This window comes from Pseudoduganella lurida (assembly GCF_007830455.1).
Taxonomy (GTDB): domain Bacteria; phylum Pseudomonadota; class Gammaproteobacteria; order Burkholderiales; family Burkholderiaceae_D; genus Rugamonas; species Rugamonas lurida.
Map to the genome: position 1 here is coordinate 173014 of NZ_VLLB01000003.1, position 56708 is coordinate 229721.

Annotated in this window: 49 protein-coding genes (2 of these 49 only partly in view); 29 read left to right on the forward strand and 20 right to left on the reverse strand. The window is 66.8% G+C overall.

The annotated features are described in order from the left end of the window. Positions 1-164, reverse strand: the start of a protein-coding gene (locus IP91_RS10235; RefSeq protein WP_145648875.1) for a TonB-dependent receptor domain-containing protein. It extends 2938 nt beyond the left edge of the window; only the first 164 of its 3102 coding nucleotides appear in the window; its start codon is at positions 162-164; its stop codon lies beyond the left edge, outside the window. Positions 165-943: 779 nt separating this feature from the next. Between IP91_RS10235 and infA the strand changes: the two genes are divergently transcribed. Continuing rightward, positions 944-1207: a translation initiation factor IF-1 gene (gene infA, locus IP91_RS10240; protein WP_145648876.1), complete on the forward strand. Its 264-nt coding sequence runs from the start codon at positions 944-946 to the stop codon at positions 1205-1207. 114 nt (positions 1208-1321) lie between these two features. Here infA and IP91_RS10245 read toward each other — a convergent pair whose 3' ends face one another. The 5 genes from IP91_RS10245 to IP91_RS10265 form a co-directional block, all read right to left on the reverse strand. Next, positions 1322-2188 (reverse strand): alpha/beta hydrolase, encoded by an 867-nt coding sequence (locus tag IP91_RS10245; protein WP_145648877.1) that lies wholly within the window; start codon positions 2186-2188, stop codon positions 1322-1324. Positions 2189-2284: 96 nt separating this feature from the next. Continuing rightward, positions 2285-3469 carry a tetratricopeptide repeat protein gene (locus IP91_RS10250; protein WP_145648878.1) on the reverse strand — a complete coding sequence of 395 codons (1185 nt, stop codon included), beginning with the start codon at positions 3467-3469 and terminating at the stop codon, positions 2285-2287. A 70-nt stretch (positions 3470-3539) separates the two neighbouring features. Continuing rightward, entirely contained in the window at positions 3540-5519 is a 1980-nt protein-coding gene (locus IP91_RS10255; RefSeq protein ID WP_145648879.1) for a CocE/NonD family hydrolase, read from the reverse strand. Positions 5520-5707: 188 nt separating this feature from the next. Then, positions 5708-6898: a hypothetical protein gene (locus tag IP91_RS10260; RefSeq protein WP_145648880.1), complete on the reverse strand. Its 1191-nt coding sequence runs from the start codon at positions 6896-6898 to the stop codon at positions 5708-5710. 25 nt (positions 6899-6923) lie between these two features. Further along, the gene (locus tag IP91_RS10265) at positions 6924-7778 is read right to left on the reverse strand and encodes an HDOD domain-containing protein (RefSeq protein WP_145648881.1); all 855 of its coding nucleotides are present in this window, start codon (positions 7776-7778) and stop codon (positions 6924-6926) included. A gap of 266 nt (positions 7779-8044) precedes the next feature. On the opposite strand from IP91_RS10265, the gene IP91_RS10270 reads away from it, so the two are divergent. Continuing rightward, positions 8045-8629, forward strand: coding sequence for a DNA-3-methyladenine glycosylase (locus IP91_RS10270; RefSeq protein WP_145648882.1), 585 nt, complete (start codon positions 8045-8047; stop codon positions 8627-8629). Between the two features lie 103 nt (positions 8630-8732). On the opposite strand, the gene IP91_RS10275 is transcribed toward IP91_RS10270, so the two are convergent. Next, positions 8733-10439: a methyl-accepting chemotaxis protein gene (locus tag IP91_RS10275; RefSeq protein WP_145648883.1), complete on the reverse strand. Its 1707-nt coding sequence runs from the start codon at positions 10437-10439 to the stop codon at positions 8733-8735. Between the two features lie 30 nt (positions 10440-10469). Further along, the gene (locus IP91_RS10280) at positions 10470-10922 is read right to left on the reverse strand and encodes a cache domain-containing protein (RefSeq protein WP_145648884.1); all 453 of its coding nucleotides are present in this window, start codon (positions 10920-10922) and stop codon (positions 10470-10472) included. 205 nt (positions 10923-11127) lie between these two features. On the opposite strand from IP91_RS10280, the gene IP91_RS10285 reads away from it, so the two are divergent. The 3 genes from IP91_RS10285 to IP91_RS10295 are packed head-to-tail and all read left to right on the forward strand — an operon-like array spanning position 11128 to position 14879. Continuing rightward, positions 11128-12549 (forward strand): KamA family radical SAM protein, encoded by a 1422-nt coding sequence (locus IP91_RS10285; protein ID WP_145648885.1) that lies wholly within the window; start codon positions 11128-11130, stop codon positions 12547-12549. A 4-nt stretch (positions 12550-12553) separates the two neighbouring features. Then, a complete protein-coding gene (locus IP91_RS10290) occupies positions 12554-13978 on the forward strand; it encodes an MFS transporter (protein ID WP_145648886.1) in 1425 nt (474 codons plus the stop codon). A gap of 55 nt (positions 13979-14033) precedes the next feature. Next, on the forward strand, positions 14034-14879 hold the full coding sequence (locus tag IP91_RS10295) for a fumarylacetoacetate hydrolase family protein (protein ID WP_145648887.1): 846 nt from the start codon (positions 14034-14036) through the stop codon (positions 14877-14879). A gap of 225 nt (positions 14880-15104) precedes the next feature. Here IP91_RS10295 and IP91_RS10300 read toward each other — a convergent pair whose 3' ends face one another. Continuing rightward, a complete protein-coding gene (locus IP91_RS10300; protein ID WP_145648888.1) occupies positions 15105-16439 on the reverse strand; it encodes an aspartate aminotransferase family protein in 1335 nt (444 codons plus the stop codon). A gap of 92 nt (positions 16440-16531) precedes the next feature. Between IP91_RS10300 and IP91_RS10305 the strand changes: the two genes are divergently transcribed. After that, positions 16532-17086 (forward strand): carboxymuconolactone decarboxylase family protein, encoded by a 555-nt coding sequence (locus tag IP91_RS10305; RefSeq protein ID WP_145648889.1) that lies wholly within the window; start codon positions 16532-16534, stop codon positions 17084-17086. A gap of 88 nt (positions 17087-17174) precedes the next feature. Here the strand turns inward: IP91_RS10305 and IP91_RS10310 are convergent, their stop codons facing one another. Genes IP91_RS10310 through yjgA form a run of 3 tightly spaced genes read right to left on the reverse strand, consistent with a single transcriptional unit; the run spans position 17175 to position 19093 of the window. Then, entirely contained in the window at positions 17175-17843 is a 669-nt protein-coding gene (locus IP91_RS10310; RefSeq protein WP_145648890.1) for an alpha/beta hydrolase, read from the reverse strand. A gap of 7 nt (positions 17844-17850) precedes the next feature. After that, the gene (gene mog / locus IP91_RS10315) at positions 17851-18480 is read right to left on the reverse strand and encodes a molybdopterin adenylyltransferase (protein WP_229474241.1); all 630 of its coding nucleotides are present in this window, start codon (positions 18478-18480) and stop codon (positions 17851-17853) included. Next, entirely contained in the window at positions 18473-19093 is a 621-nt protein-coding gene (gene yjgA / locus IP91_RS10320; RefSeq protein WP_145648892.1) for a ribosome biogenesis factor YjgA, read from the reverse strand. Before yjgA ends, mog begins: the two co-directional genes overlap by 8 nt. Before the next feature lie 90 nt (positions 19094-19183). Between yjgA and pmbA the strand changes: the two genes are divergently transcribed. After that, complete coding sequence (gene pmbA, locus IP91_RS10325; protein WP_145648893.1) at positions 19184-20536, forward strand: metalloprotease PmbA; 1353 nt, start codon at positions 19184-19186, stop codon at positions 20534-20536. A gap of 70 nt (positions 20537-20606) precedes the next feature. On the opposite strand, the gene IP91_RS10330 is transcribed toward pmbA, so the two are convergent. The 5 genes from IP91_RS10330 to paaX form a co-directional block, all read right to left on the reverse strand. After that, on the reverse strand, positions 20607-21698 hold the full coding sequence (locus tag IP91_RS10330) for a hypothetical protein (protein WP_145648894.1): 1092 nt from the start codon (positions 21696-21698) through the stop codon (positions 20607-20609). 69 nt (positions 21699-21767) lie between these two features. Further along, positions 21768-22541 (reverse strand): DUF2145 domain-containing protein, encoded by a 774-nt coding sequence (locus tag IP91_RS10335; protein WP_145648895.1) that lies wholly within the window; start codon positions 22539-22541, stop codon positions 21768-21770. Further along, complete coding sequence (locus IP91_RS10340) at positions 22538-22921, reverse strand: hypothetical protein (RefSeq protein ID WP_145648896.1); 384 nt, start codon at positions 22919-22921, stop codon at positions 22538-22540. Before IP91_RS10340 ends, IP91_RS10335 begins: the two co-directional genes overlap by 4 nt. 249 nt (positions 22922-23170) lie before the next feature. Further along, positions 23171-24295, reverse strand: a complete 1125-nt coding sequence (locus IP91_RS10345; RefSeq protein ID WP_145648897.1) for a M14 family metallopeptidase — start codon at positions 24293-24295, stop codon at positions 23171-23173. A gap of 227 nt (positions 24296-24522) precedes the next feature. Next, a complete protein-coding gene (paaX, locus tag IP91_RS10350) occupies positions 24523-25437 on the reverse strand; it encodes a phenylacetic acid degradation operon negative regulatory protein PaaX (protein ID WP_145648898.1) in 915 nt (304 codons plus the stop codon). A gap of 103 nt (positions 25438-25540) precedes the next feature. On the opposite strand from paaX, the gene paaA reads away from it, so the two are divergent. The 12 genes from paaA to paaZ are packed head-to-tail and all read left to right on the forward strand — an operon-like array spanning position 25541 to position 37235. Next, positions 25541-26530 (forward strand): 1,2-phenylacetyl-CoA epoxidase subunit PaaA, encoded by a 990-nt coding sequence (paaA, locus tag IP91_RS10355; RefSeq protein ID WP_145648899.1) that lies wholly within the window; start codon positions 25541-25543, stop codon positions 26528-26530. Beyond that, complete coding sequence (gene paaB / locus IP91_RS10360) at positions 26527-26811, forward strand: 1,2-phenylacetyl-CoA epoxidase subunit PaaB (RefSeq protein ID WP_145648900.1); 285 nt, start codon at positions 26527-26529, stop codon at positions 26809-26811. Before paaA ends, paaB begins: the two co-directional genes overlap by 4 nt. An 8-nt stretch (positions 26812-26819) precedes the next feature. Then, on the forward strand, positions 26820-27584 hold the full coding sequence (gene paaC, locus IP91_RS10365) for a 1,2-phenylacetyl-CoA epoxidase subunit PaaC (RefSeq protein ID WP_145648901.1): 765 nt from the start codon (positions 26820-26822) through the stop codon (positions 27582-27584). A 5-nt stretch (positions 27585-27589) separates the two neighbouring features. Beyond that, positions 27590-28120 (forward strand): 1,2-phenylacetyl-CoA epoxidase subunit PaaD, encoded by a 531-nt coding sequence (gene paaD / locus IP91_RS10370; RefSeq protein WP_145648902.1) that lies wholly within the window; start codon positions 27590-27592, stop codon positions 28118-28120. Positions 28121-28130: 10 nt separating this feature from the next. Continuing rightward, positions 28131-29213 (forward strand): 1,2-phenylacetyl-CoA epoxidase subunit PaaE, encoded by a 1083-nt coding sequence (paaE, locus tag IP91_RS10375; RefSeq protein WP_145648903.1) that lies wholly within the window; start codon positions 28131-28133, stop codon positions 29211-29213. A 24-nt stretch (positions 29214-29237) separates the two neighbouring features. Then, on the forward strand, positions 29238-30029 hold the full coding sequence (gene paaG, locus IP91_RS10380) for a 2-(1,2-epoxy-1,2-dihydrophenyl)acetyl-CoA isomerase PaaG (RefSeq protein WP_145648904.1): 792 nt from the start codon (positions 29238-29240) through the stop codon (positions 30027-30029). After that, on the forward strand, positions 30029-31585 hold the full coding sequence (gene paaH / locus IP91_RS10385; RefSeq protein WP_145649264.1) for a 3-hydroxyacyl-CoA dehydrogenase PaaH: 1557 nt from the start codon (positions 30029-30031) through the stop codon (positions 31583-31585). The genes paaG and paaH overlap by 1 nt, the downstream gene beginning before the upstream one ends. Next, positions 31575-32015, forward strand: a complete 441-nt coding sequence (gene paaI / locus IP91_RS10390) for a hydroxyphenylacetyl-CoA thioesterase PaaI (RefSeq protein WP_145648905.1) — start codon at positions 31575-31577, stop codon at positions 32013-32015. The genes paaH and paaI overlap by 11 nt, the downstream gene beginning before the upstream one ends. Positions 32016-32031: 16 nt before the next feature. Next, on the forward strand, positions 32032-33348 hold the full coding sequence (gene paaK / locus IP91_RS10395) for a phenylacetate--CoA ligase PaaK (protein WP_145648906.1): 1317 nt from the start codon (positions 32032-32034) through the stop codon (positions 33346-33348). A gap of 38 nt (positions 33349-33386) precedes the next feature. Beyond that, positions 33387-34604: a 3-oxoadipyl-CoA thiolase gene (gene pcaF, locus IP91_RS10400; RefSeq protein ID WP_145648907.1), complete on the forward strand. Its 1218-nt coding sequence runs from the start codon at positions 33387-33389 to the stop codon at positions 34602-34604. Further along, positions 34594-35199: a phenylacetic acid degradation protein PaaY gene (gene paaY, locus IP91_RS10405; RefSeq protein WP_145648908.1), complete on the forward strand. Its 606-nt coding sequence runs from the start codon at positions 34594-34596 to the stop codon at positions 35197-35199. Before pcaF ends, paaY begins: the two co-directional genes overlap by 11 nt. Continuing rightward, on the forward strand, positions 35196-37235 hold the full coding sequence (paaZ, locus tag IP91_RS10410; RefSeq protein ID WP_145648909.1) for a phenylacetic acid degradation bifunctional protein PaaZ: 2040 nt from the start codon (positions 35196-35198) through the stop codon (positions 37233-37235). Before paaY ends, paaZ begins: the two co-directional genes overlap by 4 nt. Before the next feature lie 363 nt (positions 37236-37598). Here the strand turns inward: paaZ and argH are convergent, their stop codons facing one another. After that, the gene (gene argH, locus IP91_RS10415) at positions 37599-38993 is read right to left on the reverse strand and encodes an argininosuccinate lyase (protein ID WP_145648910.1); all 1395 of its coding nucleotides are present in this window, start codon (positions 38991-38993) and stop codon (positions 37599-37601) included. 247 nt (positions 38994-39240) lie between these two features. Between argH and IP91_RS10420 the strand changes: the two genes are divergently transcribed. The 5 genes from IP91_RS10420 to IP91_RS10440 all read left to right on the forward strand — a co-directional run bounded on the left by IP91_RS10420 (position 39241) and on the right by IP91_RS10440 (position 47003). Further along, the gene (locus tag IP91_RS10420; protein ID WP_145648911.1) at positions 39241-42000 is read left to right on the forward strand and encodes a TonB-dependent receptor; all 2760 of its coding nucleotides are present in this window, start codon (positions 39241-39243) and stop codon (positions 41998-42000) included. Between the two features lie 72 nt (positions 42001-42072). Continuing rightward, a complete protein-coding gene (locus IP91_RS10425) occupies positions 42073-43479 on the forward strand; it encodes a cyanophycinase (protein ID WP_371860612.1) in 1407 nt (468 codons plus the stop codon). Between the two features lie 93 nt (positions 43480-43572). Beyond that, positions 43573-45012: an IgA Peptidase M64 gene (locus IP91_RS10430; protein WP_145648912.1), complete on the forward strand. Its 1440-nt coding sequence runs from the start codon at positions 43573-43575 to the stop codon at positions 45010-45012. A gap of 122 nt (positions 45013-45134) precedes the next feature. Beyond that, positions 45135-45611, forward strand: coding sequence for a hypothetical protein (locus IP91_RS10435; RefSeq protein ID WP_145648913.1), 477 nt, complete (start codon positions 45135-45137; stop codon positions 45609-45611). A 273-nt stretch (positions 45612-45884) separates the two neighbouring features. Then, the gene (locus IP91_RS10440) at positions 45885-47003 is read left to right on the forward strand and encodes a patatin-like phospholipase family protein (RefSeq protein WP_158643125.1); all 1119 of its coding nucleotides are present in this window, start codon (positions 45885-45887) and stop codon (positions 47001-47003) included. Here IP91_RS10440 and parC read toward each other — a convergent pair. Beyond that, the gene (gene parC, locus IP91_RS10445; protein ID WP_145648915.1) at positions 46972-49344 is read right to left on the reverse strand and encodes a DNA topoisomerase IV subunit A; all 2373 of its coding nucleotides are present in this window, start codon (positions 49342-49344) and stop codon (positions 46972-46974) included. The two genes, IP91_RS10440 and parC, sit on opposite strands and share 32 nt — an antisense overlap. 15 nt (positions 49345-49359) lie before the next feature. After that, on the reverse strand, positions 49360-51357 hold the full coding sequence (locus IP91_RS10450) for a DNA topoisomerase IV subunit B (protein ID WP_145648916.1): 1998 nt from the start codon (positions 51355-51357) through the stop codon (positions 49360-49362). Between the two features lie 391 nt (positions 51358-51748). Between IP91_RS10450 and IP91_RS10455 the strand changes: the two genes are divergently transcribed. The 5 genes in view from IP91_RS10455 to IP91_RS10475 are tightly spaced (at most 24 nt apart) and all read left to right on the forward strand, a layout consistent with a single transcriptional unit that may run on beyond the window. Next, positions 51749-51838: a potassium-transporting ATPase subunit F gene (locus IP91_RS10455; protein WP_145648917.1), complete on the forward strand. Its 90-nt coding sequence runs from the start codon at positions 51749-51751 to the stop codon at positions 51836-51838. Then, positions 51835-53649: a potassium-transporting ATPase subunit KdpA gene (gene kdpA, locus IP91_RS10460; RefSeq protein WP_145648918.1), complete on the forward strand. Its 1815-nt coding sequence runs from the start codon at positions 51835-51837 to the stop codon at positions 53647-53649. Before IP91_RS10455 ends, kdpA begins: the two co-directional genes overlap by 4 nt. A gap of 24 nt (positions 53650-53673) precedes the next feature. Then, positions 53674-55740 (forward strand): potassium-transporting ATPase subunit KdpB, encoded by a 2067-nt coding sequence (gene kdpB / locus IP91_RS10465; RefSeq protein ID WP_145649266.1) that lies wholly within the window; start codon positions 53674-53676, stop codon positions 55738-55740. A gap of 9 nt (positions 55741-55749) precedes the next feature. Further along, positions 55750-56325 (forward strand): potassium-transporting ATPase subunit KdpC, encoded by a 576-nt coding sequence (gene kdpC / locus IP91_RS10470; protein WP_145648919.1) that lies wholly within the window; start codon positions 55750-55752, stop codon positions 56323-56325. 18 nt (positions 56326-56343) lie between these two features. After that, positions 56344-56708: the start of a DUF4118 domain-containing protein gene (locus IP91_RS10475; RefSeq protein WP_145648920.1), read on the forward strand. Its footprint extends 2341 nt past the window's final position; only the first 365 of its 2706 coding nucleotides appear in the window; it begins with the start codon at positions 56344-56346; the stop codon falls past the right edge of the window.

A 56708-nucleotide genomic window follows, 5' to 3' on the forward strand; every position in this document is an offset into this window, starting at 1 on the left:
CCCGTGACGACGACCTTGTTTTCCTCGGCGGTGGCGGGAACGGTGTCCGCCTCCTGGGCCGCGGCGCTGGCGGCGATGCTGCCGAGACTGGCCACGGCCAGCAGTGCGGAAATCGAACGTTGCCGCGGGGTGTTAGCTTGGGTACGGCGCCTTGCTTGTCGCATGTTTTCTCCCATATTGTCGGGCCAACTTTTATTTATAAGTCTCCACCTTTGCGCGTTTGCCAGCCCATGATGGCTTGCAAACGTGACCGATGGTGGAAGCTTTGAATGCCACCGTCAATCGCGGACCGCTCAAACGGATGACTGAAACAGCACCGGTCGCAAAGTTGAAAATGCATGAGCAAAAGCGTGATTTTTGCGTCGCAAGCGCTCAATCGACCGGCCGATAAAATCGGCGGACTGCTTGAAACCCGGCCGGTTCGATCAATCCATTGAGCGGTTCGAATCGCATGCGAGCATTCTTGCGCTCTCTTCGTCAAACAGGAGATAACGTGGATCGGATGCAACGTCCAGAGCGGGAATACGCGCATTTGTGCACCGCACAAAAATATCTGTGCTATACTGCGTTCGCTGGTGGAGTTTTTGATGACACCAGTTCCTTTCGACAGGTGCGATGCAGGCGGGTGTAAAGCCGCTGAGCGCCAGGGGTAAAGCCTCAAGTCGCAGGGATTGTTGTTCCAGTCTTTTGTCGGATTACACTCCGGCCGCACCAGGCAGATAGCCCGGGCGCCCCGGTGTTTCGCACCATGCAGATAGCATGGGCTGAAACCGCGATGCAAGCGTTGGTATTACATTGAAACGAAGCCCGCACGAGCGGGCTTTTTTTTCTTCGGTTCGCCCTTATATATACTTCCTGCGCATCTGCGGGCGAGCTCCTTATCTGTTAGCGCAGCACCCCGCCCGTTGGTCAGGGCGTCCATAGAAAACTCGCGAAAGGGAATATGGCTAAAGAAGAACTGATTGAAATGAACGGTCTCGTCACGGAAATCCTGCCGGAAATGCGTTTCCGCGTCGACCTCGACAATGGGCACCAGCTGGTGGCCTACACGTCCGGCAAAATGAAGAAGAATCACATCCGCATCATCGCAGGCGACCGCGTGACGCTGGAAATGTCGCCTTACGATCTGAACAAGGGTCGCATCACTTTCCGTCACCTGGAAAAGCGCACCGGCCCGGCGCCGCAATACCCGCAGCGTCGCCGCTAACGCGGTACCAGCACAGCGGCCCGAGCGGCCCGTGCGTTTCAGACAGCGCAGCGACGGCATGGCATTCTCGTCCTTGCCGCCGGCGCTGTCCCCTTCCTTTTCTTCCCGATCCTGTCAGGCCGCCGTGGACGCCGTGTCCGGGAGCGCCTGCGTTTGCGCGAACTGCGTCGTCAGGAACTGCGCGATCTTCTGCTGCGTCAGCGGCAGGTAGGGGATATTCATGTGGTCCGACTCCGGGATGATCTCGTCCTGGTGCACGCGCGTGAGCCCGGCCACCAGCGAATCGGTATGCGAGTGGGGCACCACGTCGTCCGACGCGGCGCGCAGGATGTAGATCGCGCTGGAGAGCAGCGACATGTACTTCACCGATTCGAAGCGGTGCCGCAGCAGGTAGGTGACGGGCACCACGCGGAACTTGCGCTGTGCGATCGCCACGATCGAGTCGTACGGCGTGATCAGCACCACCGACTGCACCGGCCGTTCCTTGGCCACCTGCACGGCCACGCCCGAACCGAGGCTGCGGCCCACGACGGCCACGCGCTTGGCATCCACGTCGCGGCGCGCGCACAGCCAGTCGTACAGCATGCAGCCATCGTCGATCATGAACTCCTCGCCCGGCTCGCCGCGCGAATCGCCATAGCCGCGGTAGTTCATCGCCAGCACCGTCATGTCCGGGAACAGGTTGCCGGCATCGCGCACCACCCACGACACTTCTTCCGAACGGCCGCCGAAATACACGACGGCGGGATGCGGGCCGGGCGTCTTCGGCGTCATCAGCCAGCCGGCCAGGCGCGTGCCGTCATGCGCGCGCAGCACCACGGCGCGCGTGCGGTGGCCGGCGCTGCGCGGGCTCTGTACCTCGCGGACCAGCGTTGGATTGAACAGCAGCTTGCGCTGGCCTGCCGCGATGGCCGAAACCATGCCGGCCCAGACGAAACCCACGATGCCGACGGCGGCGGCCACTTTTCTCGATGTACCCATGAGGCAAGTCTACCGCCAAACGCAATGGAGCGTGGGGTCCTGTTGCGTTTTCGTCAGAGACGTTGCTCGCGGGTTTTTGTCCTGAACGTCAACCCGTCAGCGCTGGCGGGCCGATGCGGCGCGCAGCCGGTCCAGCTTGGCCGCGTACAGCGCGTGATCGGCGCGGGTGGTGCTGGCCGCGATGGCCTGCTTCATGTGCTCGTTGGCGCCTTTCAGGTCGCCCAGCTGGGCTTCGGCGGCAGCCAGCCACGCATGGAATTCGTGATAGGTGGGATCGCGGCGCAGTTCGCGTTCGAACATCGTGCGGGCGCGGCGGTAGTCGCCCAGCGCCATCGCCGTCCGGCCCAGGTTGAAGTAGTAGAACGGCGCCACCGGCTGCAGCTGCGTGAGGCGCGTGCGGATCGTGCGGGCTTCTTCCGCGCGGCCTGCCGCATCGAGCAGTTGCGCCAGGTTCGACAGGGCCAGCGTGCTGTCCGGTTCGCGCGCCAGCAGGTGGCGCAGCGTCTGTTCCGCCATGTCCGCATCGCCATGGCGGCGGTAGACGACGGCCAGGGTGTTGTACGCGTAGGCCAGGCCCGGATCGGCCGCCACGGCGCGGCGTGCCCACCAGTAGGCATCGTCGAACTGGTCCCTGGCCAGCGCTTCGGCCGCACGGTTGTTCATGAACATGGCCACCACCGTGTGGCGGCCGATCGCCGTGCCTTCGGTCAGCTTCGCCTCCGGCGGCGGCTGGAAGTCGATCACCAGGTAGTTGTCCCGATCGTAGGTGCCGACGTCCTCGCGCAGCGCGCGGCCCAGCTTCAGGTTCACGTGGCCGCTGTTGAAATACAGGTCGCCACTACGGCTCCACGTGTCGACGGTGGGCACGCTCTGGAACACCACGGGAATGCTCAGCTCCTGGGCCAGCGCCGCCGTCATGATGACGAGCGACAGGCAGTTGCCCTGGCGCGCCGCGAAGGCCTGTGCGGCCGTGCGCGTGCTGGCCGAATCGTATTCGAGCTGGAGCTGGTCGCGGCGGTACAGCGCCTCGAACAGGGCGCGGCGCAGCTCGCGGCCGCGGCGCTGGCGCACCACGTCCGTCGTGTAGTCCACCATGCCGGGGGTGAGGGCGAAGATGGCCGCTTCATCCAGCTGGACGGTGGAAGCGGCGAAGCGCTCGTCCGCGAACAGCGCTGCGGGCGGGGCTTCGGCGGCGGGGCGGGTGGCGCAGGCGGACAGCCAGGCCAGCACCATCAGGACGATCGCGAGGGCGGCGGCCCTCAGCAGGAACGAATACTTCATGGCACGCCTCCATCGGCAACGCCTTCGTGGAAGCAGTATCGCCCCCGCCGGGGCGCGTGTCAAAGGCGTTTCAGCGCGCCGGCCGCTCCGATCCCAGCACCAGTACCTGCAGGCCGGACGGGGTCTCGGGAGCGTGGTAGACGCGCTGGGTCGCCTTTTTGAAATCCTCCGGCGTGGCCTTCGAAATGTCCAGGAAGGTCTGCGGATTCAGGTCGATCAGGGGGAACCACGAGCTCTGCACCTGCACCATGATGCGGTGGCCGCGGCGGAACGTGTGGTTCACGTCGCCCAGGTGGTAGCTCACCTGCGCCACCTGGCCCGGCACGAACGGTTCCGGGCGCTCGAAGCTGTTGCGGAACTTGCCGCGCAGGGGATTGCCGCGCACCAGCTGCTGGTAGCCGGCCATCGTGGCGGCCGGCGGCGGCACGTCCTTGCCCCGTTCGCGGGCCGGGGCCGGGTCCGGATACTCGTCCGGGTACACGTCGATCAGTTTCACGACCCAGTCGGCATCCGTGCCGGAGGTCGACACGAACAGCTTCGGCGTCACGGGGCCGGCGATCGTCACGTCGTCTTCCAGCGGCGCGGTCTGGTAGACCAGCACGTCGGGCCGGGTGGCGGCGAAGCGCTGGTCGGACACCATGTATTCCTTCGGCATGCCCAGCACGGGGTAGCCGACGAACGGCACCGGCTTCTTCGGATCGCTCACGTACTCGTCGTAGCCGGCATCGGTGGCCGGCTGCGTGGCGGGTTTCTGCCAGCCCAGGCCGCCGTTCGCGCCGAAGTACAGCATCTGCGTCTTCGCCTGCTGCGGCGGCCACGCGGTGTACTTGCGCCAGGCATTGGTGCCCGTCTCGAAGGCCGTCACTTCGGCGAGCGGCTGCGCCGGCTTGATGCCCTTCAGGTGCTGCTCGAAGAAGGGCAGCTGGATCTCCTTGCGGAAGTATTCGGAGGTGTTCTGGTGGAACTGCACGCGGCCCAGGCTCTTGCCCTCGCCGCCGGCCCAGCCGCCATGCACCCACGGCCCGATGACGAGGCCGTTCACCGTCGACGGGTTGTATTTCCTGATCGACTGGTAGACCGTGAACGGACCCTGCGGATCTTCCGCATCGAACCAGCCGCCCACCGTCAGCACGGCTGCCTTCACGTTCTTCAGCTGGGGGCCGATATTGCGGCTCTTCCAGAAGTCGTTGTAGGTCGTGTTCTCGATCATCGGCGCGAACAGCACGCGCTGCTTCTCCGTCAGGCTCGACGCGATGTTCGACAGCGTGAGGCGGTGCAGGAAGTAGTCGTAGCCGTCGGCCACGCCGTAGTCGAACTCGCCCCACGCCTTCGGCAGCGACGTGGGGTTCGGCTCTTCCGTGAAGGCCGAGTAGAAGTCGAAGTTCGCGGCCAGCATGAAGGCGCCGCCATGGTAGGCATCGTCGCCCATGTACAGGTCCGTTACCGGCGCCTGCGGCGAGGCGGCCTTGATGGCCGGGTGCGAATCGATGATGCTGGCGGCCGTGTAGAAGCCCGGGTAGCTGATGCCGTAGATGCCGACTTTACCGTTATTGTGCGGCACGTTCTTCAGCAGCCACTCGACGGTGTCGTGCATGTCCTGGCTCTCGTTGCCCTCGCCGGCGGCGCGTGCTGCCTTCACGTGCGGCGTCATCTCCTGCCATTTGCCTTCGGACATGAAGCGGCCCCGCACATCCTGCTTCACGAAGATGTAGCCGCTGTCCTCGAACTCGGCGGACGGGCCGATGTGCTCGGGCATGAAGTCGGCGCCGTAGCGCAGCCCGGCTTCCGTGTTCACGCCCGCGCTGTACGGCGTGCGCTGCATCAGGAACGGATAGCTGCGGCCGGCATCCTTCGGCACGTACACCACCGTGAACAGCCGCACGCCATCGCGCATCGGGATGCGGTACTCGTACTTGGTGTAGCGCTCGCGCAGGTCGCGCCTGGCATCCTTGGCAGGCGCGTCGTCGTCGCGGCCCGTCACGCCCGCGGCATGAACGGACCCGAACGCCAGCAGCAGGCCCAGCGCAAGGGCGGATAACGGTCGTGGCATGTTGCTTCCTTCGTGAAATGCTGAAACGCGCAGTGTAGCCGAGTCCGTGTCAACATCGGGGTCAGTCACCAAACAACATCGGGGTCAGTCACCAAACGAGACACGAGCTGAGCTGTTACCTGCCTTTACGGTCGAGGCCGTGTCAACTTTCGTGACTGACCCCGAAGTGGACACGGGCTGGGCAGTGGTTAGCTGGCGGGCTGCGGATCGATGGGCTGGTTGCCGGCGTCGAAGCGGGCGCAGACGGCGATGTCGGCGATGCCCAGCGTGGCCAGCGCGTCGCGCACGTCGTCCACTTCGGTGGCCAGGTCGCTGCCCAGTTCGAGGGGGCGGTCGGCCGAGGCGAGGACGGCGTCGCCGCCGTACAGCTGCACGCGCAGCACCATGTCGCCGGCCACATCGGCCGGGCCGATGACGGCACGGGTGGCGCCATCGTGCGCGGCAAGGGCGGCGGCGAGCGTGGCCATCAGCGCCAGCATCGCCTGTTCGGCCAGGCCTCCCGTGCGGGCGCCGAAGAACAGGTCCTGGTAAAGAAAATTCAGCTGCAGCGCACGACCGGCTGGTGCGAACAGGCGCTCCACCAGCGGCGCCGCATCTTCCGTCCATTGCTGGTATCGCGTCAGGCGCGTGGCGAACCACTCGTCCGCGCCGGCTTCGTCGTCGGGCACGGCGTAGAAGGGATCGTCGGCCCGCTTCAGCGAGAAGCCGACCAGGAAGCGCAGCTCCACGGCCTCGTCCTGCGCGCCGAACGTCGCCGGCGTCCAGCCCGTGATGCTGGCCTGCAGGGCCGGCGCTTCCGTCATCTTCTTGTCGGTCATGGCAGCGGCGGCCTCGCGCGCCATCGTGTGCAGCTGGCTGTAGGTGATGCGGCTGGCTTCGGCGGCGTCGTACGCGTGGCGCAGCAGCACCAGTTTCGCCTTCGGGCTTTCCAGGCCGGCCGTCTTCATGCTGTCGACCAGCGCATCGTAGGCTTCGTCGTCCTGGAATCCTTCGGCCTCGACGAGGCCGCCGGTGCTGTGCACGAAGACGGGAATCGCGAACGCATCGATCTCCATCGCCGGCGCATTCTCGCGGCGCAGCTCCAGGCTGGCCGCGGCTTCTTCCACCGCCGCGCGCAGCAGCGTGTAGGCGCCGATGTCCTCGTGGCTGGCCAGGTCGATGGCGCCGTACAGCACGTCGTCGTTCTTCGCGTTCAGGTGGCGGCGCAGCTGGCGCCCGAAGTCCCGTTCCTTCTGCTGCAGCTCGTCGCCGAGGGTGTCGTGGTCTTCCTGTTCGGACAGCTCGAGCGCCAGCGCGCACAGGGTGGCGGCCAGCGCGTCGTCCTTGTCTTCGGGAGCGACGGCGTTCTTGCGGGGGACGGGTTTTTTATTCTTGGGCATGGGCGGTGCGATGCCCGGGAGGACATCAGTGGTCGATGTGGAAGGTGTCGTGCAATTCCTCGAGCAGGTCCTCGGCCTCGTCGGCATCCAGGCCCAGGTGGCGGCAGGCCGGCTCGCCGCCCTTGTGCCACTCGAGGGATTCGCGGTTGCCATGGTAGCGCGCAATGCCCCGTTCGGCCAGCACGGACGCCGCCACCAGCGAACGGATCGCATCGTCGGTGGCCGGATCGTCCAGCACATCGTAGTCGTGGTGGTGCAGGATCGCCCAAGAGACGTCCGGCGACAGACCCCAGTTACGGGCCAGCAGGCAGCCGATGGCCGCGTGGTTGGTGCTGTGGCGCTCATCCTCGACGGCAGTGAAGCCGCGCGCCTCGTCTGCTTCGGCGGCCGCCATCGTGTCGCGGTAATCGTCGAACCGGTCCATCAGCAGCGGGATGCCGATATCGCAGAACAGGCCGAAGGTATGGGCGATGTCCGGCGGGGCGATGCGCAGGCGGCGGGCGATGAAGACGAGCGCCTGCGCGCGGCGGGCGGACGCATCCCAGAACTGGTTCAGCGAGCCGTCGTTGCCGACCGCCTGGCGCGCCAGCAGGCCCGTCAGCAGGGCCGCGCACTGGTTGATGCCGAGGAAATTGATGGCCTGTTCCACCGACTTGGCCTTGCGCACGGCACCGAAGAACGGCGAGTTCGCCAGTTTCAGCAGCGCGCCGGACATGCCCACGTCATTGCCGATGATCTGGGCGATGCGGCGCGGCGACGGATCTTCCTCGCGCAGCTCCTGCTGCAGGTCGAGCAGCAGGCTGGGCCGCGGCGGAATGCGGATCGAACGCAGCAGGGCGTCTTCGACGGAGGATTCCTTGGCGGGGGCTACTGTGCTCATGATCGTGGTGGTGGTGGGGCGGCGGACCTGCCATTATGGACTGTTTCGGTACGGCAAGAGAATGGCCGGGCCGAAAAAAGCGCCGATTTGTGCCCCTTTCGCCGCGAAAGTTTGTTTATGTTTAACGTTAGCACGACCGTTCGATGACGGATTGTCATGGCGCGACCGTGTCCTGGTGCCTGGCACCAGGACATGTGGCACGGTGCCAGGCACCAGGACAAGCCAGCCCGGCGCGTGTCGGCGGCCGCCTTCGCTACAATCGGGCCATGACTATTCTTGCAGGTATCGATTTCAGCGCGCCGTCGCACGAGGTGGCGCGCCTCCTGGTGGGCGTGACGGTACTGGTGGACGGGGTAGGGGGCCGCATCGTCGAAACGGAAGCGTATGACCGCGAAGATCCGGCTTCCCATACCTTCAACGGCCCCACGCCGCGCAACCTGTCCATGTTCGGCCCGCCCGGCCATGCCTATGTGTACCGTTCCTATGGCATCCACTGGTGCCTGAATTTCGTCTGCCGCGAAGAGGGCCACGGTGCCGGAGTGCTGATCCGCGCGATCGAGCCCACGGCGGGCCTGGAGCGGATGCGCGAGCGCCGCAAGCTCGACCAGCTGAAACTGCTGTGTTCCGGCCCGGGCCGCGTGTGCCAGGCGCTGGGCATCACGCACGCGCACAACGGCATGCCGCTGGACGCGCCGCCGTTCGAGCTGCTGCCGCGCGCTGCCGGCATCCTCGTCGCGGAAGGGCCGCGCATCGGCATCTCGAAGGCGATGGAGGTGCCGTGGCGCTTCGGCGTGGCCGGCTCGCCGTTCCTCAGCAAGCCGTTCCGGCCGGCGGGGGCTGCCGGCCGATAGGCGGTATCGACAGCGGCAGCCCGCTCGCTGCAGGATGGATTGCTGCAGGATGGATCGCCGCCGGATCGGTCACCACAGAACCGATCGCTGCGGCACCTCTCCCTCACGCGCTGTTGCGCCGCCCCTTCGTGCCGCCCGGCGCCGGCTGCTGCAGACGCAGTCCCCGCATCGGGCTGTTGCGGTCGCGCCGTTCCACGGCCACGATGCCGTCGTCCTCCGCCGGCCCGCCAGGCGGAGGCGCGGCCGGTGCCGGGCTGTCCACCGCCGCATCCAGCTCGAACACGGACACCGCATGCGACAGGCTCACGGCCTGCTCCTGCAGGCTTTCCGCCGCCGCCGCGGCCTGTTCCACCAGCGCCGCGTTCTGCTGCGTCACGTCGTCGATCTGGCCGACCGCCACGTTCACTTCCGAGATGCCCTGCGCCTGCTCGGCGCTGGCCGCGCTGATACGGTCGATGATGTGGTTCACCTGCTGCACCGACGAGACGATGTCGCCCATGCTGCTGCCGGCCTGGCTGACGGAGGCTGCGCCCGTGTCGATCGTCACCACGGATTCGGCGATCAGCTCCTTGATCTCCCTGGCCGCCGCGGCCGAGCGCTGCGCCAGCGTGCGCACCTCGCTGGCCACGACCGCGAAGCCGCGTCCCTGTTCGCCGGCGCGGGCCGCTTCCACGGCGGCGTTCAGCGCCAGGATATTGGTCTGGAACGAGATGCTGTCGATCACGCCGATGATCTCCACGATCTTGCGCGAGCTGGCGCGGATCGAGTCCATCGTGACCACGGCCTGGGCCACGGCGGCACCGCCTTTCTGCGCCATCGTCGTCGCGGTGGCGGCCAGGCGGCAGGCTTCCCGCGCGTTCTCCGCATTCTGCCGCACGGCCGTCGTCAGGCTGGCCATCGCGCTGGCCGTTTCCTCCAGCGAGCCGGCCTGGCGCTCGGTGCGGCTGGACAGGTCCAGGTTGCCGACCGCGATTTCATGCGAGGCCGTGTCGATCGACTGCACGGCGCCGCGGATCGTGCGCAGGGTCTGGTTCAGGTTGGCGATGCTGTGGTCCAGCACGCGCGCCGTCTCGGCGATTTCGTCCTTGCCGTGATTGGGTTTCTGCAGCGTGAGGCGGCCCGCGGCCAGGCTGCGCACCACGTCGGCGATCGAGCGGATGTCGCGCAGCAGCGCCGCGCGCACCAGCATCGACACCAGCAGCGACAGCGCCACCGACAGCACGCACAGCACCGCCATCGTCACGCCCAGCTGCTGGAACTCGGCCTTCGCCTCGGCATGCGCGGCGGCCGACAGCGACTTCTCCAGCGCGGCCAGCCGCACCAGCGCCGCATCGAGCTGGCCGAACTGCGCCTCGGCCTTCTGCATCGAGTTCGTGGCGATCGACTGGTCCATCTGCGCCATCTCGATCGTCTCGAGCACGCCCTTGCGGTAGGCGGCGAGGGCACGGCTGGACTCCTCGACGAGCGTGCGCTCGGCCGGATCCGCGACGCGCGCCAGCCGCACCAGCTGCAGGTCGATGGCCTGGTGGCGCTCGTGGATCTTCGTGGTCAGCGCCTCCAGCCGGTTCTTCGCGAAGCTGCCGTTGATCCAGGCCAGCAGCTGGTAGATGTTGGCATGGGCGAAGCGCGCATCGCCGGCGATGTCGGCGGTCGATTTCAGGCGCGCGGCGCGCACCTCCACCAGGTTTTCCAGCGAGGCGTTCTGCTTCACCATGCCCACCCATGCGCAGGCCGTGATGGCCACCAGCAGGATCAGCACGACGCCAGGCGCCAGCAGCAGTTTGGGACCGATACGTAGTTTGTTGAGCATGACGACTCCCGCGGCGGCGATGATTCGGTTTTATTTTTTGTAGATGCCCGCTTCCAGCACGACATCGTCGACGCGCAGGATGTAGGTCGTCTTCGGCTCGATCTTGCCGCTTACCGGGTTCTTGTACATGTAGTCGACCCAGCCCTTGCCCTTGGCGGCAGCCAGCTGGATGATCTCGCGGCGGTACACCTTGCCGCTGGCGTCGGGCACGTCCGTCAGGTTCTTGCCGACGATGGAGGGATTGATGGGATGGGCCAGCACGATGCCCGTGTTGATGTCGCGGACGTCCACGTACAGCTCGCCCTGCACGAACGCGGCATCCTTCTCGGCCAGCTTCTTGTACAGCGCGTCCTTGCCATGCGCCTTCAGGAAGGCGGCGCCCCGTTCGGCCATCGCGATCGCATCCTTCTCGGTCGGTTCGGTCACGGCGAAGGCGCTTGCCATCGCGAGGGAGGCCAGGGCGGCGGTCAGCAGTCGTTTCATGATGCTTCCTTTCGTGGAGGGAGATGAGTGATGGCGAGGGTGATTCCGACGAGTAATTCTGCGCTGATGCTGCCTGCCGGCAATTGATCCGGCGCAAATGCCGTATTGCCGAGTGGCTTTGTTTCCGTAGGGATATTGAGTTCTGGCAATGACAATGGTGCGGCGCCCCCTAGCATGGGTGTTCCCTTCCCGTCAGGAGTCCGCCATGTCCGACCAGAACGCCAGCCCCGATGCCTTAGCCCGCCCCCAGGACGTTCGCAAATTCAAGCCGTACACGCGCCAGAGCATCCGGCAGGCCCCGCAATGGGGGCTGCTGCCCGAGGAGCTGCAGGAAGCCGTGCAGGTCGTCTCGCACGTGCTGCCGTTCCGCACCAACGAATACGTGCTGGACCAGTTGATCGACTGGACCAACGTGCCGGACGATCCGATCTACCGCCTGGTCTTCCCGCACCAGGACATGCTGCCGGCCGAGGAATACCGCGCGCTGCGCGACCTCGTGCTGGTGAACAGGGACGCGCAGTCCGTCAATCCTGCCATCGCCGCGCTGGTCCACCAGATCCGCATGCGCATGAACCCGCACCCGGCCGGGCAGATGACGCACAACGTGCCCCGCGTGAACGACCAGCCGCTGCGCGGCCTGCAGCACAAGTACAAGGAGACGGTGCTGTTCTTCCCCAGCGCGGGCCAGACCTGCCACGCCTACTGCACGTTCTGCTTCCGCTGGCCGCAGTTCGTGGGCATGGACGACATGAAGTTCGATGCGAAGGAAACGCATGAACTGGTCGACTACCTGAAGACCCACCGCGACGTGACGGACGTGCTGATCACCGGCGGCGATCCGATGATCATGAACACGCGTTCGCTGGCCGAATTCATCGAGCCGCTGCTGGCACCGGAGCTGGCGCACATCCAGAACATCCGCATCGGCACGAAATCGGTGGCGTACTGGCCGCAGCGCTACGTGACGGACAAGGATGCCGACGACCTGCTGCGCCTGTTCGAGAGGGTCGTCAAGAGCGGCAGGAACATGGCCATCATGGGCCACTACAACCACGCGGTGGAACTGCGCCAGGACATCGCGCAGCAGGCCGTCAAGCGCATCGTCGGCACCGGCGCCACCCTGCGCATGCAGGGCCCGCTGATCCGCCACATCAACGAGGATCCGCACAGCTGGGCCGAGCTGTGGCGCACCGGCGTGCGGCTCGGCGCCATTCCCTACTACATGTTCGTCGAGCGCGACACGGGCCCGCGCGAGTATTTCCAGCTGCCGCTGGCGCGCGCGCACGAGATCTTCCAGCAGGCCTACCAGATGGTCTCCGGCCTGGCGCGCACGGTGCGCGGCCCGTCGATGAGCGCCTTCCCCGGCAAGGTGGCGATCGACGGCGTGGTGACGATCAACGGCGAGAAGCTGTTCGCGCTGCAGTTCCTGCAGGCCCGCAATCCGGACTGGGTGCGCAAGCCGTTCTTCGCCAAGTACGACCCGGAAGCCACCTGGCTCGATCACCTGAAGCCCGCCTTCGGCAAGGACAGGTTCTTCTTCGAGACGGACAGTGCGCCGCATGAGGACGCACCGCGCAAGGTGATCCCGATCGCCAGCGCGCGCTCCTGCACCAGCAGCGCCGCGTGACGGCATGGGCAGCTCCCGGCAGGCGCAGGCGGCGCGCGTGGTGCGGCAGGAACCGGAACCGGCAGCGGAGGACGCCGCGCCGCCCGCACCGGCCGAGGAGCCGGCCGCGGTTTCGTGCGCCGTTGCATCCGCAGGTTCGGCCGCAGTCTCGTCCTCCACGGCGTGGATCGGCCGCCGGTGCGTGCCCGGCAGCCTGTCCGGGGCGGCCGTGCTGTGCCTCGTGTTCGTGCCGTTCGCGCTGGGCCACTACCTGTCCTGCCTGCTGCGCACGGTGAACGCGGTGCTGGCGCCGCAGCTGATGGCGGCTGCGGCGCTCACGCCCGGCGACCTGGGGCTGCTCACCAGCGCCTACTTCCTGGCGTTCGCCTGTGCCCAGCTGCCGGTGGGGATGGCCCTGGACCGCTACGGTCCGCGCCTGGTGCAGCTGCCCATGCTGCTGCTGGCGGCGCTGGGCACCTTCGGCTTCGCGATCAGCAGCGGCTTCACGGAGATGCTGTGCGCCCGCGCGCTGATGGGCCTGGGCCTGGCCGGCTGCTTCATGGGCGCAGTGAAGGCCGTGTCGACCTGGGTGTCGCCGGCGCGGCTGCCGTCCGTGCAGGGTTACCTGATCGCGGCCGGCGGCCTGGGTGCCGCGTCATCGACCTTGCCGGTGCGGCTGTTCCTGCAATATGCCGACTGGCGCTGGCTGTTCGTGGCGCTGGCCGTGGCCTGCGTGGTTGCGGGCGCGCTGATCTTCGTGGCGGCACCCACGCCGCCGGCTACGCCGCGCAAGCCGTTCCGGCTGGCCGTGCTGGCGGAGGTGTTCCGGCATCGCACCTTCCGCGACACGGCCACGCTGGTGCTGATCCCGCACACGGTGTTCTTCGGCATGCAGGGCCTGTGGGTGGGCCGCTGGCTGACGGACGTGGGCCGCCTGCCGGAGGGCAGCGTGGCCTGGCTGCTGTACCTGGGCATGGCGGCCGTGGTGCTGGGCGCGGTGGCCGTCGGCATGGTCACGGAATGGGCCGCGAAGAGAGGCGCCGATGCGATCACCGTGGCCGGCGTGGGCGTGGCGCTGTTCATCATCGTGCAGTGCGGCTGCGTGTTCGGCTGGCGTCCCAGCCTGCCGATGCTGTCGGTGCTGTTCACGCTGGTGGGCACCATCACGGGCATCGAGTACACGATCATCGCGCAGGCCATGCCGCCAGCGCTGACGGGGCGCGCTTCCACCTGCCTGAATCTGCTGATCTTCACCGGCGCCTTCCTCGTGCAGGCGGGCTTCGGCCACATCGTCGGCCTGTGGCAGCCGGACCTGCAGGGACGCTATCCGGCAGTGGCCTACCAGGCCGGATTCTTCATGCTGGTGCTGCTGCAATTGCCCGGCGTTGCGTGGTTCGTCCTGCGTCGCCGCAGGGCGCCGGGGCGGAACGCTGTAGAATCTCCGCTTTGACCGGGTGCCGCGCAGCGTTGCGGCAGCCGTCGCATCGAAGCAGGGGAAAGAAAACATGAAGTTAGTACGCTATGGCCGCATCGGCAAAGAGAAACCGGGCCTGATCGATGAAGAGGGGCGCCTGCGCGACCTGTCCGGCGTGATCGGCGATTTCGCCGGCGCCAACCTGTCCGACAAGGTCCTGAAGAAGATCGCGAAGATCCCTCACGACACGCTGCCGCTGGTGCGCGGCAACCCGCGCTTCGGCGTGCCGGTGGCGAAGGTGGGCAAGTTCATCGGCATCGGTTTGAACTATGCCGACCACGCCGCCGAATCGGGCATGCCGATCCCGAAGGAGCCGATCGTGTTCATGAAGGCGATCACCAGCCTGTCCGGCCCGGACGATCCCGTGATGCTGCCGAAGGGTTCGAAGAAGACCGACTGGGAAGTGGAATTGGGCGTCGTCATCGGCACGCGCGCGCGCCACGTGTCGGAGGCGGATGCGGAAAAGTACATCGCCGGCTACTGCGTGGTGAACGATGTCTCGGAACGCGAGTACCAGCTCGAACGCGGCGGCCAGTGGGACAAGGGCAAGGGCTGCGACACGTTCGGCCCCGTCGGCCCCTGGCTCGTCACGCGCGACGAAGTGTGGGACGTGAACGACCTCGATCTGTACCTGGAACTGAACGACAAGCGCATGCAGACCGGCAGCACGTCGACGATGATCTTCAAGGTGCCGCAGATCGTGGCCTACCTGTCGCAGTTCATGACGCTGGAGCCGGGCGACATCATCGCCACCGGCACGCCGCCGGGCGTGGGCATGGCCCGCAAGCGCTTCCTGAAGAAGGGCGACGTGCTGCGGCTCGGCATCGCCGGCCTGGGCGAGCAGCAGCAGGATGTGATCGGGTTCCAGGAGTTTTAAGAAGCGAATCCCGCGGCTGCCGTGCACCGGGGTCTGGCCCCCGGGCGCCCGGGAATGTGATCATGGCCGTTGACTCGACCGCGGGCCTGACCCCCAGCTGTTTGCATGCGCCCCAGCGGGGCCGCTGGAAGGCTGGGGTCAGCCCCGCGGTGACGTCAGCAACCGCGCCCCCCGCCGCGTGCGCTCAGGGCCAGACCCCGATGCGCACGCGGCGCGGGCCCACCCTCAAGGCCTCACCGCCACCAGCGCCCTTGCCACCGCATCCGACAGCCTGGTCACCACTTCCGCCAGATCCGCCTCCGTCGCGATGAACGGCGGCGCCAGCAGGATATGGTCGCCGCGCCGGCCATCGATCGTGCCGCCCATTGGATACACCATCAACCCGCAGGCCATCGCCTGTTCCTTCACGGCCGCGTGCAGCTTCAGGTCGGGATCGAACGGCCGCTTCGTGTCGCGGTCCTGCACCAGTTCCAGCCCCACGAACAGGCCGCGGCCGCGGATGTCGCCCACGTTGCGATGCGCGCCGAACGCATCGCGCAGCATGCGCCGGAACGTGGCGCCGCGCACCGTGACGGCACCCAGCAGGCAGTCGCGCCGGATGACCTTCTGTACCGCCAGCGCGGCCGCCGCGGCCACCGGATGCGCGTTGTACGTGTGCCCATGCTGGAACACGCCGCTGCCGTTGCGCACGCGCTCCACCACGTGGTCGCGCGCCAGCACGGCGCCCACCGGCTGGTAGCCGGCAGCCAGGCCCTTGCCGAGGGCGACCAGGTCCGGCACCACGCCATCCTGCTCGATTGCGTACAGCGTGCCGGTGCGGCCCATGCCGCACATGACTTCGTCCGCGATGAACAGGATGCCGTACCGGTCGCACAGCGCCCGCACGCCCTTGAAGTAGCCCGGCGTGGCCGGCACCGCGCCCAGCGTGGCGCCCACCACCGGTTCGGCGCAGAAGCCGATCACGTTCTGCGGTCCCGCTTCGATGATACGTTCTTCCAGTTCCGCGAGCAGCCCGGCCGTGTAGTCCTGCAGATCCTGGCCGGCGGGCCGGTCGCGGTATTCGTAGCAGGGCGCCACGCGCGCCACATCCATCAGCAGCAGCTCGAACTGGCGGCGCCGCGCCTCGTTGCCGCCCAGCGCCAGGGCGCCCAGCGTATTGCCGTGGTAGCTCTGCCGCCGCGCGATGAACACGCGCCGCTGCGGTTCGCCGCCCTCGACGAAGTACTGGCGCGCCAGCTTCAGGGCCGCCTCGATCGCCTCCGAGCCGCCGGAGACGAGATACACGTGATTCAGGTCGCCCGGCGCATCGGTGGCCAGGCGGTGCGCCAGTTCCTCAGCCACGTCCGTGGTGAAGAAGCCGGAGTGCGCGTACGACGCGCTTTTCATCTGCGCCTGCATGGCGGCCAGCACGTCCGGATGGCTGTGGCCCAGCGACGAGACGGCCGCGCCGCCGCTGGCGTCCAGGTAGGTCTTGCCGGCGCTGTCGCGCATATACATGCCGAACGCGGACACGGCGACCGGCGGCGTGTGGCGGAGATTCCGGTGGATCAGGTGGGTCATCGCGTCCTCGCTGGTGATCGACGGGACGACAGTAGCCTGCCGGTTACAAAGCGTTTTTGATTTTTTTCTTGCCCTATGCGAATATTTCCTCCATGACAGATCGCCTTCCACCGATCCCGCCGGAACAGATGACGCCGGCACAACAGGATGCCGCGCAGGCCGTCATCGACGGTCCCCGTGGCGCGCTGTACGGCCCGTTCGTGCCGCTGCTGCGCAGCCCCGAGCTGATGGCGTGCGCGCAGCGCATGGGCGAGTACCTGCGCTACCGCAGCGCGCTGGGTCCGCGGCTCTCCGAGCTGGCGATCCTCGTCACGGCGCGGCACTGGAACCAGCCGGTGGAATGGGCGATCCATGCGCCCGTGGCCGTGGAGGCGGGCATCCCGCCCGCCGTGATCGACGCGATCGCTCACCGGCTCGTGCCGCAGGGCCTGTCGGTGGAGGAGGGGGCGGTGTACGACTTCTGCGTGGAGCTGCACCGCTACCAGCGCGTAACGGATGCCACATACGCCGCCGCGCTCGCGGCCTTCGGCGAGCAGGGCGTGACGGACCTGATGGGATTGAACGGCTACTACACGTTCCTGGCGATGGTGATGAATGCCGCGCAGTCGGCGGTGCCGCCGTCGACGGCCGCCCCGCTGCCCGAATAGAAAGAGGAGAAAGGGGACAGGCACCTATTTTCGAGCAACACGAGTGTTTCTCGAAAATAGGTGCCTGTCCCCGATGTTGTCGCCGATGTTAGCGGACGACCTTGCGGAACCAGGCCGAAATGTGATCCACCTCTTCCGGGCACAGCGAGTGCTGCATCGGATAGTCATGCCACTCGATCCGGTAGCCCAGCTGCAGCAGCAGGTCGCGCGATGCGACGGCGCGCGCGACGGGAATGATCGGATCCATCCGCCCGTGCACCATGAAGATCGGCGTGGCCAGGCTGGCTTCGGCACGTTCCGCCGCGACCTTGTCGGCCATCGGCACGTAGCCCGAAAGGCACAGCAATCCGGCCAGCTTCTCGGGATGGCGCAGGCCCGCCTGCAAGGTCATCGCGCAGCCCTGCGAGAAGCCGCCCAGGATGATGCGTTCGGCCCGAATGCCGCGCGCCTTCTCGCGCGCGATCAGCGCTTCCACCAGCACCTGCGAGGCGCGCAGGCCGCCTTCGTCTTCCTGGCGTCCCAGGTCCGTGTGCCTGATGTCGTACCAGGCGCGCATCACGTAGCCGCCGTTGATCGAGATCGGCATCGTGTTCGCGTGCGGGAAGATGAAGCGGATGGCGGGCAGGCCGGCCAGGTCCAGTTCCTTCACGAACGGCGCGAAGTCGTTGCCGTCCGCACCCAGGCCGTGCATCCAGATGACCGCGTATTGCGGGTTGTCGCCGGTGGTAACTTCAATGTTGGGGAGAACGTCGCTCATGCAGTGCCTATTGAAGAGGGGTGGCCGAAGCCTGGTTCTTTAATGCGGACTTGGGCCGGAACGTCTTGCTGACGGCGGCATCGGTCTCGATGTAGGGGCCGCCGATCAGGTCGATGCAGTAGGGGACGGCGGCGAAGATGCCGGCGGCGACCTGGTGGCCCGCTTCATCCTTCAGGCCTTCGAGCGTTTCGCGGATCGACTTCGGCTGGCCGGGCAGGTTCATGACCAGCGCTGCGTGATCGGGCGTCTCGCGAATGACCGCCACCTGCCGCGACAGGATCGCCGTCGGCACGAAGTGCAGGCTGATCTGCCGCATCTGTTCACCGAAGCCGGGCATTTCCTTCGTGCCGATGGCCAGCGTGGCCTCCGGCGTGACATCGCGCCGCGCCGGGCCCGTGCCGCCGGTGGTCAGCACCAGGTGGCACTTCGCCGTGTCGACCAGTTCCACCAACGTGGCTTCGATGGTGGCGCGGTCGTCGGGGATCAGGCGCGTCTCGACGCGGAACGGCGTGCTGATGGCGCTGGCCAGCCATTCCTGCAGCGCGGGGATGCCCTGGTCCTGGTACACGCCGCCGCTGGCGCGGTCGGAGACCGACACCAGGCCGATGACCAGCTCCGCCGTCGGCTGCTTACTCATCGCGCTCGTCGGCGTCGTCATCGTCTTCACCTTCGTCGTCTTCGCCCGCGGCCTTCTTGGCGGCGGCACGGGCCTTGGCATCCAGGTCCTTCAGGATCTGGAAGATCTCGCGGTAGGCCTTCGGCGGCTTGTTCTCGGCCTGCTCCTTGCGGGCGTTGCGGATGAGCGTGCGCAGGTGCTGGGCATCCAGTTCCGCGTGCTCGGCCAGCAGGTTGGTCAGCGCCTGGTCGTCGGCCAGCAGCTTGTCGCGGCGGCGTTCCAGCGCGTGCAGCGCGGCCGTATCGGCCTTCGAGGCACCTTTCCAGCCCTCGATGGTGCGCTGGATCTCGGCCACTTCCTCTTCCGACAGCGTGCGCATCTTCTTGCCCACGTACTGCAGCTGGCGGCGGCGGCCTTCGTGGTTCTTGATGTTCTGGCATTCCAGGATGGCGTCGCGCACGTCTTCCGGCATCGGCACGCGCTTCACGCGGTCGCGCGGCTGCTCGACCAGTTCCAGGCCCAGCGCCTGCAGCGCATCGGACTGGCGCTTGAGTTCCGTCTTGGAGGGGCGGTCGTATTTTTCCTGGAATTCGGAGGAATCGAAGCCGACGGCCCCGCGGTTTGCATTTGGCATGATGAAAAACGCGCCTGAGAGGCGCGCCTGTAAAATCGGTGAACGGCTGCTATGATAACTGTTTTAATGCCTAGCCCCCCAAAACACCCCATGAGCGATACGCATTTCACCCACAGCCAGGACCAGTTGAAGCAGCTGGCGCAGGACGTACTGACGTTTGCGCGCGAGCAGGGCGGCACGGATGCCGCCGTCGAGATCAGCGAAGGTAGCGGCCTGTCGGTGTCGGTGCGCAAGAGCAAGATCGAAACGATCGAACAGAACAAGGACAAGGGCATCGGCGTCACCGTTTTCGTCGGCAAGAAGCGCGGCAACGCATCGACCTCCGACTTCTCCAGCGCCTCGCTGCGCGCCACGGTGGAAGCGGCCTACAACATCGCGCGCTTCACGGCCGATGACGATGCGGCCGGCCTGGCCGATGAAGAGCTGCTGGAACGCGCACCGCGCGACCTGCAGCTGTTCTACCCATGGAACATCACCACCGAGGAAGCGGTCGCACTGGCGCAGCGCGCCGAAGCGGCCTCGTTCCAGGTCGATCCGCGCATCACCAACAGCGAAGGCGCCGGCGTGCACGTGCAGCAGTCGCACTTCGTGTCGGCCAACTCGCGCGGCTTCATGGGCGGCTATCCGTACTCGCGCCACACGATTTCCGCCACGCCGATCGCCGGCAAGGGCGCGCACATGCAGCGCGACGACTGGTATTCCTCGGTGCGCGATCCGGCCAAGCTGGCCACACCGGAAGCGGTGGGCCGCTACGCCGCCGAACGCGCGCTGGCCCGCCTGCACGCACGGCAGATGACGACGCGCACCTGCCCCGTGCTGTTCGAGGCACCGCTGGCCGCCGGCCTGCTGGGCGCCCTGGTGCAGGCCACGTCCGGCGGTGCCTTGTACCGCAAGTCCACGTTCCTGCTCGATACGCTGGGCAAGCAGGTGCTGCCGGAACACGTGCAGGTGACGGAAGACCCGCACGTGATCGGCGCCGTCGGTTCCGCACCGTTCGATGAAGAGGGCGTGCGCACGCAGTACCGCGATGTCGTGAAGGACGGCATCCTGCAGGGCTATTTCCTGTCGTCGTACTCGGCGCGCAAGCTGGGCATGCAGACCACGGGCAACGCCGGCGGCTCGCACAACCTGTCGATGACGTCCACGCTGACGAAGGCGGAAGACGACTTCGCCGGCATGCTGAAGAAGCTGGGCACGGGCCTGCTGGTGACGGAACTGATGGGCCAGGGCACCAACTACGTGACGGGCGACTACTCGCGCGGCGCCTCCGGCTTCTGGGTCGAGAACGGCATCATCCAGTACCCGGTCGAGGAGATCACCATCGCCGGCAACATGAAGGACATGCTGCGCGACATCGTCGGCATCGGCAACGATGTGCTGATCCGCGGGACCAAGCAGACCGGCTCCATCCTCATCGAGAAGATGGTCATCGCGGGTAACTGAGCGCCGGTAACTGAGCGCGGGTAACTGAGCGCCGGTAACTGAGGCCGGCAAAGAGGCCAGTCACCGAGGGTCATTTGCACAACCCGCTCCGCGGCCAGCCGCAGCCGATCAACGCCCCCACCTCCGGATTCGCCAGGTAATCCAAGTGCGCCGGCAGCGGGTTCTCCAGCCAGCCGAAGTACGTGGGCGCATTCGACACCAGCACGTTGTACACCGCCACCCCCTGCGCGCGATAACGTTCCGGCAGCAGCGTGTAGGTCAGCAGGTCGCCCGGATCGCTGAACGCCACCAAGGTCAGTGGGCGCGGTGCGCGGCGGCTGGCGCCCGGCGTGCTGCGCTTCTGCAGCAGCCGTTGCAGGCTGTCCGGCGCCATTGCCCGCGCCGTCGCGCCGGGAGCCCCCGGCAACGGCTGGTCCGCCATGTGCAGCAGCGGAATCTGGTTCGCTGCCATCACCAGTAACGCCATCCGGCCGATCTCCCGCTCCGCGATGACGGCCGCGCGGCTCGTCGGGCTCTCTTCGCTCATCCGCAGCAGCGTATCGAACAGCATCTTGCTGCCCAGGCTTTCCGCCACCACCACCAGCGGCGCTTCCGGGTCCGCGTCCGCCGTCGCTTCCTCGATCGCCGCCTGCATCCGGCGCTGGATCTCGTCGCGCGCCACGCCCTGGTAGGCCAGCGCATCGGGCAGGCAGTCGTCCATCAGCTTGTCCTTCAGGCGCGCGTTCAGCCTGGGACGCGTGTAGGGGAAGGGCGGCGCACCCGTGCAGATGGGCGACTTGTCGGTCTGGTCGTAACAGAGCTGCTGTTTCAGCGGTGTGGTGAGCGGTGACCAGATCAGCGACTGGAAACGCAGCGTGCCGCGCGGCGTAATCACGTCGTGCGGGATGATCTGGATGTCCGTGGCGCGGCGCGTCCGCGTCGGAAAGGGTTTGACGTTGGCGGCAAGGTGCCCGGCGAGCACGCCGACGGTGTCCTCTGCCCAGTCGCTATCGTGCGTGCAGATGCCGTGCACCAGCAGCACATCGGCCGGGCGCTGTGCGTTCGCGAGCTGGATCAGGCCGGGGAAGCTTGCATCCGCCTCCAGGAACTGCGGCGGGCGGTAGGGTGTCGTGCAGCCACCGAGCAGGGTGGCAATGAGGGCAAGGAGGCGGGCGGCGCGCATGATGGTCTCCTGGTGGTCGGGACATCCATCTTTGCGCCGCCCGGCGTGCCGCGCTTGTGCGGGCGCAAGCTATTCGACGACCAGCACCCGCGCGGCAGCGTCCTGCGCCTGCACGAACCGCACGATCGAATCGGTGGTGACCGTGTCGATCTGGCCGGCCATGCGGCGGTCGAACGGGTGGTCGTCGAAGGCCACGTTGGCGCGGAACATGCGGCCGCCCAGCCGCGTGAACATCGGCACGGCCACGGTGATGGGACGGTAGCCGGAACCCCTCAGCCAGGCCTGCGCCTCGGCCCGCGTTTCGACCTTGCCCGGCGGCGCCGCAGCGGCGGCATAGGTCTCCAGCACCCACTGGTTCGAGTTCTGGTAGCGCGTGGAGAACACATGGGACAGCATGCTGTAATGCGCTTCGTGCAGGCGCCGCGGCGTGCGCGTGGCGAGCAGCGCGGCCAGCCTGGCCTGGGTGGCCGCGCCGGGAATCAGCAGCTGCGTGGTGTGCCGGTGCAGGCCGATCAGCAGGAAGTTGCCGATACCTTCATTCCACAGGTCGGAGACCGCCGTGCCGCAATCGTTCAGCTCGTGCACGACAGTCCAGCGCCCATCGGGATGGTCGCGCACGACGAACGCCATGTGCGAGTAGGTGAGCCCGTATCTGCTGAGGTCCTGGCCGACGCGCGACACCATGGCCGCGCTGGCGCCGCTGTCGTCGAGCGCACGCAGGGTGCGCTGGGCCAGGCCCATGGTGCGGATGACTTCTTCCAGCGGCAGCGGGCGCTCTTCGCAGCTCTGGCCGGCATGGACCGGCGCCGCCGCCAGCAGCGCGATGGCGATCCACGCTTTCATTCGGCGACCTTCGAGCGGTGCAGCAGCGCCTTGCCCGCCTCGTTGGGCACGAAGGCCAGCACCTGGCCGGACATGACCAGCGCATGGCCGGTGGATGTGGCGACGACATCGACGACGGTGCCGGCGGCAACGGACAGGCTGCTGGCCGCCTGGCCGGACAGCCGCACGGTGGCCTTGCTGGCATTGCCGACGCTCTCGACGACCAGGTCGACGCCGTCGGCCACGCGTTGCGAGCTGCCGACGATGACGCTGCCGGCCACCAGAGAGCCCAGTACCACCACGCCGGAGAGATCGCGGGGGCCGTTGGAAAGGCCCGACTGGGCAAAGGTGGCAGTGTGCGCGCAGGCGGCTAGCAGGGAGATGAGAAGCAGACGTTTCATGGCAGGCTCCGTGGTTGGGGAGCCGCCATGATCCCGTCGGTGCGGACGGAAGACGCTGATATGCGCCAACCCCGGCCTTGCGCTTGCGCGACCGTCGAAGTTCCTATGGAATTGCTACGGAATTGCTACGAAATTGCTATGGCGTTGCCATGGGCCGCCGCGTTGCCGGCGGACGGCCTTCCCTTATCGCGCTGCCATGCGCCGCGGTCGCGTGGCTGACAGATGCAGGCGACATCCACGGCCGCCGGATCAGCGCCGCAACGCCCGCAGCACCGGCTGCAGCACGGCCGCGCCCAGCTTCATCGACCGCGCGCCGTTCCAGCCATTGACCGGATCGGGATCGTTGGCGTTGTCCTTGAACGGCAGTTCCAGCGTCAGCGACAGGCAGCCGAACAGGTGGGTGATGTGCGGGGAGCCCATCGTCAGCACCTCGGGCGAGAACGGCGCGTCCGGGTAGCCGAATTCGCTCTGGAAGTCCGGGCTGGCGATCTTGAAGTCGGCGATGAACGCTTCCTGCTCGGCCTTCTGCGCGGGCGTGAAGTTCTCCAGCGAGTCGCTGCCGGCCACGAACACGTAGGGCAGGCCTTCGTCGCCGTGCACGTCCAGGCACAGGTCGCAGCCCACTTCCTGCATCTTCTGCTTGACCAGGAAGACCTCGGGGCTGCGCTCCATCGTCGGCGTGTTCCACTCGCGGTTCAGGTTCGCGCCGGCCGCGTTGGTGCGCAGGTTGCCGCGCACGGAGCCGTCCGGGTTCATGTTCGGCACCACGTAGAACACTGCGTCCTTCAGGCACTGGCTGGCGAACGGATCGGCCGGGTCGAGCAGCGCTTCGAGCATGCCTTCGACGAACCATTCGGCCATCGTCTCGCCGGGGTGCTGGCGCGCGATGACCCAGACTTTTTTCGGCGCATCGGGATCGCCGACGATGAGCATGTTCAGGTCGCGGCCATCGACCGTCGAGCCCAGGTCCACCAGCTCGGCCAGCGGCGACAGCTGGGCATTGTCCAGCAGCGACAGGTGGCGTTCCCACGAATAGGGCTCGAAGTAGGCGTAATAGACGCTGTCGTATTCGGGCTCGTGGTCGATCGTCATCACGTCGCCATCGAAGCTGGTGGGCACGCGGAACCAGTTGTCGCGGTCGTAGCTGGCGACGGCCTGGTAGTCCTTGAAGCCGTCCGGGTACGCGGCACTGCCGGCGTTGAGGAAGCGGATCGTCAGCGGCACCGTCTTCGCGCCCTGCACGCGGAAGTAGAACCACTGCACGATGTCGGCGTGCGAATCCTTGCGGATGTTCAGGTCGATATCGCCGGCGCTGGTCACGCTGACGACATCGATGGCGCCAGCGTCGAACTGGCTGCTGATCTTGATAGACATTGTGTGTCCCGAAGTAGTTGGAGCGCTGCCGCGCGAAGGCGCCATGATAGCGGCTTTGCCCGCGCAACGCAGCAGCCAGCCCCTATGGCTCAGCCCGTGTCCACCGTGGGGTCAACCCCGAAATCGGACACGAGCTGATCTGTAACGCGCCGTATTCCAGCTTCATACGGCAGAGCTCGTGTCCGAAAACGGGGTTGACCCCAAGGTGGACACGAGCTCAGGCGTAGTCAGCCCAGCCCGCCGAAGCGCTCGTGGAACGCGGAAGCCAGCGGCGGCGTGGCGGGGTCTTCGCGCTGCAGCGTGGCGAAGATGTGTTCCTCGGCGGCAGCCCAGGTGGCGAGATAGAGCTCGCGCGCCAGCTCGTACGCGGCGGCCCCGGGCCAGGACGGGGGCAGCAGCTCCATCGGCAGCTGCGGGTCGTGCAGCTGGACGCGGCGGTATTCGTGGATCAGCAGCGTGCGCACGATGAAGGCCTGTTCCGCCGGCAGCGCCTGCCCCAGCAGGCCGCGCAAAGGGGCGAAGCGCGCGATGAAGTGCTCGTAGCCGGCGACGATGTCGCGCAGGTCCCAGCCTTCCGCCACCAGGTCAGCCAGCGGCTTGCCCTGCACGCCCGGCAGCTGGGCGGCCTGCACGACATAGACCTTGCCGCGCAGTGCCAGGCGGCCCAGCAGTGCATCGAGCGCCTCGGCATCGGCGGCGGGATGGCCGGCGATGCCCGGCGCGACCACGCTGTAGCCCTCCCACAGCAGCTCCTTGCGCAGCGTCGCCCGCTCGGCCGTCGTCATGCCGTCCGTCCCCAGCACGAAGGTCCAGCTGCCCTGCCAGTGCGCATGGGGCGCCGTGTAGATGCGGCGGAAGGCCCGCGCCAGCCGCGGCTGGGCCTCGGCCGCCACGGTGTACTGGCTGCGCCGGCCGTCCCGCTGCGATTCGAGCCAGCCTTCCTGCGCCAGCCGGAACACGGAGGTGCGCAGCAGCCGGTCGTTCACGCCGAACGGCGCCAGCAGTTCGATGAGGCTGCCCAGCCAGGCCAGCCCGCCGTGCGGCACGATGGCGTCGCCGAAGATCGTCATCACCAGCGATTTCGACCGGGGCGGTTCCTCTGCCAGGCAGCGTTCGATCCACTCGTTCAGTACGGTATTCATGCCGCCATTGTAACCAGACCAGATACGCATTCTGAAAGCGACACAGAAAAATCGTTTGCAAATTGATTTGTGTATCGTATGATGAGACGCAGGAGGACTGGCCATGTACGCACAGATGGTGGAGACGGGACTGAAGAACGTCCGCACGACGGAAGAGATGAGCGCCGCAGAGCGCGCCTTCCAGCAACGCATCGATGAGGGTATCCGCATCGAACCGAAGGACTGGATGCCGGAGGCGTACCGCAAGACGCTGATCCGCCAGATCTCCCAGCACGCGCATTCGGAGATCGTGGGCCAGCTGCCCGAGGGGAACTGGGTGACGCGCGCGCCGACCCTGCAGCGCAAGTCGATCCTGCTGGCGAAGATCCAGGACGAGGCCGGCCACGGCCTGTACCTGTACAGCGCCGCCGAAACGCTGGGCGTCTCGCGCGACGAGCTGCTGGCCGCGCTCCATGCCGGCAAGGCCAAGTACTCCAGCATCTTCAACTACCCGACCCTGTCATGGGCGGACATGGGCGCCATCGGCTGGCTGGTCGACGGTTCGGCGATCATCAACCAGATCCCCCTGTGCCGCTGCTCGTACGGCCCGTATGCCCGCGCCATGGTGCGCGTCTGCAAGGAGGAGTCGTTCCACGCCCGCCAGGGCTACGACATCATGCTGGCCCTCTGCAACGGCACGGCCGAACAGAAAGCGATGGCGCAGGATGCGCTCAATCGCTGGTGGTGGCCGTCGCTGATGATGTTCGGCCCGTCGGACGCGGAATCCGTCAACAGCGCGCAGTCCTCGCAGTGGCGCATCAAGCTGTTCTCGAACGACGAGCTGCGCCAGCGCATGGTCGACCAGACGGTGCCGCAGGCCGAATACCTGGGCCTGACCATCCCCGACAAGGACCTGAAGTGGAACGAGGCACGCGGCCACTACGACTTCGGTGCCATCGACTGGTCCGAGTTCTACGATGTCCTGAAGGGCAACGGCCCCTGCAACCGCGAGCGCCTGCGCACCCGCGTCAAGGCCTGGGACGATGGCGCCTGGTTCCGCGAAGCGCTGGTGGCCCACGCCGAAAAACACGACCGCGCGAAGGAGACGGCATGAGCAAGGAATGGCCCCTGTGGGAAGTGTTCATCCGCAGCCAGCACGGCCTGGCCCACAAGCACGTGGGCAGCCTGCACGCGCCGGATGCGGACATGGCCCTGAACAACGCGCGGGACGTCTACACGCGCCGCAACGAGGGCGTGTCGATCTGGGTGGTGCGTGCGGCGGACATCGTCGCCAGCAGCCCCTTCGACAAGGCCGCGCTGTTCGAGCCCGCCAACAGCAAAGTGTACCGTCACCCCACGTTCTTCCCGATGCCGGAAGAAGTCAAGAACCTGTGAGCACGGCCATGGATGCAAAATGCGAAGCGAAGTGCGCTTACCTGCTGCGCCTCGGCGACAACGCCCTGGTGCTGAGCCAGCGCCTCTCCGAGCTGTGCGGCAAGGGGCCCGCGCTGGAAGAGGACATGGCGCTGACGAACGTGGCGCTGGACCTGCTGGGCCAGGCGCGCCTGTGGTTCACCCATGCGGGTGAGCTGGAGAACCGGGGCCGCGACGAGGATGCGCTGGCCTACCTGCGCGATGCCCACGATTTCCGCAACCTGCTGCTGGTCGAGCAGCCGAACGGGAATTACGCGCACACGCTGGTGCGCCAGTTCTTCTTCGATACCTGGCACTACTTCCAGGTCGGCGCGCTGACGCAGTCGTCCGACCAGCGCATCGCCGGAATCGCCGAGAAGTCGCTGAAGGAGATCACCTACCACCTGCGCCGCAGCGGCGACCTCGTCGTGCGCCTGGGCGACGGCACGGCCCTCAGCCACGCCTACACGCAGACCGCCGTGGATGAACTGTGGATGTACACCGGCGAAGCATTCAATTACGACGAGATCGACCTGCAGATGGTCGCGCAAGGCATCGCCCCCGCTGCGGAAGGGCTGCGCGCCCAATGGCTCGCCCACGTGGGCGACATCCTCGCCGAAGCCACCATCACGATGCCACCGCCCGACGCCTGGATGCAGAAGGGCGGCAAGGCCGGACGTCACACGGAACACCTGGGCTACCTGCTGGCCGAGATGCAGTTCCTGCAGCGCGCCTATCCGGGCGCAACGTGGTAGCGATCATGATCGCCGCGGCTCACAACGAGGCCACAGTGTGGCAGTGGCTGGAAGAGATTCCCGACCCGGAGATCCCGGTGATCTCCATCGTCGACCTGGGCATCGTGCGCGCCGTGCAGGCCGATGGGGACGCGGTCACCGTCACCATCACGCCCACGTACTCGGGCTGCCCGGCCATGCAGGTGATCGCCACCGCCGTGCGCGAGGCGCTGGCAGAACACGGCGTCGAGCAGGTCCGCATCGTCACGCAGCTGTCGCCCGCCTGGACGACCGACTGGCTGAGCGAGGCCGGCAAGCGCAAACTGAGGGGCTACGGCATCGCGCCGCCCGTGCAGCAGGCAGTCGACCTCTCCGGCCTGCGCAGTGGCCTGGCCGCGGCCGTGTCGCGGCGGGGCCCCGCCGCACCCGCTGTCGCCTGCCCGCATTGCGGTTCGCACCACACGGAACGCACCAGCCAGTTCGGCTCCACGCCGTGCAAGGCGCTGTACCGCTGCCGCGATTGCCGCGAACCGTTCGACCACTTCAAGTGCCATTGAGAAGACGACCATGAGCCAGTTCCATTCCCTGTCCGTGGCGCAGGTGCAGCAGGAAACGCGCGACTGCATCGCCGTCACGTTCGACGTGCCCGAGGCGCTGCGCGACAGCTTCCGCTTCCAGCCCGGCCAGCACCTCACGCTGCGCACGCTGATCGGCGGCGCGGACGTGCGCCGTTCGTACTCGATCTGCTCCGCCGTGCAGGACGACACGCTGCGCGTGGCCATCAAGCGCACGCCCGGCGGCGCCTTTTCCACCTGGGCCAACGAGTCGCTCAAGCCCGGCGCCGTGCTGGACGTGATGCCGCCGATGGGCACCTTCCACGTGCCGCTCGATGCCGCCAGCCACCGGCACTACCTGGCCTTCGCGGCCGGCAGCGGCATCACGCCGGTGCTGTCGATCCTGAAGACCACGCTGCTGGCGGAGCCGCACAGCCGCTTCACGCTGTTCTACGGGAACCGCGCCTCGTCGTCGGTGATCTTCCGGAACGAGCTGATGGAACTGAAGGACCGGTTCATGGCGCGGCTGAAGATCGTCTACGTGATGAGCCGGGAGCACCAGGACATCGAACTGTTCAACGGCCGCATCACGAAGGAAAAGACCCAGGAATTCCTGCGCCACTGGATCGCCATCGGCGACTACGACACGGCGTTCATCTGCGGTCCCGAAGAGATGATCCGCGGCGTCTCCGAGGCGCTGCAGGAAGGCGGCATGCCGAAGACGGCCATCAAGGTCGAGCTGTTTGCCACCGCCGCGCCGCAACAGCGGGCGGTACCGCGTCCCCACGCCGATGCGCAGGCCGCCGCGGCACTGGTCGAAGTCACCGTGGTCCAGGATGGACACACGGCCCAGTTCACGATGGAGAAGGACCGCGAATCGCTGCTCGACGCGGGCCTGCGCGCCGGGCTGGACATGCGCTACTCGTGCAAGGGCGGCGTGTGCGCCACCTGCCGCTGCAAAGTCCTCGATGGCAAGGTGGACATGGATGCCAACTATGCGCTGGAGGATTACGAGATCGCCCGCGGCTTCATCCTCAGCTGCCAGGGCTTTCCCGTGACGGACCGGGTCGTGCTCGATTTCGACCAGGCCGAGTGATGGACAGGACACACGGAGACCGCCATGACCTATGAAAACATCGAATTCGGCATCCACGCGGGCATCGCGAAGCTGACGCTGAACCGCCCCGACAAGTTGAACAGCTTCACGCAGGCGATGCACCTGGAAGTGCGCGCCGCCTTCGACCAGATCCGCGCCGACGGCACCGTGCGCGTGCTGCTGATCACCGGCGCCGGCCGGGGCTTTTGCGCCGGCCAGGACCTGTCCGACCGCGCCGTGGCACCGGGCAGCGCGCCCGTCGACCTGGGCGACTCCGTGGAACGCTTCTACGCGCCGCTGGTGCTGGCGATCCGCACGCTGCCGATGCCCGTCATCTGCGCCGTCAACGGCGTGGCAGCCGGTGCCGGCGCCAGCATCGCGCTGGCCTGCGACATCGTGCTGGCGGCGCAATCGGCTTCCTTCGTGCAGGCGTTCTGCAGGCTGGGCCTGGTCCCGGACACGGGCGGCACCTGGCACCTGCCGCGCCTGATCGGCCATGCCCGCGCCACCGGCCTGGCGATGCTGGGCGAGAAGCTCACGGCGGACCGCGCCGAGGAATGGGGCCTGATCTGGAAGGCGCTGCCGGACGATGCGCTGCAGGCGGAAGCGCTGGCGATGGCGCAGCATTTCGCCGGGGCGCCCACGCTGGGCCTGGCATACACGAAGCGCGCGCTGCAGCAGAGCTGGTCGAACACGCTGCCCGAACAGCTGGCGCTGGAGGGGCAGATGATGCGCGAACTGGGCAGCAGCCACGATTACCGCGAAGGCGTGGACGCCTTCGTCAACAAGCGCACGCCGCACTTCCGGGGCGCATGATGGGTGCCCTCGACAAAAACGCGGTCGTCGCCGTCATCGGCAGCGGGGCGATGGGCGCCGGCATCGCGCAGGTGGCCGCACAAGCCGGTCATGCCGTGAAACTGTTCGATACGCAGCGCGAGGCGCTGGACAAGGCGGTCGACGGCATCGCCGGTGCCTGGAACAAGCTGGTGGCGAAAGGCCGCATGAGCAGCGAGGATGCCGGGGCCGCGCGTGAACGGCTGCATGCCGTCGCGTCGCTGCGCGAGCTGGCCGATGCGGCCCTCGTTATCGAGGCGATCGTCGAGGACCTGGAGGCCAAGCGCGCCCTGTTCGCGCAGCTGGAGCATATCGTTGGCGAGGACGCGATCCTCGCCACCAATACCTCGTCGCTGTCGGTCACGGCGATCGGCGCACGCTTGCAGCACCCGGGCCGCCTGGCCGGCATGCACTTCTTCAATCCGGTGCCGCTGATGGCGCTGGTGGAAGTCGTCAGCGGCCTGGCCACCACCGGCGCCACTGCGCAAACGGTGCACGACACGGCGGCCAGCTGGGGCAAGACGCCCGTGCATGCGCGGTCCACGCCCGGCTTCATCGTCAACCGCCTGGCCCGGCCGTTCTATGCGGAAGGCCTGCGCCTGCTGAACGAAGGGGCCGCCGATCCGGCCACCATCGATGCCGTGCTGCGCGACGGCGGCGGTTTCAGGATGGGACCGTTCGAGCTGATGGACCTGATCGGCCACGACGTCAACCATGCGGTGACGAAGTCCGTGTTCGACGCTTACTACGGCGATCCCCGCTTCACGCCGTCCGTGCTGCAACGCGAACTGGTCGATGCCGGCTACCTGGGCCGCAAGACCGGCCGCGGATTTTACGATTACGCCGACAATGCCGTGCCACCGCATGCCGCGTGCGAACCGGCACGCAAGCGTCCCGACTATGTGGGCTACAGCCTGGAAGCGAGCGCGGACGGATCGCTGACGGCGCCGATGCTGGCGCGCCTGCAGGCCCACGGCATCGGGGTAGCCACGCGCACCTCCGCGGAAGGCCACCAGCACGCCGAAGCACCCGCCTTCCACTGCAACGGCGCAGCGATCTACCTGACGGATGGCCGCACCGCCACCGCGCGGGCGCACGACAACCGGCACGACGACACGGTGGTGTACGACCTCGTGTTCGACGCGGCCACCGCCACCCGCATCGCCGTGGCCCGCGCGGACCAGTGCAGCGATGCCGCCTTCGATGCCGCCGTGGCGCTGTTCCAGGCCGCCGGCTTCGTCGTCACGCGGCTGGACGATGTGCCGGGCCTGGCCGTGATGCGCACCGTGGCGATGCTGGCCAACGAGGCGGCCGATGCGGTCCAGCAGGGCGTGTGCAGCGCGCAGGCGGCCGACCTGGCAATGCAGAAGGGCGTGAATTACCCGCGCGGCCCGCTGGCGTGGGCCGATGCCATCGGTGTCGCCCACGTCGTGCGCGTGCTGGACCACCTGGCCGCCGCGTATGGCGAGGACCGCTACCGGGTGGCGCCCCTGCTGCGCCGCCGCCATGCGGCGGGAAGGAAGCTGCATGCCGAATGACACGCAGAGGATCGACCTGCAGGCGCTGGCCGAAGCGGCCAGCGCGGCGATGGTCGAGCGCGATGCCGCCAGCCGGTCGCTCGGCATGGCACTGGCCGACATCCGGCCCGGCTACGCAGTGCTGACGATGCGCGTGCGGCCGGACATGCTGAACGGCCACCGCAGCTGCCACGGCGGCTTCATCTTCGCGCTGGCCGACAGCGCGTTCGCGTTTGCCTGCAACAGCCACAACGTCGTTACGGTGGGCGCCGGCTGCACGATCGACTACCTGGCGCCGGGCCGCGAAGGCGACCTGCTCACGGCCACCGCCGTGGAACGGGCGCTGGCCGGGCGCAGCGGCATCTACGACGTCGATGTCGTCAACCAGGACGGCGTGCTGCTCGCCACCTTCCGCGGCAAGTCGCGGCAGGTGGGCGGCACGGTCGTCTGACACGGAAGGAGACATCATGGTGCAGCGACACCCCGCACCCGCGGACCTGGAACCGATCGAACGCGCCAGCCGCGACGAGCTTCAGGCGCTGCAGCTGCAGCGCCTGAAGGCGACCCTGAAGCACGCCTACGAGAACGTGCCGCACTACCGCGCCGCCTTCGATGCGCAGGGCGTGCATCCGGACGACCTGGCTTCGCTGGCCGACCTGGCGAAGTTCCCGTTCACGGACAAGACGGCGCTGCGCGACAACTACCCGTTCGGCATGTTCGCCGTGCCGCGCGACAAGGTGGTGCGCATCCACGCCTCCAGCGGCACCACCGGCAAGGCCACGGTCGTTGGCTACACGCAGAACGATATCGACACGTGGGCCAGTGTCGTGGCCCGCTCGATCCGCGCCGCCGGCGGCCGGGCCGGCGACATGGTGCACATCGCCTATGGCTACGGCCTGTTCACGGGCGGGCTGGGTGCGCACTACGGCGCCGAGCGGCTGGGCTGCACGGTGATCCCCATGTCCGGCGGGCAGACGGAGAAGCAGGTGGGACTGATCCGCGACTTCGCGCCGTCGATCATCATGGTCACGCCGTCCTACATGCTGAACCTGATCGAGGAATTCGAGCGGCAGGGCCTCGATCCCGCCGCGTCCTCGCTGCAGGTGGGCATCTTCGGGGCCGAGCCATGGACCGATGCGATGCGCCGCGAGATCGAGGCGCGTGCCGGCATCGATGCGGTCGATATTTACGGCCTGTCCGAGGTGATGGGCCCCGGCGTGGCCAGCGAGTGCATCGAGAGCAAGGACGGCCCCGTGATCTGGGAAGACCATTTCTACCCCGAGATCGTCGACCCGGACACGGGCGAGGTGCTGCCGGATGGCGCGGAGGGCGAACTGGTGTTCACGTCGCTGACAAAAGAGGCCATGCCCGTCATCCGCTACCGCACCAGGGATCTCACCAGGCTGCTGCCACCCACTTCGCGCGCCATGCGCCGCATGGGCAAGATCACGGGCCGGTCGGACGACATGCTGATCATCCGTGGCGTGAACGTGTTCCCCACCCAGATCGAGGAACTCATCTTCAAAATGCCGCAGCTGGCGCCGCAGTACCAGCTCGTCGTCACCCGCGACGGCCACCTCGACAAGCTCGATGTCGTGAGCGAGCTAAGGCCGGAAGCGGCCGCCGCGCACCCCGACACGGGCGCGCTGGGCCGCGAACTGGAACACCTGATCAAGACCCACGTGGGCGTCAGCACGCGCGTGAGCATCGTTGCCGCCGACGGCATCGAACGCACGCTGACGGGCAAGGCGCGCCGCGTGATCGATCAGCGTCCAAAAAACTGACCAAAAGACTGACCGAAAGAACGAGAGAAGAAACGACCATGAGCGAAGCCTTCATCATCGACGCGATCCGCACGCCGTTCGGCCGCTATGGCGGCGCCCTGGCCACCGTGCGGGCCGACGACCTGGCGGCGCTGCCGATCCGCGCCCTCGTCGAGCGCAACCCCGGGGTCGACTGGGCCGGGGTGGACGACGTGCTGTACGGCTGCGCCAACGGCGCCGGCGAGGACAACCGCAATGTCGGCCGCATGGCCGCGCTGCTGGCCGGCCTGCCGCCCGAGGTGCCGGGCAATACCATCAACCGGCTGTGCGGTTCCAGCCTGGATGCGGTGGGCACGGCCGCGCGCGCGATCCGCGCCGGCGAAGCGCACCTGGTCATTGCCGGCGGCGTGGAGAGCATGACGCGCGCGCCGTTCGTGATGGCCAAGGCCGACAGCGCGTTTTCCCGTGCCGCGAAGATCGAGGACACCACGCTGGGCTGGCGCTTCGTCAACCCGAAGATGCAGGAACAGTACGGCATCGACAGCATGCCGGAGACGGCGGAGAACGTGGCGCAGGAATTCGGGGTCGGCCGCGCCGACCAGGATGCCTTCGCGCTGCGCAGCCAGCAGCGCTGGGCCGCCGCCCAGGCCGCAGGCGTGTTCCGGAACGAGATCGTGCCGGTGACGATCCCGGCGAAGAAGGGCGCGGGCACCGTCTTCGATACGGACGAACATCCCCGTCCCGACACGTCGCTGGAACAGCTGGCGAAGCTGAAGGGCGTCGTCACGCCGGGCGGTTCCGTCACGGCGGGCAATGCCTCCGGCATCAACGATGGGGCCTGCGCGCTGCTGCTGGCGTCCGCCCAGGCCGTCGAACAATACGGCCTGAAGCCACGCGCGAAAGTGCTGGGCATGGCGGTGGCCGGGCTGGCGCCGCGCATCATGGGCTTCGGCCCGTCGCCCGCGTCGAAGAAGGTATTGGCCCAGTTGGGCCTGACGGTCGGCCAGATGGATGTGATCGAACTGAACGAAGCGTTTGCCGCCCAGGGCCTGGCCGTGACGCGCGACCTGGGCCTGGCGGACGATGCGCCGCACGTGAATCCGAATGGCGGCGCGATCGCGATCGGCCATCCGCTGGGCGCTTCCGGCGCGCGGCTCGTCACGGCGGCCGTCAACCAGCTGGAACGAAGCGGCGGCCGTTATGCGCTGTGCACGATGTGCATCGGCGTGGGCCAGGGCATCGCGCTGGTGATCGAAAGGGTTCGGGATGGTTTATGAGATCAACGGCGTGCGGCCGGTGGTGCATCCCACGGCGTTCGTGCATCCGACGGCGGTGCTGATCGGCGACGTGATCGTGGGCCCGCGCTGTTACGTGGGGCCGCTGGCCTCGCTGCGCGGCGACTTCGGCCGGCTGATCCTGGAAGAGGGATCCAATGTGCAGGACGGCTGCGTGATGCACGGCTTTCCCGCATCGGACACCGTGGTCGAAGTGGACGGCCATATCGGCCACGGCGCCGTGCTGCACGGCTGCCGCATCGGCCGCAATGCCCTGGTCGGCATGAACGCGGTGGTGATGGACAACGCGGTGGTGGGGAGCGAGAGCATCGTCGCGGCCATGAGTTTCGTGAAGGCGGGCATGGCCATCCCGCCGCGCAGCATGGTGATGGGCACGCCGGCGCGCATCGTGCGCGAGGTCACGGATGCGGAGATCGGGTGGAAGAATGCGGGCACGTCGCAGTATCACGAACTGGCCGTGCGCTCGCGCGAGACGATGCGCGAGGTCGAACCACTGACTGAAATCGAGCCGGACCGCCAGCGCCTCCACTGGGACAGCGCGCTGCCGCTGCACCTCGTCAAAAAGGAATCGACATGACAAGCATCCTGCAAAGCTTCATCGCCGGCCGCTGGCACGGCACCGAGGCACGCCAGCCGCTGCACAGCGCGCTGAACAACAGCCTGATCTATCACACGCATGGCGAGGCGATCGACTTCGCCGAGGCGCTGGACTATGGCCGCACCACGGGCCTTCGGGCGCTGATGGCGCTGACGTTCCAGGGCCGTGCCGCGCGGCTGAAGGCGCTGGCGCTGTACCTGATGGAGCGGAAGGAACAGCTCTACGAGATCTCGCGCTTCACCGGCGCCACCCGGCCGGACAGCTGGGTCGATGTCGAAGGCGGCATCGGCACATTGTTCGCGTATGCCAGCATGGGCAGCCGCGAGCTGCCCTCCTCGAACGTGCTGCACGAAGGCCCGGCCCTGGCATTGGGTAAAAAGGGCGGCTTCGCGGGCACGCACATCCTGGTGCCGCGCGGCGGCGTGGCCGTGCACATCAACGCGTTCAACTTCCCGATCTGGGGCCTGCTGGAGAAATTCGCACCCAGCTTCCTGGCGGCGATGCCGTGCATCGGCAAGCCGGCCACCGCCACCAGCTATGTCACGGAAGCGCTGGTGCGCATGATGCACGCGTCCGGCCTGCTGCCGGACGGCGCGCTGCAGCTGGTGATCGGCAGCACGGGCGACCTGCTGGACCGCCTCACCGGTTTCGATGCGGTGACGTTTACCGGCTCGGCCGATACGGCGGCGAAGCTGCGCGCCAATGCGAACCTGATCGCCAGCTCGGTGCCGTTCACGGCGGAAGCCGATTCGCTGAACTGCGCGATCCTGGCGCCGGACGTGACGCCCGACGACCCCGAATTCGACCTGTTCGTCAAGGAAGTGGTGCGCGAGATGACGGGCAAGGCGGGCCAGAAATGCACGGCCATCCGCCGCATCATCGTGCCGCGCACGCAGGTCGATGCCGTGGCCGAACGGCTGCGCGAACGGCTGGCCAAAGTGGTCGTGGGCGACCCGTCGGTGGAGGGCGTGCGGATGGGCGCACTGGCATCGAAGGACCAGCAGCGGGACGTGGGCGCGCAGGTGGAGCGGCTGCTGGCGGGGAATGAGCTCATCTACGGCAATGCGCTGGACCTGGTCGGCGACGGCGTGCACGAGGGGGCGTTCTTCTCGCCCACTCTGATCGGCTGCGCCAACGCGCTGGACAACGATGCGGTGCACGACGTGGAGGCATTCGGCCCCGTCAGCACGCTGATGTCTTATGACGGCATCGACGAGGCATTGACCCTGGCGGCGCGCGGCAAGGGCAGCCTGGTGGCGACGCTCGTCACGAAGGATCCGGCCACGGCGGCGTATGCGGTGCCGGTCGCCGCTTCCCACCATGGCCGCGTGCTGGTGCTGGACCGGGAAGCGTCCGTCGAATCGACGGGCCACGGTTCGCCGCTGCCGCAGCTGAAGCACGGCGGTCCGGGCCGCGCCGGCGGCGGCGAGGAGCTGGGCGGCATCCGCGCCGTGAAGCACTTCCTGCAGCGCACGGCCGTGCAGGGTTCGCCCACGATGCTGTCCGCGATCACGGGCGAGTATGTAAGGGGCGGCGCGGTGCGCGAAAGCGAGGTTCACCCGTTCCGGCGCCACTTCGAGGACCTGCAGGTGGGCGACTCGCTGCTGACGCACCGCCGCACCGTGAGCGAGGCGGACATCGTCAACTTCGGCGGCGTCTCGGGCGATTATTTCTACATGCACTTCGACGAGATCGCCGCGAAGGACACGCAGTTCGGCAAGCGCATCGCGCACGGCTACTTCGTGCTGTCCGCCGCCGCCGGCCTGTTCGTGTCACCGGCACCGGGGCCGGTGCTGGCCAACTACGGCCTCGACAACCTGCGCTTCACGGCGCCCGTCGCGATCGGCGACACGATCCGCGCGCGGCTCACCTGCAAGCGCAAGGTGGACCGCAACCGCACGGACGAACAGGGCAGGGGGCAGGGCGTGGTGGCTTGGGATGTGCAGGTCACCAACCAGCATGACGAGCTGGTGGCCAGTTATGACATCCTGACCCTGGTAGCGAAGAAGGGGTGAAATGCTGAAGTGGCATTCGGCGTGTGCGCCGCCGGGGGCTGTCCCCGGTAAGAAGAAGGGGTGAAGCTGGAAGTCTCAGTTAGTGCCTGCGCCGGGGTCTGTCCCGGTAAGAAGAGGGAGGGGGAGCTGGAAGTCTCAGTCAGTGTCTGCGCCGCCGGGGTCTGTCCCCGGTAAGTAATACCTGGCGAGCTCGCCAGCGGCAGCGACAAGGGGACTGACCCCAGCCTTTTGCACGGGCCGTCGAAATTCTCGCGAAAAGCTGGGGTCAGTCCCGCGTTACGCACCATCGGCGAGCCCGGATGGTAACGGCGCTGTGGGACAGACCCCGGTGCCCGGCCGCCGATGCGACATCGGCGGCAAGGCTCAGCCCAGCAACCCCCGCACGCGAGCAATGGCAGCGCGCACCTGCTTCGGCGCCGTCCCACCAATATGATCGCGGGCGGCGACGGAGCCCTCCAAGGTCAGCACCTCGAACACATCTTCCCCCACCAGCGGCGAGAACGCGCGCAGCTGTTCCAGCGACAGGTTGGCCAGGTCCACGTTCGCATCCACGCAGGTGCGCACGGCATGGGCCACGGCTTCATGGGCGTCGCGGAACGGCAGGCCCTTCTTGACGAGGTAGTCCGCCAGGTCGGTGGCGGTGGCGTAGCCCTGCAGGGCGGCGGCGCGCATCGCGTCCGGCTTGACGGTGATGCCGCCGGCCATGTCGGCAAAGATGCGCAGCGTGTCGACCACCGTGTCGACCGTGTCGAACAGCGGTTCCTTGTCTTCCTGGTTGTCCTTGTTGTAGGCCAGCGGCTGGCCCTTCATCAGGGTGAGAAGACCCATCAGGTGGCCGTACACGCGGCCCGTCTTGCCGCGCGCCAGCTCCGGCACGTCCGGGTTCTTCTTCTGCGGCATGATCGACGAACCGGTGCAGAAGCGGTCGGCGATGTCGATGAAGCCCACCCGCGGGCTCATCCAGATCACCAGTTCTTCCGACATGCGCGACACGTGCATCATGATCAGCGACGCGGCGGCCGTGAACTCGATCGCGAAGTCGCGGTCGGACACGGCGTCCAGCGAGTTGTGGCACACGTCGTCGAAGCCCAGGCTCTGGGCCACGCGCAGGCGGTCGATCGGGAACGTGGTGCCGGCCAGCGCGGCGGCGCCCAGCGGCAGGCGGTTGACACGCTTGCGGCAGTCGGCCATGCGCTCGGCATCGCGGCCGAACATCTCGACATAGGCCAGCATGTGGTGGCCGAACGTGATCGGCTGCGCCACCTGCATGTGCGTGAAGCCGGGCAGGATCGTGTCCGCATGCTGCTCGGCCAGGTCCGTCAGCGCGCTGCGCAGCTGCGTCAGCAGGCCCGTGATGTCATCGATCGCGGAGCGCACGTACAGGCGGATGTCGGTGGCCACCTGGTCGTTGCGCGAACGGCCCGTGTGCAGGCGCTTGCCCGCGTCGCCGGCCAGCTCCGTCAGGCGCTTCTCGATATTGAGGTGCACGTCTTCCAGGTCCAGCAGCCACTCGAACTGGCCGCCCTCGATTTCGCTCGTGACCTGGGCCATGCCCTTGCGGATGGCGTCCAGGTCGGCGGCCGGGATGATGCCCTGCGCGGCCAGCATCTCGGCGTGGGCCAGCGAGCCCTGGATATCGGCCTTCCACATGCGCTTGTCGAAAAAGACGGAGGCCGTGTAACGCTTGACGAGATCGGAAACGGGTTCGGAGAAGCGGGCCGACCAGGCCTCGGCTTTTTTGGAGAATTGTTCAGTCATGATGGAAGAGGGCTGGGTAATCCAACGATTATAGCAACGGCGAAGCGCCCCCACGAAGTTTGCGAAAGCCGCGCTCGCCAGGGTGTCAAGCCCTGTTACAGAGGGCCAGTCGCTTGCATGCGACGCTTTTGGCAGGCCGAATTGAGTTTTGTTGTCTATCTGCGTAAATTAGCAAAAACGAATATTTCATAAGTAATTCACGGGATTACTGAGAAAAATACCTAATAAAACCATTTCGGGAGCAGTAATGACCAACGGTCGCCGTCTTCGCCTCACACTCATCGCCGCCGCCGCGCTGGCCTGTTCACTGCAGGCTGCGCAGGCACAGACCGCCACGGAAGCCAGCCAGGCCACCACGCCAGCACCTACCGGCACGCCCGTCGATCCAACGAAGCCGCGCGTGACCATCACCGGTTCGGCCATCAAGCAGATCGCCTCCGAAACGCCGCTGCCGGTGCAGGTCATCACGCGCGACGAGATCGACAAGGCCGGCGTCACGACGGCGGCGGAACTGATGACGCGCGTGGCTGCCAACGTGGGCGGGCTGACCGATGGCGTGTCGATCAACGTGGGCGGCGACCAGCGGGGCTTCAACAGCGCCAACCTGCGCGGCATCGGCACCTCGTCCACGCTGGTGCTGCTAAACGGCCGCCGCATGGCCAACTTCGCTTCCCCTGGCGACGACACGGGCGTCGACCTGAACAACATCCCGGCCGCCGCCATCCAGCGCGTGGAAGTGCTGCTGGACGGCGCCTCCGCGCTGTACGGTACGGATGCCATCGGCGGCGTGATCAACTTCATCACCCGCAAGGACTTCCAGGGCCTGGAGCTGAACGCGTACGGTGGCGGCACGGACGAAGGCGGCGCGGCCAAGCGCCAGGCCACGCTGTCCGGCGGCATCGGCAAGCTGCAGGACGACGGCTACAACGTGTTTGCCGTGTTCGACGTGCAGGAGACGAATGCGCTGCGCACCTCGCAGCGCAAGTTCATTCCCGAACTGCAGATCCCGCAGCGCCTGGGCCACCTGCTGTCTGGCTTCACCAGCCCGGCCAATATCCGCCTCACGTCCGCACAGCGCGACTACCTGCAGGAAAACGACTTCCAGTTGAACGGCCGCGGCATCACCAACCGCACCATCAACCTGTCCATCCCCACCTGCAGCGAGCCTGCCAATATGTACCTGCCGGCCGGCACCGGCGGCGTGGATGCCTGCACCTACGACTACATGCGCGACACGGAGCTGTTCCCGAAATCGCAGAAGACCAGCCTGCTCACGCGCGGCGTGCTGAAGCTGGGCGGCGACCACGAACTGTATGGCGAAGTGGTGCTGACCCGTGCGCGCACCAACTACGTGGGTTCGTCGGCCCGCGTCACCGCATACATCCAGGCCAGCCAGGTGCCGCAGCTGGCCAACCTGGGCCTGGAAACCATCGAGGACGACGACGTGCCGGGCGAACTGGAACTGCGCATGCGCCTGTCGGAGGCGGGCAACCGCACCAGCGAACTGACCAGCATCGGCCAGCGCTACGTGGTGGGCATGAACGGCGTCGTCGGCGGCTGGGACTACGACGTGGCCTACAACCACAGCGTGAACACGGTGAAGGACAAGGATACGCACGGCTACGTGCTGTACGACCAGCTCCAGGACGGCATCACGGCAGGCCTGATCAATCCGTTCGGCCCGTCCAGCGCGGAAGGCCGTGCGCTGCTGGATCGCATCCAGGTCAACGACGTGGTGCGCCATGCCCGCGGCGTGATGGACTCGGTGGACTTCAAGGTCTCGCGCAGCGTGATGGAGATGGCGGGCGGCGACCTGGCCGTGGCGTTCGGTGCCGAATGGCGCCGCGAGCGCACCGACTTCACGCCATCCGAACTGCTCCTGTCCGACAACATCAACAACGACGATGCGCCGGAAGGCGGCCGCGCCACCAGCGACAGCCGCAAGGTGGCCGCCGTGTTCGGCGAGATCCAGGCACCGTTCACGAAGCAGCTGCAGGGCCAGCTGTCGGCCCGCTACGACCACTACGAGCAGGTGGGCGGCGCGCTGAGCCCGAAACTGGGCCTGTCGTACACGCCGACGAAGTCCGCGATGCTGCGTGCCTCGGTGGGCCGCGGCTTCCGCGCACCGTCGATGTCCGAGCTGCACCGCCCCACCGTCATCAGCTCGACGGCCACGCTGCCCGACCCGGTGTACTGCGCCACGGTGGACAACAACTACGCCGACTGCGCCAACAACTGGGAGCTGCGCCGCTATTCGAACGAGAACCTGAAACCGGAGAAGAGCCGCCAGTACTCGATCGGCGCCATCATCGAGCCGAGCAAGCATTTCACGGCCAGCCTCGATTACTGGAACATCCGCCGCACGCGCATGATCAGCGACATCGGTGACGATGTCGTGCTGGGCAACCTGGAAAAATACGGCGACCTGGTGCACCGCGACGAGGACGGCTACATCGACTACATCGAGTCGCACAAGGAGAACCGCGGCGCGCAGGTGGCCGCCGGCCTGGACCTGGTGCTGGACGTGCATGGCGTGGACACGGCCATCGGCCGCCTCGGTGGCCGCCTGTCCGGCACCTACGTGACGGATTCGAAGATCCAGACGTCGGAAGGCGATCCTTTCATCAGCAACCTGGGCCGCTTCGTCACCGATGGCGTGGTGCAGCGCTGGCGCCATGTCGTCACGTTCGACTGGGAGCGGGGTCCGCTGTCGGCCAGCCTGTCGAACACGTTCTCGTCGTCGTACGAGGACCAGAACTCGGCGATCAACCTGGATGACGGCAGCGTCGTCGCACCGAACCATGTGTCGTCATACTCGCTGTGGGACCTGTCGGCCGCCTGGCAGGCCACGCGTGCGCTGAAATTCCGCGCCGGCGTGCAGAATCTGGCTGACAAGAGCCCGCCGTACTCGAACCAGGCGTACTACTTCATTTCCGGCTACGACCCCACGTACACGGATCCGCGCGGCCGCCGCTTCTGGGCGAGCGCGAACTACGCTTTCAGGTAAGGGGAGGGCGGCAGGCTGGCGTCAGCGGGTGCAGCATTCATTTGGTTCATCAGATTCAGTCCAGGAGAATTCATGTTGAAGCAGTTCGCCACCATTCTGTGCTCCGCACTGGTGGTCGTCAGTGCAGTAGCGCAGACCCAGCAACCGGCGCCGGCCGACAACACGGCGCCGTTCAAGGAAGCAGCCAAGGAAGCAGTCCAGGAGTCGAAGGAAACCGCGAAGAACCCGGCGCAGACGGCGGCACCGACCGCCGTGCCGGCCGGTCCCGTCAACGACCTGGCCGCGGCACGCGATGCGGCGGCCCGGGATGTCGCGGCGGCGAAGGCCGCGATGGCATCGGTGAAGGGCTCGCTCGTCATCATCGGCGGCGGCCTGCGTGGCGACAATGCGGACGTGTGGCAGAAGATCGTCGCACTGGCCGGCGGCAAGGGCGCCAAGATCGCGGTGTTCCCGTCCGCTTCCGGCACGCCGGAGCGCTCGGCCCAGTCCATCATCGAGTACCTGCGCAAATATGGCGCCGACCCGTTCGCGGTGCCGGTGGCCGTGCGCCTGGCCGACAGCGACTACCGCAAGGCGGCCGACGATGCAGCCATCGCCGACAAGGTGCGCCGTGCCGGCGGCGTGTACTTCGCCGGCGGCGACCAGACCCGCATCACGCAGGCGCTGGTCCGTGAAGACGGCACCCGCACCGCGGCGCTGGAAGCCGTGTGGGAAGTCTACCGCCGCGGCGGCGTGGTGGCCGGCACCAGCGCCGGTGCGGCCATCATGAGCTCGACGATGTTCTACAACCCGCGCACGATCCTGGGCATGCTGCGGGCCGGCGTCACCGAAGGCAAGGAGATCGCGCCGGGCCTGGGCTTCATCGGCGACGACGTGTTCGTGGACCAGCACATGCTGGTGCGGGGCCGCTTCGCCCGCATGATTCCCGCCATGCTGGCCAAGAACTACAAGCTGGGCCTGGGCGTGGACGAGGACAGCGCGATGGTCATCAATGCGCGCCGTGAAGTGGAGGTGATCGGCTATACGGGTGCGATCCTGATCGACCTGTCGCACGTGGTGCGCGACACCACCAAGCCGGACTTCAACGTGAGCAATGTGCGCATCAGCTACCTGGACCGGGGCGACAAGTTCAACATCATCACGCAGAGTTTCACACCGTCGCCCGACAAGGCGGGTGGCCGGCTCGATCCGGCGCGGCCCAGCCTGCGCGGTCCCGTGTACAGCAACGACGTGCTGGGCAACAGCGCCGTGGTCGACATCATGGAGCGGCTGATCGACAGCGACCAGGAAGAAGCCATCGGCGTCGCGTTCGGCAATCCCCGTTCGGCGACGCCGGAAGTGGGGTTCGAGTTCCGCTTCTCGAAGATGCCGGAAAGCGTGGGCTATGTGTCCAGCGTGGCGGAGGCGTATTCGGTGCTGAACATCCGCCTCGATATCCGCCCGGTCGACATCCCGCGGCCGATGTACAAATACCGCTGAGCCTTTCGGCTGGCTGACTGACCCACCGGCGCGTTAGAATCGCGCCGGTTTTTCGTTAACGGGCGTTGTTCCATGATCCGATCGGAGTTTTCCATGCGTTTTTCCTCCTGCCTTCCCGCCACCCTGCTGGCCTGCTGCGCGAGCGCGCTGGCGGCGCAGCCGGCCACCGTGCGCGTCGACTATCTCCACAGCGGCAATGCGCAGGGCGAGAGCTATGCCATGGACCGCGTCGTCATCGAACCGCTGCCGTGGCCCGGCGACATGGGGCGCACGCTGGACGACACGGACCGCGGCATCAACAAAGTCGAGGTGGTGGATGCGAAGACGGGGCGGCTGCTGTATTCGCGCGGCTTCTCGACCATCTTCGGCGAATGGAAAACCACCGCGGAAGCCTCGAATCTGACGCGCGGTTTCGGCGAATCGGTGCGCTTTCCGAAGCCCGATGTGCCGGTGAAGGTGCGCATCCTGAAGCGCGGTACGGACAATGCCTTCACGCTGGCGTGGAGCGTCGATGTCGATACCGATGCGCCGGACGTCATCCGCAAGCAGCCGCCCGCGCCGGCGAAGCCGATCCCGATCCGCGTAAACGGCCCCTCGGCCGGCAAGGTCGACCTGCTGATCCTGGGCGACGGCTACACGCGCGGGGAGCAGAAGAAATTCGAGCAGACGGCGAAGCGGCTGGCCGATTACCTGTTCACCGTGTCGCCTTTCAAGGAGCGCGCGCAGGACTTCAATGTGTGGGGCCTGGCCGTGCCGACCGAAGAGTCGGGCGTGAGCCGGCCCTCGACCGGCACGCATCACGCGTCGGCCCTGAACACGCGCTACGACATCTTTGGAAGCGAGCGCTACGTGCTCACGACGGACAACCGCGCGCTGCGTGACATCGCCCAGCATGCGCCTTACGAGTTCATCGAGATCCTCGTCAACAACGATACCTATGGCGGCGGCGGCATCTACGGCCAGTTCAGCACCGCGGCGGCCAACAACGACTGGGCCAACTACCTGTTCGTGCACGAGTTCGGGCATCACTTCGCGGGCCTGGCGGACGAGTACTACACGTCGCCGGTTGCTTACCAGTCCAGAGGCGAAGGGCCGAAGCCGGAACCGTGGGAACCGAACGTGACGGCGCTGCATGATCCCGCGCAGCTGAAGTGGCGCGCGCATGTGAAGACCGGCACGGTGCTGCCGACCGCGTGGCCGAAGGAGGAATACGAGACGCACTCGCGCGAATACCAGAAGGTGCGCGCCCAGCTGCGCAAGGACGGCCGCCCCGAAAGCGAGATGAGCCGGCTGTTCCGGGATGACCTGGCGTGGACGAATGCGCTGTTCTCGCGCGCGCCCAATGCCAGGGCTGTCGGCGCGTTCGAGGGGGCCAATTACGAGGCGAAGGGTTACTACCGTTCGCAGCAGCAGTGCCTGATGTTCGACCGCAGCGAGGCGTTCTGCGCCGTGTGTGCGGAGGCGGTGGAGCAGACGATCGATCTGTATTCCCGGCCACTGCCAATAAAGCAGGCAGGCGGGACAAATAAGTAAGTAAAGCAACAAAATGTTGCTAGGTGCGGTACCGCACAGTAGATGGTGACAGGAAACCTTATTCTGGACCCGTGACAAGAAAGAAGTCAGTACTTCAAAACCAAATCTGAAAGGTGTCCACCATGAACAAACTGCTCGCAACCCTGATCGCCGGCGTCTTCGCTACCGCAGCCTACGCCCAGACCACGACCAACAACGATGTCGCCAAGGCCCAGGCCGAAGCCCAGAAAGACATCGCCAAGGCCCAGTCGAAAGAAGCGAAAAAAGATGCTGAAGCCGACAAGGACGTCGCCAAGGCCATGAACAAGGCCGACGAAAAGAAAGCCAAGGCCCACGCGAAAGCCGACAAGGCCCACGCCAAAGCCAACGAAAAAGTCGCTGATGCCGATCCGGAAGACAAGATGAAAGCAGAAGCCAAGGCCGACAAGAAAGTCGCCGCCGCCGATGCCAAAGCTGCCAAGACGATCGCCAAGCAGGACGAGAAAGTAGCGAAAGAAGTCGCCGAAGCCAACAAGGACAAGGCCGTTGCTGCCGCCAAGACGAGCGAAGCCGTGGGCAAAGCCAATGCCGACGTGAAAAAAGAAGCCGCCAAGCACTAATCGCTAGCCCTTCCTGAAAACCGCCGCCTGCACCTTGCAGGCGGCGGTTTTTGCGTTTACAGCCGAGCTCGTGTCCACCTTGGGGTCTGACCCCGACATGGACACGAGCTCGGCCATAGCGGTGTTGTGCCTTCGATACAGCACGGAGAGCAGGCGGTGCACGACCGCCCGGCCCGCCACAAATATCCAGCCTCGAGCGTTTGATGAAGATCAATACCGTAGCGCTCATGCGGGGCAATCTGGACTTCCTTTGATGTGTCTCCAGGAGTCATGATGAGCAAACCAATGGCGTTGATCTTGCAAGGCGGTGGCGCGCTGGGCGCGTTCGAATATGGCGTCGTGACGGCGCTGGTGGAGGAGGGCTGGCAGCCGAAGGCCGTGACGGGCGTGTCGATCGGCGCCATCAACGCCGCGTCGATCGCCGGCGCGAAGGATGGCGATATCGTCACCAGCCTGCGCACGATGTGGGAAGCGATCACATTGCCCCAGCTGCCGATCTGGCCGGCCACGCAGCAGGCCGATTTTTCCCTGCTGGGCAACCCGAACTTCTGGCGCTCGCGCACGGATTACTGGGATGCGCTCAACTGGACCAGCTACTGCGACACGGCGCCGATGCTGAACACGCTGGCCACGCTCCTCGATTTCGACCAGCTCAACAATCCCGACCACATGCGCTTCGGCGTCACGGCCACCAGCCTGAACACGGGCGGGCAGGTGACGTTCTCGAACTACACGGCGTCCAATGCGCAGAAGCGCAGCGGCCAGCTGCGCGCGAAACGGGCCCAGCTGACACCGTCGCACATCGTTGCCAGTGGCAGCCTGCCACCCGGCTTCCCCGCCACCACCATCGATGGCACGGACTACTGGGACGGCGGCCTGTTCAGCAACACGCCCGTCGATTCGCTGTTGAACCTGCTGGAGCCGGAAGACATCGAAACGCTGCCCATCTTCGTCGTCGACCTGTTCCCTACCGATGGCCAGGCCTCGCCCGTCAACCTGCAGGAAGTGAACACGCGCGCGATCGCGCTGCAGTACCAGAACCGCTTCTGGGACCAGTATGGCGGCGACGCGGGACTCGATGGTTTCCTGACTGTGCTGGAGCAGATCAGGAAACTGGCCGCCGGCAATGAGGTGGAAGGGTCGCCCGCGTTCGACTGGCTGATGCGCCTGCGCGCGCTGAAGAACGTGCACGTGATCGCGAGCGCGCCGGCACCGGCCGGCGGCGATCATGATTTTTCACAGTACGGGGTGAGGGGGCGCTTCGCGGCGGGAAAAGCCGCGGCACTGAATTACCTGTCGCGGCTGGAGCACCAGGCCCCGGCCACGCAGAACAGCGTGACCAGGGTCGATGCTAAACACATCAGCCGTTCGGTAGCAGCCCGGTCGGCTTGATCCGGGTCGGCATCGGCTTGCCCTTGCGGGCGCGCTTGCCGAAGTGTTCGCCTTCGGCCAGCGCGTGCGGCGTCATCTTTTCTTCCTTCGCCTTCTGCGCATTGCCGATGCCCAGCACGGTCACGCCCTTCTGCGTGATGGCGCAGGCGGCCACCAGCTTCTCCTTCGGATCGAGTTCCATCAGGATCACGCCGCGCCCGCCATTGGACAGCACCTTCATCTCGTCCATGCCGAACACCAGCAGCCGCGATTTCTCCGAAATGACGGCCACCGCACTGGCATCGTTCACCACCACCGTTGGCGCCAGCGGCTTGGCGCCGTCTTCCAGCGTCAGGAACGCCTTGCCGCTCTTCTGGCGGCTGGCCATGTCGCCCGCCGTCGTGATGAAGCCGAAGCCGGCGTCGGAGGCCATCAGCAGCTTCGTCGTGGCCGGACCGGCAAAGTAATGCAGCAGGCGCGCGCCGCCGGACAGGTCCACCAGCGTAGTGATCGGCACGCCGTCGCCCCGCGCGTTCGGCAAGGCCGCTACCGGCACCGAGTACACGCGGCCGTTGTCGCCGAAGCCCAGCAGCGTATCGACAGTGCGGCACTCGATCGCATCGTGCAGCGCATCGCCGGCCTTGAACGTGAACTGGCCGCGGTCATGGCCGACACCGGTGCGCGCACGCACCCAGCCCTTCTGCGAAATGATCACGGTCACGGCTTCGTCGACGATCTTCTGTTCGACGGAGGCGCGCTGCGCTTCCTCGATCAGCGTGCGGCGGTCGTCGCCATACTGTTTCGCATCCGCCTCGATCTCGCGGATGATCAGGCGCTTCATCGAGGACGGATTGTCGAGCAGGTCCTGCAGCGTGCCTTTTTCCTTGCGCAGCTCGGCCAGCTCCTGCTGGATCTTGATCGCTTCCAGGCGCGCCAGCTGGCGCAGGCGGATTTCCAGGATGTCTTCGGCCTGGCGGTCGGACAGGCGGAAGCGTTCGATCAGCGCGGCCTTCGGCTCGTCCGAATTGCGGATGATGTGAATGACCTCGTCGATGTTGAGCAGGATCGTCTCGCGGCCTTCCAGGATATGGATGCGGTCGTCGACCTTGGTAAGGCGGTGCTGCGTGCGGCGCGTCACGGTGGCGAAGCGGAACGTGATCCACTCCGTCAGGATGTCCGTCAGGCCCTTCTGGCGCGGCCGGCCATCGCCGCCGATCATCACCAGGTTCATCGGCGCCGAGGTTTCCAGCGACGTGTGCGCCAGCAGCATCAGCATGAATTCGGCCTGGTCCTGGTTCTTCGACTTCGGCTCAAACACGAGGCGCACCGGCGCGGCGCGACCCGATTCGTCGCGGATCGTATCCAGCGCGCCCAGCACCATGGCCTTCTGCGCCAGCTGGTCGGCCGACAGCGCCTTCTTGCCCAGCTTGATCTTCGGGTTCGTCAGCTCCTCGATCTCTTCCAGCACCTTCTGCGACGAGGTGCCCGGCGGCAGTTCGTAGACGACGGCCTGCCACTGGCCGCGCGCCAGTTCCTCGATCTTCCAGCGCGCCCGCACCTTCATGCTGCCGCGACCGGAGGCGTACATGTCGGCCACCTGCGCGGCCGGGGTGATCAGCTGGCCGCCGCCCGGATAATCCGGACCCGGCACGATGGCCATCAGCTCCGCATGCGTCAGCTTCGGGTTGCGGATCAGCGCGACGGCGGCACTGGCCACCTCGCGCAGGTTGTGCGACGGGATCTCGGTGGCCAGGCCCACGGCAATGCCGGAGGCGCCATTGAGCAGCACCATCGGCAGGCGCGCCGGCAGCAGCGCCGGTTCTTCCGTGGAGCCGTCGTAGTTCGGGATGAAGTCCACGGTGCCCTGGCCGATTTCATCCATCAGCAGCTTGGCGATCGGCGTCAGGCGCGCTTCCGTGTAGCGCATGGCTGCCGCGCCGTCACCGTCGCGCGAACCGAAGTTGCCCTGGCCGTCGACCAGCGGATAGCGCAGCGAGAAGTCCTGCGCCATGCGCACCAGCGCGTCGTACACGGACTGGTCGCCGTGGGGGTGCAGCTTGCCCAGCACGTCGCCGACCACCGTGGCGGACTTGCGGGGCTTGGCCGAGGCATTCAGCCCCAGCTCGTTCATCGAGTACAGGATGCGGCGCTGCACGGGCTTCTGGCCGTCGCACACGTCGGGCAGGGCGCGGCCCTTCACCACCGAGATGGCGTAGTCGAGATAGGCGCGTTCGGCGAACGTGGACAGGGTCAGCGTTTCGCCGCCGTCGCCGCCACCGCTGGCGCCGTTGGTGTTGGGGCTGTTCTTGTCGCCATCGGGATCGTCCGGCGGTGGCGCGTCAAAGAGGTTTGCTTGGCTCATGGTGCGTAACTCGTATTAAATGTCGGCTTCGACTTCGTTGCCGTGTTCCTCGATCCATGCGCGGCGGGCGGCGGCTTCGCCTTTCCCCATCAGCATGTTGAAGCGGGCGGCCGCCTCGGTATGGGCGAAGTCGCCCAGCGCCACGGGCAGCAGGCGCCGCGTGTCCGGGTTCATCGTGGTTTCCCACAGCTGCTCGGCATTCATCTCGCCCAGGCCCTTGAAGCGGGAGATCGACCAGCTGCCATCCTTCAGGCCATCCTTGCGCAGCTTGTCCTCGATGGCCGTCAGCTCGCCGTCGTCCAGCGCGTACAGCTTCTGGATCGGCTTCTTGCCACGGGCCGGCGCATCGACGCGGAACAGCGGCGGGCGGGCGATGCAGATATTGCCGTTGGCGATCAGGCCCGGGAAGTGGCGGAAGAACAGCGTGAGCAGCAGCACCTGGATGTGCGAGCCGTCCACGTCCGCATCGGACAGGATGCAGATCTTCCCGTAGCGCAGGCCGGACAGGTCCGGCGTGTCGTGCACGCCATGCGGATCGACGCCGATCGCCACGGCGATGTCGTGGATCTCGTTGTTGGCGAACAGGCGGTCGCGGTCCGTCTCCCAGGAGTTCAGCACCTTGCCGCGCAGCGGCAGGATCGCCTGGTACTCCTTGTCGCGGCCCATCTTGGCCGAGCCGCCCGCCGAGTCACCCTCGACCAGGAAGATCTCGGTGCGGGCGATGTCGCTCGATTCGCAATCGGTCAGCTTGCCCGGCAACACGGCCACGCCGGACGATTTTTTCTTCTCCACTTTCTGGGCCGAGCGCAGGCGCGATTGCGCCTGCTTGATCACCAGTTCGGCGAGCTTCTTGCCCCAGTCGATGTGCTGGTTCAGCCACAGCTCCAGCGCCGGCTTGCTGAACGTGGAGACGAGGCGTACCGCGTCGCGCGAATTCAGGCGCTCCTTGATCTGGCCCTGGAACTGCGGGTCCAGCACCTTGGCCGACAGCACGAACGAGGCGCGCGCGAACACGTCTTCCGGGAGCAGCTTCACGCCCTTCGGCAGCAGCGAGTGCAGTTCGACGAAGTTCTTCATCGCGCCGAACAGGCCTTCGCGCAGGCCCGATTCGTGGGTGCCGCCGTTCGGCGTGGGAATCAGGTTGACATAGGACTCGCGCATGATGGCGCCTTCTTCCGTCCACGCCACCACCCACGACGCGCCTTCGCCTTCGGCAAAGCCTTCCGCATCCGGCGTGGCGAACTGCTCGCCCTCGAACAGCGGCACCCAGGTCTCGCCGGTGCCGGTCTGCGCCAGTGCTTCGTTCAGGTAGCCGCGCAGGCCGTCGTTGTACTGCCAGGTCTGCACGTCGCCCGTCTTGCCGTTCTTCAGCGTGACGGTCACACCGGGCAGCAGCACGGCCTTCGAGCGCAGCAGGCGCTGCAGCTCGACCTGCGAGATCAGCGGCGAATCGAAGTACTTCGCATCCGGCCAGGCGGTGACGCGCGTGCCGGACTTCTTGCCATCGCGGGGCGCGGGCTCGGAGGTGAGCGGCTGCACCAGGTCGCCGTTCTCGAACGCCAGCGTGTGGTAGCCGTTGCCCTTGTCGTCCTTGCGCCAGACATTGATCTCCAGGCGCTTGGACAGCGCATTGGTGACAGAGACGCCCACGCCGTGCAGGCCGCCCGAGAACGCATATGCGCCACCGGAACCCTTGTCGAACTTGCCGCCGGCGTGCAGCCGCGTGAACACGATCTCCACCGTCGGCACGTTTTCCTCGGGGTGCAGGCCCACGGGGATGCCGCGGCCGTCGTCCTCGACGGTGATGCTGCCGTCCGCATTCTGCGTCACGACGATGTTCTTGCAGTGGCCGCCCAGCGCTTCATCGGAGGCGTTGTCGATCACCTCCTGGATGATGTGCAGCGGATTTTCCGTGCGGGTGTACATGCCGGGCCGCTGCTTGACGGGCTCCAGGCCTTTCAGGACGCGGATCGATGATTCGCTGTAGTCGGAAACAGGTTTTTTCGTGGCCATACGGGAAAGTGCGCTCTGTTGCGGTATTGGGTTAGCCGGCATTCTATCCGAGGAGGCTGGCCGTCAAGCAGGTGGCTTAGTTGTAGGATAGAAACACTGTATAAACATCCAGCATAATCCGACTTTATAACCTGTTTGCAATGCTTATTCAAGTCCTTTGGCCATTCGCGCCCCTGGGCCGCCCCCTCATTGACCCCTCGTTTACACCGCGTTTACACCTGCCTCCCGGGTCTTTACCCCGTTTTTAGACGCCGCTCGATAAGCTCACCACGTCCAAAACCACATCGAAGAAGAGGTAGCAAATGGATGTCTTGTATCTGGGGCTGGTGGCCGTCTTCACGGCTGCCGTGATCGGCATGGCGGCAGCCTGTGCCCGGCTGGGAGGGAAACCATGAACATCATTTACCTGACCGGCGCGCTGGCCGCGGCCGGCCTGCTGGTCTATCTGCTGATCGCGCTGCTGAAAGCGGAGGACCTGTGAGCACGTCCTCCCTCACCTTACTGGCCGTATTCCTGCTGGTGCTGCTGGCACTGGCCTGGCCGCTCGGCGCCTTCCTGGCGCGCGTCGGCGAAAGCGAAGCACCGCTGCGCGGCCTGGGCTGGCTGCATGCCATCGAGCGCGGCTTCTACCGTGTCGCCGGCATCAAGGGCGGCAGTGCCGACCATGCGATGGGCTGGAAGGCCTATGCGATCGCACTGATCGTCTTCAATGCCCTAGGCACCGTGTTCGTCTACGCCGTGCAGCGCCTGCAATCCTGGCTGCCCCTCAATCCGCAAGGTCTGGCCAACGTCAGCCCCGACTCGTCGTTCAACACGGCCGTCAGCTTCGTGGGCAACACCAACTGGCAGGGCTATTCGGGCGAGCAGACGATGAGCTACCTGACGCAGATGGTGGCGCTGGCAACCCAGAACTTCCTGTCCGCCGCGACCGGCATCGCCGTCGTGTTCGCGCTGATCCGTGCCTTCGCGGCCCGTTCCACGAACTCGATCGGCAACTTCTGGGTGGACGTCACGCGCGCCACCCTGTATGTGCTGCTGCCGCTGTCGCTGATCCTGTCCATCTTCCTGATGGGCCAGGGCGTGATCCAGAACTTCGACGCCTACAAGGAAGTGACGCTGCTCGACAAGGTCGAATACAGCATCCCGAAAACGGGCACCGACGGCCAGCCGCTGAAGGATGCGCAGGGCCAGCCCGTCATGGCAGCGCAGACGGCCACCACGCAGACCATCGCCATGGGCCCGGTCGCCTCGCAGGAAGCCATCAAGATGCTGGGCACGAACGGCGGCGGCTTCTTCAACGCCAATTCCGCGCACCCTTACGAGAATCCGACGGCGGCCACCAACTTCGCGCAGATGATCGCCATCTTCCTGATCCCCGCCGCGCTGTGCTTCGCGTTCGGCCGCATCGTCGGCGACATCCGCCAGGGCTGGGCCGTGCTGGGCGCCATGACGCTCGTCTTCGTGGCGATGACCCTCGTGGTATTCGCCGCCGAGCAGCAGGCCCACCCGGTGCTGCAGTCGCTGGGCGTCGACCAGGCCGCGAGCACGCTGCAGGCCGGCGGCAACATGGAAGGCAAGGAGACCCGCTTCGGCATCAGCGCATCGAGCCTGTTCGCCGCGGTCACCACCGCCGCTTCCTGCGGTGCCGTCAACGCCATGCACGATTCGCTGATGCCGCTGGGCGGCGCCGTGCCGCTGCTGCTGATGCAGTTCGGCGAGGTGATCTTCGGCGGCGTGGGCTCGGGCCTGTACGGCATGCTGGTGTTCGCCATCATGGCCGTGTTCATCGCCGGCCTGATGATCGGCCGCACGCCGGAGTATCTCGGCAAGAAGATCCAGGCCTACGAGATGAAGATGGTGTCGATCGCGATCCTCGTCACGCCCGTGCTGGTGCTGGCCGGGACGGCCATCGCGGTGGTCAGCGAAGCGGGGACGGCCGGCATCGCCAATCCGGGCGCGCACGGTTTCTCCGAGATCCTGTACGCGTTCAGCTCCGCCGCCAACAACAACGGCAGCGCGTTTGCCGGCCTGTCCGCCAACACGCCGTTCTACAACGCCATGCTGGCGATCGCCATCTGGTTCGGCCGCTTTGCCGTGATCGTGCCCGTGCTGGCGATTGCCGGTTCGCTGGCGTCGAAGCAGCGCCTGCCCGTCAACGGCGGCACGATGCCGACGCACGGCCCGCTGTTCATCGCGCTGCTGATCGGGGTGGTGCTGCTGGTCGGGGTGCTGAACTACGTGCCCGCGCTGGCCCTCGGCCCCGTCATCGAACACCTGCAACTTTTTAACTAAGAGGTTCTCATGTCAAGGAATCCCATGACACCCGGCAGCCTGTCGCTGTTCGACCGCAAGCTGGCCGTGCCCGCGCTGGCGGACGCGTTCCGCAAGCTGCACCCCCGCGTGCAGCTGCGCAGCCCGGTCATGTTCGTCGTCTATGTCGGCAGCATCCTCACCACACTGCTGGCCTTCCAGGCCGCCGGCGGCAACGGCGAGGCGGATGCCGGTTTCATCGCCACCATCGCCATCTGGCTGTGGTTCACGGTGCTGTTCGCGAACTTCGCCGAAGCGCTGGCCGAGGGCCGCAGCAAGGCGCAGGCGGCATCGCTGCGCGCCCTGAAACAGCAGGTCACCGCGAAGAAACTGGCCACGCCGCGCTACGGCACCACCTGGCTGCCGGTGCCGGCCACCGACCTGCGCAAGGGCATGACGGTGCTGGTGGAAGCGGGCGACGTGATCCCCGCCGATGGCGACGTGATCGAAGGCGTGGCCTCGGTCGACGAAAGCGCCATCACGGGCGAATCGGCTCCCGTCATCCGCGAATCGGGCGGCGACTTCTCGTCCGTCACGGGCGGCACCCGCGTGCTGTCGGACTGGCTGGTGGTGCGCGTCTCCGTCAATCCCGGCGAGGCGTTCATCGACCGCATGATCTCCATGGTGGAAGGCGCCAAGCGCCAGAAGACGCCGAACGAGATCGCGCTGACGATCCTGCTGGTGGCGCTGACGATCGTGTTCCTGGTGGTGACCGTCACGCTGCTGCCGTTCTCGATCTTCTCCGTGGGGGCGGCCGGCAGCGGCACGCCGGTGACGGTGACGGTGCTGATCGCGCTGCTCGTCTGCCTGATCCCGACCACCATCGGCGGCCTGCTGTCCGCCATCGGCGTGGCCGGCATGAGCCGCATGATGGGCGCCAACGTGATCGCCACGTCCGGCCGTGCCGTGGAAGCGGCCGGCGACGTGGACGTGCTGCTGCTCGACAAGACCGGCACCATCACGCACGGCAACCGCCAGGCCGCCGAGTTCATCCCGGCCTCCAGCGTGACGGCCGCGCAGCTGGCCAGGTCCGCCCGCATGGCATCCATGGCCGACGAAACGCCGGAAGGCCGCAGCATCGTCGTGCTGGCGCGCCAGAAGTTCGACCTGCATGAAAGCGCCGACACGACGGAGAACGTGACCTTCGTCGAGTTCACCGCGCAGACGCGGATGAGCGGTGCCGACATCGGTGCACGCCAGGTGCGCAAGGGCGCCGCCGACACGGTGCGCCGCTACGTGGAAGAGCGGGGCGGCCGCTGGCCGGCCGAGGTGGCGCGCGCGGTGGACGATGTGTCGCGCCGCGGCAGCACGCCGCTGGTCGTCGTCGACGATGGCCAGGTGATGGGCGTGGTGGAACTGAAGGACATCGTCAAGGCCGGCATCCGCGAGCGCTTCGCCGAACTGCGCAAGATGGGCATCCGCACCGTGATGATCACGGGCGACAACAAGCTGACGGCCGCAGCGATCGCCGCCGAAGCGGGTGTCGACGACTTCCTGGCCGAAGCCACGCCGGAAGACAAGCTGAAACTCATCCGCACCTCGCAGGCCGAAGGCCGGCTGGTGGCGATGACGGGCGACGGCACCAACGATGCGCCGGCGCTGGCCCAGGCCGACGTGGCGGTGGCCATGAACAGCGGCACGCAGGCAGCAAAAGAGGCCGGCAACATGGTCGACCTGGATTCGAACCCGACCAAGCTGCTGGAGATCGTGGAGATCGGCAAGCAGATGCTGATGACGCGCGGCGCGCTGACCACGTTCTCGATCGCCAACGACGTGGCCAAGTACTTCGCCATCATCCCGGCTGCCTTCGTGGGCACCTATCCGCAGCTCAAGAGCCTGGACGTGATGGGGCTCACCAGCGCCAATTCCGCCATCCTGTCCGCCGTGATCTTCAATGCGCTGATCATCGTGTTCCTGATCCCGCTGGCATTGAAGGGCGTGAAGTACCGCGCGCTGGGTGCCAACGTGCTGCTGCGCCGGAACATGCTGGTGTATGGCCTGGGCGGCCTGGTGCTGCCGTTCATCGGCATCAAGCTGATCGACCTGGTGCTGACCGCACTGAACCTCGCTTAAGGAATGATGATGACTTCGATTTTTCGTCCCGCCCTCGTGGTGTTCGGCACGCTGACGCTGGTGTGCGGCATCGTCTACCCGTATGCCGTGACGGGCATCGGCAAGGCGGCGTTTGCCGACCAGGCGTCCGGCAGCCTCGTCACGCATGGCGGCAAGGTGGTGGGCTCGCGCCTGATCGGCCAGTCGTTCACGTCGCCGCAGTATTTCTGGGGCCGTCCATCGGCCACCGGACCGATGCCCAACAATGGCGCCGGCTCCGGCGGCTCGAACCAGGGCCCGCTCAATCCAGCGCTGGCCGAGGCCGTGAAGGGCCGCATGGCGGCGCTGCGCGGGGCTGACGCAGGAAACGCATCACCTGTTCCGGTGGATCTGGTGACGGCATCGGCCAGTGGCCTGGATCCGGACATCAGCCTGGCCGCTGCGCAGTACCAGGTGGCCCGGGTGGCGCGCGTGCGCCAGGTCGATGCGGCGCGCGTGCAGGCGCTGGTGGACCAGCATGCCGAGCGGCCCCTGTTCGGCTTCCTGGGCGAGGCGCGCGTGAACGTGCTGGCGCTGAACCTGGCGCTGGACAGCGCAGCCAAATAAATCCGCTACACTCCGGCCATGCTTCCCATCGACAGCCAACGTCCCGATCCCGATGCCCTGCTGGCGCAGGTGCAGGCGGGCGAACGGCGCGCCACGCGCGGCCGGCTGCGCATCTATTTCGGCGCGTCGGCCGGCGTGGGCAAGACATTCGCGATGCTGTCGGCCGCGCGCAAGCTGCAGGCCGAAGGGGAGGGGAAGAAGATCCGGCCCCTGGTGGGCATCGTGGAAACACACGGCCGCGCCGATACGGCGCAGCTGCTGGACGCGCTGGACGTGCTGCCCCTGAAACAGGTGGCATGGCGCGGCAAGGCGCTGCCGGAGTTCGACCTCGATGGTGCGCTGGAACGCCGGCCGGACCTGATCCTGGTCGACGAGCTGGCCCA

What these genes read in the sequence shown, in the direction of transcription:
- IP91_RS10425 (WP_371860612.1), top strand. Translation starts at nt 42,073, where the DNA reads ATGTTGAAGCAGTTCGCCACCATTCTGTGCTCCGCACTGGTGGTCGTC.
- parC (WP_145648915.1), bottom strand. Translation starts at nt 49,344, where the DNA reads ATGAGCCAAGCAAACCTCTTTGACGCGCCACCGCCGGACGATCCCGAT.
- IP91_RS10340 (WP_145648896.1), bottom strand. Translation starts at nt 22,921, where the DNA reads ATGAAACGTCTGCTTCTCATCTCCCTGCTAGCCGCCTGCGCGCACACT.
- IP91_RS10270 (WP_145648882.1), top strand. Translation starts at nt 8,045, where the DNA reads ATGACTATTCTTGCAGGTATCGATTTCAGCGCGCCGTCGCACGAGGTG.
- IP91_RS10305 (WP_145648889.1), top strand. Translation starts at nt 16,532, where the DNA reads ATGACAGATCGCCTTCCACCGATCCCGCCGGAACAGATGACGCCGGCA.
- kdpB (WP_145649266.1), top strand. Translation starts at nt 53,674, where the DNA reads ATGACACCCGGCAGCCTGTCGCTGTTCGACCGCAAGCTGGCCGTGCCC.
- paaC (WP_145648901.1), top strand. Translation starts at nt 26,820, where the DNA reads ATGGATGCAAAATGCGAAGCGAAGTGCGCTTACCTGCTGCGCCTCGGC.
- paaH (WP_145649264.1), top strand. Translation starts at nt 30,029, where the DNA reads ATGGGTGCCCTCGACAAAAACGCGGTCGTCGCCGTCATCGGCAGCGGG.
- paaY (WP_145648908.1), top strand. Translation starts at nt 34,594, where the DNA reads ATGGTTTATGAGATCAACGGCGTGCGGCCGGTGGTGCATCCCACGGCG.
- paaA (WP_145648899.1), top strand. Translation starts at nt 25,541, where the DNA reads ATGTACGCACAGATGGTGGAGACGGGACTGAAGAACGTCCGCACGACG.
- pcaF (WP_145648907.1), top strand. Translation starts at nt 33,387, where the DNA reads ATGAGCGAAGCCTTCATCATCGACGCGATCCGCACGCCGTTCGGCCGC.
- IP91_RS10335 (WP_145648895.1), bottom strand. Translation starts at nt 22,541, where the DNA reads ATGAAAGCGTGGATCGCCATCGCGCTGCTGGCGGCGGCGCCGGTCCAT.
- paaG (WP_145648904.1), top strand. Translation starts at nt 29,238, where the DNA reads ATGACCTATGAAAACATCGAATTCGGCATCCACGCGGGCATCGCGAAG.
- paaD (WP_145648902.1), top strand. Translation starts at nt 27,590, where the DNA reads ATGATCGCCGCGGCTCACAACGAGGCCACAGTGTGGCAGTGGCTGGAA.
- paaE (WP_145648903.1), top strand. Translation starts at nt 28,131, where the DNA reads ATGAGCCAGTTCCATTCCCTGTCCGTGGCGCAGGTGCAGCAGGAAACG.
- IP91_RS10345 (WP_145648897.1), bottom strand. Translation starts at nt 24,295, where the DNA reads ATGTCTATCAAGATCAGCAGCCAGTTCGACGCTGGCGCCATCGATGTC.
- yjgA (WP_145648892.1), bottom strand. Translation starts at nt 19,093, where the DNA reads ATGCCAAATGCAAACCGCGGGGCCGTCGGCTTCGATTCCTCCGAATTC.
- IP91_RS10290 (WP_145648886.1), top strand. Translation starts at nt 12,554, where the DNA reads ATGGGCAGCTCCCGGCAGGCGCAGGCGGCGCGCGTGGTGCGGCAGGAA.
- argH (WP_145648910.1), bottom strand. Translation starts at nt 38,993, where the DNA reads ATGACTGAACAATTCTCCAAAAAAGCCGAGGCCTGGTCGGCCCGCTTC.
- IP91_RS10275 (WP_145648883.1), bottom strand. Translation starts at nt 10,439, where the DNA reads ATGCTCAACAAACTACGTATCGGTCCCAAACTGCTGCTGGCGCCTGGC.
- infA (WP_145648876.1), top strand. Translation starts at nt 944, where the DNA reads ATGGCTAAAGAAGAACTGATTGAAATGAACGGTCTCGTCACGGAAATC.
- IP91_RS10245 (WP_145648877.1), bottom strand. Translation starts at nt 2,188, where the DNA reads ATGGGTACATCGAGAAAAGTGGCCGCCGCCGTCGGCATCGTGGGTTTC.
- IP91_RS10430 (WP_145648912.1), top strand. Translation starts at nt 43,573, where the DNA reads ATGCGTTTTTCCTCCTGCCTTCCCGCCACCCTGCTGGCCTGCTGCGCG.
- IP91_RS10300 (WP_145648888.1), bottom strand. Translation starts at nt 16,439, where the DNA reads ATGACCCACCTGATCCACCGGAATCTCCGCCACACGCCGCCGGTCGCC.
- paaK (WP_145648906.1), top strand. Translation starts at nt 32,032, where the DNA reads ATGGTGCAGCGACACCCCGCACCCGCGGACCTGGAACCGATCGAACGC.
- kdpC (WP_145648919.1), top strand. Translation starts at nt 55,750, where the DNA reads ATGACTTCGATTTTTCGTCCCGCCCTCGTGGTGTTCGGCACGCTGACG.
- IP91_RS10255 (WP_145648879.1), bottom strand. Translation starts at nt 5,519, where the DNA reads ATGCCACGACCGTTATCCGCCCTTGCGCTGGGCCTGCTGCTGGCGTTC.
- paaI (WP_145648905.1), top strand. Translation starts at nt 31,575, where the DNA reads ATGCCGAATGACACGCAGAGGATCGACCTGCAGGCGCTGGCCGAAGCG.
- IP91_RS10310 (WP_145648890.1), bottom strand. Translation starts at nt 17,843, where the DNA reads ATGAGCGACGTTCTCCCCAACATTGAAGTTACCACCGGCGACAACCCG.
- IP91_RS10330 (WP_145648894.1), bottom strand. Translation starts at nt 21,698, where the DNA reads ATGCGCGCCGCCCGCCTCCTTGCCCTCATTGCCACCCTGCTCGGTGGC.
- mog (WP_229474241.1), bottom strand. Translation starts at nt 18,480, where the DNA reads ATGAGTAAGCAGCCGACGGCGGAGCTGGTCATCGGCCTGGTGTCGGTC.
- IP91_RS10285 (WP_145648885.1), top strand. Translation starts at nt 11,128, where the DNA reads ATGTCCGACCAGAACGCCAGCCCCGATGCCTTAGCCCGCCCCCAGGAC.
- IP91_RS10295 (WP_145648887.1), top strand. Translation starts at nt 14,034, where the DNA reads ATGAAGTTAGTACGCTATGGCCGCATCGGCAAAGAGAAACCGGGCCTG.
- IP91_RS10455 (WP_145648917.1), top strand. Translation starts at nt 51,749, where the DNA reads ATGAACATCATTTACCTGACCGGCGCGCTGGCCGCGGCCGGCCTGCTG.
- paaB (WP_145648900.1), top strand. Translation starts at nt 26,527, where the DNA reads ATGAGCAAGGAATGGCCCCTGTGGGAAGTGTTCATCCGCAGCCAGCAC.
- IP91_RS10435 (WP_145648913.1), top strand. Translation starts at nt 45,135, where the DNA reads ATGAACAAACTGCTCGCAACCCTGATCGCCGGCGTCTTCGCTACCGCA.
- IP91_RS10265 (WP_145648881.1), bottom strand. Translation starts at nt 7,778, where the DNA reads ATGAGCACAGTAGCCCCCGCCAAGGAATCCTCCGTCGAAGACGCCCTG.
- IP91_RS10450 (WP_145648916.1), bottom strand. Translation starts at nt 51,357, where the DNA reads ATGGCCACGAAAAAACCTGTTTCCGACTACAGCGAATCATCGATCCGC.
- IP91_RS10420 (WP_145648911.1), top strand. Translation starts at nt 39,241, where the DNA reads ATGACCAACGGTCGCCGTCTTCGCCTCACACTCATCGCCGCCGCCGCG.
- paaZ (WP_145648909.1), top strand. Translation starts at nt 35,196, where the DNA reads ATGACAAGCATCCTGCAAAGCTTCATCGCCGGCCGCTGGCACGGCACC.
- pmbA (WP_145648893.1), top strand. Translation starts at nt 19,184, where the DNA reads ATGAGCGATACGCATTTCACCCACAGCCAGGACCAGTTGAAGCAGCTG.
- IP91_RS10280 (WP_145648884.1), bottom strand. Translation starts at nt 10,922, where the DNA reads ATGAAACGACTGCTGACCGCCGCCCTGGCCTCCCTCGCGATGGCAAGC.
- IP91_RS10440 (WP_158643125.1), top strand. Translation starts at nt 45,885, where the DNA reads ATGAGCAAACCAATGGCGTTGATCTTGCAAGGCGGTGGCGCGCTGGGC.
- IP91_RS10260 (WP_145648880.1), bottom strand. Translation starts at nt 6,898, where the DNA reads ATGCCCAAGAATAAAAAACCCGTCCCCCGCAAGAACGCCGTCGCTCCC.
- paaX (WP_145648898.1), bottom strand. Translation starts at nt 25,437, where the DNA reads ATGAATACCGTACTGAACGAGTGGATCGAACGCTGCCTGGCAGAGGAA.
- IP91_RS10250 (WP_145648878.1), bottom strand. Translation starts at nt 3,469, where the DNA reads ATGAAGTATTCGTTCCTGCTGAGGGCCGCCGCCCTCGCGATCGTCCTG.